The organism is Micromonospora sp. NPDC051196 (assembly GCF_040682415.1).
In the GTDB taxonomy this organism is placed as follows: domain Bacteria; phylum Actinomycetota; class Actinomycetes; order Mycobacteriales; family Micromonosporaceae; genus Micromonospora.
Genome location: NZ_JBFBAY010000001.1, coordinates 627468 through 685138 on the forward strand (window position 1 = coordinate 627468; position 57671 = coordinate 685138).

At 71.2% G+C, this 57671-nt stretch carries 52 protein-coding genes, 2 tRNA genes and 2 pseudogenes (2 of these 56 cut by a window edge); 31 read left to right on the plus strand and 25 right to left on the minus strand.

The genetic code is table 11. The features are described 5' to 3' along the window. Positions 1–229, plus strand: partial view of a cytochrome c oxidase subunit I gene (gene ctaD, locus AB0M35_RS02865; protein WP_363740701.1) — the 3' end only. Its footprint begins 1529 nt before the window's first position; the window shows 229 of its 1758 coding nt (coding positions 1530–1758); its start codon lies beyond the left edge, outside the window; it ends in the stop codon at positions 227–229. Between the two features lie 122 nt (positions 230–351). On the opposite strand, the gene AB0M35_RS02870 is transcribed toward ctaD, so the two are convergent. The 4 genes from AB0M35_RS02870 to AB0M35_RS02885 form a co-directional block, all read right to left on the minus strand. After that, positions 352–1587, minus strand: coding sequence for an MFS transporter (locus tag AB0M35_RS02870; RefSeq protein ID WP_363741866.1), 1236 nt, complete (start codon positions 1585–1587; stop codon positions 352–354). 71 nt (positions 1588–1658) lie between these two features. After that, entirely contained in the window at positions 1659–2240 is a 582-nt protein-coding gene (locus AB0M35_RS02875) for an isochorismatase family protein (protein WP_363740703.1), read from the minus strand. Positions 2241–2253: 13 nt separating this feature from the next. Beyond that, positions 2254–3540, minus strand: coding sequence for a nicotinate phosphoribosyltransferase (locus tag AB0M35_RS02880; RefSeq protein ID WP_363740705.1), 1287 nt, complete (start codon positions 3538–3540; stop codon positions 2254–2256). 16 nt (positions 3541–3556) lie between these two features. Next, positions 3557–6238 carry a LuxR C-terminal-related transcriptional regulator gene (locus AB0M35_RS02885; protein ID WP_363740706.1) on the minus strand — a complete coding sequence of 894 codons (2682 nt, stop codon included), beginning with the start codon at positions 6236–6238 and terminating at the stop codon, positions 3557–3559. A 200-nt stretch (positions 6239–6438) separates the two neighbouring features. On the opposite strand from AB0M35_RS02885, the gene AB0M35_RS02890 reads away from it, so the two are divergent. The 9 genes from AB0M35_RS02890 to rdgB all read left to right on the plus strand — a co-directional run bounded on the left by AB0M35_RS02890 (position 6439) and on the right by rdgB (position 13283). After that, entirely contained in the window at positions 6439–7959 is a 1521-nt protein-coding gene (locus AB0M35_RS02890) for a hypothetical protein (RefSeq protein WP_363740708.1), read from the plus strand. A gap of 115 nt (positions 7960–8074) precedes the next feature. Further along, positions 8075–8365 carry an ATP-dependent Clp protease adapter ClpS gene (gene clpS / locus AB0M35_RS02895; RefSeq protein ID WP_363740711.1) on the plus strand — a complete coding sequence of 97 codons (291 nt, stop codon included), beginning with the start codon at positions 8075–8077 and terminating at the stop codon, positions 8363–8365. 2 nt (positions 8366–8367) lie between these two features. After that, entirely contained in the window at positions 8368–8862 is a 495-nt protein-coding gene (locus AB0M35_RS02900; RefSeq protein WP_363741869.1) for a DUF2017 domain-containing protein, read from the plus strand. Between the two features lie 54 nt (positions 8863–8916). After that, positions 8917–9405 (plus strand): M67 family metallopeptidase, encoded by a 489-nt coding sequence (locus AB0M35_RS02905; protein ID WP_363740713.1) that lies wholly within the window; start codon positions 8917–8919, stop codon positions 9403–9405. A gap of 62 nt (positions 9406–9467) precedes the next feature. Then, complete coding sequence (locus AB0M35_RS02910) at positions 9468–9845, plus strand: MoaD family protein (protein ID WP_363740715.1); 378 nt, start codon at positions 9468–9470, stop codon at positions 9843–9845. 11 nt (positions 9846–9856) lie between these two features. Continuing rightward, positions 9857–10822, plus strand: coding sequence for a pyridoxal-phosphate dependent enzyme (locus AB0M35_RS02915; RefSeq protein ID WP_363740718.1), 966 nt, complete (start codon positions 9857–9859; stop codon positions 10820–10822). A 266-nt stretch (positions 10823–11088) separates the two neighbouring features. Next, the gene (locus tag AB0M35_RS02920) at positions 11089–11835 is read left to right on the plus strand and encodes an MBL fold metallo-hydrolase (RefSeq protein ID WP_363740720.1); all 747 of its coding nucleotides are present in this window, start codon (positions 11089–11091) and stop codon (positions 11833–11835) included. Between the two features lie 59 nt (positions 11836–11894). Beyond that, on the plus strand, positions 11895–12623 hold the full coding sequence (gene rph, locus AB0M35_RS02925) for a ribonuclease PH (protein ID WP_363740722.1): 729 nt from the start codon (positions 11895–11897) through the stop codon (positions 12621–12623). Between the two features lie 54 nt (positions 12624–12677). Beyond that, positions 12678–13283, plus strand: coding sequence for an RdgB/HAM1 family non-canonical purine NTP pyrophosphatase (gene rdgB, locus AB0M35_RS02930; RefSeq protein ID WP_363740724.1), 606 nt, complete (start codon positions 12678–12680; stop codon positions 13281–13283). A gap of 14 nt (positions 13284–13297) precedes the next feature. Here the strand turns inward: rdgB and hutH are convergent, their stop codons facing one another. From hutH to AB0M35_RS02960, 6 genes and pseudogenes are all read right to left on the minus strand, one after another. Then, positions 13298–14833 (minus strand): histidine ammonia-lyase, encoded by a 1536-nt coding sequence (gene hutH, locus AB0M35_RS02935; protein WP_363740726.1) that lies wholly within the window; start codon positions 14831–14833, stop codon positions 13298–13300. Continuing rightward, the gene (hutI, locus tag AB0M35_RS02940) at positions 14830–16086 is read right to left on the minus strand and encodes an imidazolonepropionase (RefSeq protein WP_363740728.1); all 1257 of its coding nucleotides are present in this window, start codon (positions 16084–16086) and stop codon (positions 14830–14832) included. The genes hutH and hutI overlap by 4 nt, the downstream gene beginning before the upstream one ends. Continuing rightward, positions 16083–17441, minus strand: coding sequence for a formimidoylglutamate deiminase (locus AB0M35_RS02945; RefSeq protein WP_363740730.1), 1359 nt, complete (start codon positions 17439–17441; stop codon positions 16083–16085). Before AB0M35_RS02945 ends, hutI begins: the two co-directional genes overlap by 4 nt. 116 nt (positions 17442–17557) lie before the next feature. Further along, positions 17558–18769 (minus strand): annotated as a pseudogene (locus AB0M35_RS02950) (allantoate amidohydrolase); the annotation flags it as partial. 11 nt (positions 18770–18780) lie between these two features. Next, complete coding sequence (hutU, locus tag AB0M35_RS02955) at positions 18781–20433, minus strand: urocanate hydratase (RefSeq protein WP_363740732.1); 1653 nt, start codon at positions 20431–20433, stop codon at positions 18781–18783. A 13-nt stretch (positions 20434–20446) separates the two neighbouring features. Next, positions 20447–21295, minus strand: coding sequence for a MurR/RpiR family transcriptional regulator (locus AB0M35_RS02960; RefSeq protein ID WP_363740734.1), 849 nt, complete (start codon positions 21293–21295; stop codon positions 20447–20449). A 166-nt stretch (positions 21296–21461) separates the two neighbouring features. Between AB0M35_RS02960 and AB0M35_RS02965 the strand changes: the two genes are divergently transcribed. Further along, positions 21462–23348 (plus strand): trypsin-like peptidase domain-containing protein, encoded by a 1887-nt coding sequence (locus AB0M35_RS02965; protein ID WP_363740736.1) that lies wholly within the window; start codon positions 21462–21464, stop codon positions 23346–23348. Between the two features lie 36 nt (positions 23349–23384). On the opposite strand, the gene AB0M35_RS02970 is transcribed toward AB0M35_RS02965, so the two are convergent. The 7 genes from AB0M35_RS02970 to AB0M35_RS03000 form a co-directional block, all read right to left on the minus strand. After that, positions 23385–25490 carry an acyltransferase family protein gene (locus tag AB0M35_RS02970; RefSeq protein ID WP_363740738.1) on the minus strand — a complete coding sequence of 702 codons (2106 nt, stop codon included), beginning with the start codon at positions 25488–25490 and terminating at the stop codon, positions 23385–23387. 77 nt (positions 25491–25567) lie between these two features. Then, the gene (locus tag AB0M35_RS02975) at positions 25568–26920 is read right to left on the minus strand and encodes an O-antigen ligase family protein (protein WP_363740740.1); all 1353 of its coding nucleotides are present in this window, start codon (positions 26918–26920) and stop codon (positions 25568–25570) included. Between the two features lies 1 nt (position 26921). After that, a complete protein-coding gene (locus AB0M35_RS02980) occupies positions 26922–28289 on the minus strand; it encodes an oligosaccharide flippase family protein (RefSeq protein ID WP_363740742.1) in 1368 nt (455 codons plus the stop codon). After that, positions 28286–29350, minus strand: a complete 1065-nt coding sequence (locus tag AB0M35_RS02985) for a glycosyltransferase (RefSeq protein ID WP_363740744.1) — start codon at positions 29348–29350, stop codon at positions 28286–28288. Before AB0M35_RS02985 ends, AB0M35_RS02980 begins: the two co-directional genes overlap by 4 nt. Further along, positions 29350–30312 (minus strand): glycosyltransferase, encoded by a 963-nt coding sequence (locus tag AB0M35_RS02990; RefSeq protein WP_363740746.1) that lies wholly within the window; start codon positions 30310–30312, stop codon positions 29350–29352. Before AB0M35_RS02990 ends, AB0M35_RS02985 begins: the two co-directional genes overlap by 1 nt. 136 nt (positions 30313–30448) lie before the next feature. Beyond that, positions 30449–31996 (minus strand): sugar transferase, encoded by a 1548-nt coding sequence (locus AB0M35_RS02995; RefSeq protein ID WP_363740748.1) that lies wholly within the window; start codon positions 31994–31996, stop codon positions 30449–30451. 115 nt (positions 31997–32111) lie between these two features. Continuing rightward, positions 32112–33182: an LCP family protein gene (locus AB0M35_RS03000; protein WP_363740751.1), complete on the minus strand. Its 1071-nt coding sequence runs from the start codon at positions 33180–33182 to the stop codon at positions 32112–32114. A gap of 113 nt (positions 33183–33295) precedes the next feature. Between AB0M35_RS03000 and AB0M35_RS03005 the strand changes: the two genes are divergently transcribed. The 3 genes from AB0M35_RS03005 (at position 33296) to AB0M35_RS03015 (ending at position 36040) form a co-directional block, all read left to right on the plus strand. After that, the gene (locus tag AB0M35_RS03005; RefSeq protein WP_363740754.1) at positions 33296–34129 is read left to right on the plus strand and encodes a class I SAM-dependent methyltransferase; all 834 of its coding nucleotides are present in this window, start codon (positions 33296–33298) and stop codon (positions 34127–34129) included. Between the two features lie 4 nt (positions 34130–34133). Next, positions 34134–34952 carry an MOSC N-terminal beta barrel domain-containing protein gene (locus AB0M35_RS03010; RefSeq protein ID WP_363740757.1) on the plus strand — a complete coding sequence of 273 codons (819 nt, stop codon included), beginning with the start codon at positions 34134–34136 and terminating at the stop codon, positions 34950–34952. 65 nt (positions 34953–35017) lie between these two features. Then, complete coding sequence (locus tag AB0M35_RS03015) at positions 35018–36040, plus strand: expansin EXLX1 family cellulose-binding protein (protein WP_363740760.1); 1023 nt, start codon at positions 35018–35020, stop codon at positions 36038–36040. Between the two features lie 120 nt (positions 36041–36160). Here AB0M35_RS03015 and AB0M35_RS03020 read toward each other — a convergent pair whose 3' ends face one another. The 3 genes from AB0M35_RS03020 to bcp form a co-directional block, all read right to left on the minus strand. Continuing rightward, the gene (locus AB0M35_RS03020; RefSeq protein ID WP_363740763.1) at positions 36161–36712 is read right to left on the minus strand and encodes a GNAT family N-acetyltransferase; all 552 of its coding nucleotides are present in this window, start codon (positions 36710–36712) and stop codon (positions 36161–36163) included. A 69-nt stretch (positions 36713–36781) separates the two neighbouring features. Beyond that, a tRNA-Leu gene (locus tag AB0M35_RS03025) sits at positions 36782–36867 on the minus strand. A gap of 139 nt (positions 36868–37006) precedes the next feature. Then, positions 37007–37483, minus strand: a complete 477-nt coding sequence (bcp, locus tag AB0M35_RS03030) for a thioredoxin-dependent thiol peroxidase (protein ID WP_363740766.1) — start codon at positions 37481–37483, stop codon at positions 37007–37009. Positions 37484–37635: 152 nt separating this feature from the next. Between bcp and AB0M35_RS03035 the strand changes: the two genes are divergently transcribed. The 4 genes from AB0M35_RS03035 to AB0M35_RS03050 are packed head-to-tail and all read left to right on the plus strand — an operon-like array spanning position 37636 to position 40287. Then, positions 37636–38352 carry an energy-coupling factor ABC transporter permease gene (locus AB0M35_RS03035; RefSeq protein WP_363740768.1) on the plus strand — a complete coding sequence of 239 codons (717 nt, stop codon included), beginning with the start codon at positions 37636–37638 and terminating at the stop codon, positions 38350–38352. After that, a complete protein-coding gene (locus AB0M35_RS03040; RefSeq protein ID WP_363740771.1) occupies positions 38349–38750 on the plus strand; it encodes a PDGLE domain-containing protein in 402 nt (133 codons plus the stop codon). The genes AB0M35_RS03035 and AB0M35_RS03040 overlap by 4 nt, the downstream gene beginning before the upstream one ends. A 5-nt stretch (positions 38751–38755) precedes the next feature. Then, complete coding sequence (gene cbiQ / locus AB0M35_RS03045; protein WP_363740773.1) at positions 38756–39526, plus strand: cobalt ECF transporter T component CbiQ; 771 nt, start codon at positions 38756–38758, stop codon at positions 39524–39526. Continuing rightward, the gene (locus AB0M35_RS03050; RefSeq protein ID WP_363740775.1) at positions 39523–40287 is read left to right on the plus strand and encodes an ABC transporter ATP-binding protein; all 765 of its coding nucleotides are present in this window, start codon (positions 39523–39525) and stop codon (positions 40285–40287) included. Before cbiQ ends, AB0M35_RS03050 begins: the two co-directional genes overlap by 4 nt. Here the strand turns inward: AB0M35_RS03050 and AB0M35_RS03055 are convergent. The 4 genes from AB0M35_RS03055 to AB0M35_RS03070 are packed head-to-tail and all read right to left on the minus strand — an operon-like array spanning position 40268 to position 43080. Then, positions 40268–41368, minus strand: coding sequence for a hypothetical protein (locus AB0M35_RS03055; protein ID WP_363740778.1), 1101 nt, complete (start codon positions 41366–41368; stop codon positions 40268–40270). The two genes, AB0M35_RS03050 and AB0M35_RS03055, sit on opposite strands and share 20 nt — an antisense overlap. Next, positions 41365–42081 (minus strand): thioredoxin domain-containing protein, encoded by a 717-nt coding sequence (locus AB0M35_RS03060; protein ID WP_363740781.1) that lies wholly within the window; start codon positions 42079–42081, stop codon positions 41365–41367. Before AB0M35_RS03060 ends, AB0M35_RS03055 begins: the two co-directional genes overlap by 4 nt. Then, complete coding sequence (locus AB0M35_RS03065; protein ID WP_363740784.1) at positions 42074–42562, minus strand: MauE/DoxX family redox-associated membrane protein; 489 nt, start codon at positions 42560–42562, stop codon at positions 42074–42076. Before AB0M35_RS03065 ends, AB0M35_RS03060 begins: the two co-directional genes overlap by 8 nt. Further along, positions 42559–43080, minus strand: a complete 522-nt coding sequence (locus AB0M35_RS03070; RefSeq protein WP_363741872.1) for a sigma-70 family RNA polymerase sigma factor — start codon at positions 43078–43080, stop codon at positions 42559–42561. Before AB0M35_RS03070 ends, AB0M35_RS03065 begins: the two co-directional genes overlap by 4 nt. A 222-nt stretch (positions 43081–43302) precedes the next feature. Between AB0M35_RS03070 and AB0M35_RS03075 the strand changes: the two genes are divergently transcribed. The 3 genes and pseudogenes from AB0M35_RS03075 to AB0M35_RS03085 form a co-directional block, all read left to right on the plus strand. Next, positions 43303–44958: a copper resistance protein CopC gene (locus AB0M35_RS03075; protein WP_363740787.1), complete on the plus strand. Its 1656-nt coding sequence runs from the start codon at positions 43303–43305 to the stop codon at positions 44956–44958. 14 nt (positions 44959–44972) lie between these two features. Then, a complete protein-coding gene (locus AB0M35_RS03080; RefSeq protein WP_363740789.1) occupies positions 44973–45746 on the plus strand; it encodes a YcnI family protein in 774 nt (257 codons plus the stop codon). A gap of 750 nt (positions 45747–46496) precedes the next feature. After that, a pseudogene (locus tag AB0M35_RS03085) lies at positions 46497–46772 on the plus strand (hypothetical protein); the annotation flags it as partial. A 606-nt stretch (positions 46773–47378) separates the two neighbouring features. Here the strand turns inward: AB0M35_RS03085 and AB0M35_RS03090 are convergent. Next, positions 47379–48674, minus strand: coding sequence for a glycosyltransferase 87 family protein (locus AB0M35_RS03090; protein ID WP_363740792.1), 1296 nt, complete (start codon positions 48672–48674; stop codon positions 47379–47381). A gap of 66 nt (positions 48675–48740) precedes the next feature. Between AB0M35_RS03090 and orn the strand changes: the two genes are divergently transcribed. The 10 genes from orn to AB0M35_RS03140 form a co-directional block, all read left to right on the plus strand. Next, positions 48741–49337 (plus strand): oligoribonuclease, encoded by a 597-nt coding sequence (gene orn, locus AB0M35_RS03095; protein ID WP_363740795.1) that lies wholly within the window; start codon positions 48741–48743, stop codon positions 49335–49337. A gap of 89 nt (positions 49338–49426) precedes the next feature. Next, positions 49427–49499, plus strand: a tRNA-His gene (locus tag AB0M35_RS03100). A gap of 330 nt (positions 49500–49829) precedes the next feature. Next, positions 49830–51032: a membrane dipeptidase gene (locus AB0M35_RS03105; protein ID WP_363740798.1), complete on the plus strand. Its 1203-nt coding sequence runs from the start codon at positions 49830–49832 to the stop codon at positions 51030–51032. A gap of 2 nt (positions 51033–51034) precedes the next feature. Next, a complete protein-coding gene (locus AB0M35_RS03110; RefSeq protein ID WP_363741875.1) occupies positions 51035–52657 on the plus strand; it encodes an ABC transporter substrate-binding protein in 1623 nt (540 codons plus the stop codon). A 31-nt stretch (positions 52658–52688) separates the two neighbouring features. Next, entirely contained in the window at positions 52689–53642 is a 954-nt protein-coding gene (locus tag AB0M35_RS03115) for an ABC transporter permease (RefSeq protein WP_363740801.1), read from the plus strand. A gap of 91 nt (positions 53643–53733) precedes the next feature. Beyond that, positions 53734–54615, plus strand: a complete 882-nt coding sequence (locus tag AB0M35_RS03120) for an ABC transporter permease (protein ID WP_363740803.1) — start codon at positions 53734–53736, stop codon at positions 54613–54615. Between the two features lie 3 nt (positions 54616–54618). Beyond that, entirely contained in the window at positions 54619–55800 is a 1182-nt protein-coding gene (locus tag AB0M35_RS03125) for a Xaa-Pro peptidase family protein (protein WP_363740805.1), read from the plus strand. After that, a complete protein-coding gene (locus tag AB0M35_RS03130; protein WP_363740807.1) occupies positions 55797–56633 on the plus strand; it encodes an alpha/beta hydrolase in 837 nt (278 codons plus the stop codon). Before AB0M35_RS03125 ends, AB0M35_RS03130 begins: the two co-directional genes overlap by 4 nt. Next, positions 56630–57613, plus strand: coding sequence for an ABC transporter ATP-binding protein (locus tag AB0M35_RS03135; protein WP_363740809.1), 984 nt, complete (start codon positions 56630–56632; stop codon positions 57611–57613). Before AB0M35_RS03130 ends, AB0M35_RS03135 begins: the two co-directional genes overlap by 4 nt. Further along, a protein-coding gene (locus AB0M35_RS03140; RefSeq protein ID WP_363740812.1) for a dipeptide ABC transporter ATP-binding protein crosses the window boundary here: on the plus strand, positions 57597–57671 show its beginning. It continues 915 nt past the right edge of the window; only the first 75 of its 990 coding nucleotides appear in the window; it begins with the start codon at positions 57597–57599; its stop codon lies off the right edge, out of view. Before AB0M35_RS03135 ends, AB0M35_RS03140 begins: the two co-directional genes overlap by 17 nt.

Genomic DNA, 57671 nt, shown 5'->3' on the forward strand with positions numbered 1-57671 from the left:
CGGCAACTCGCTGGAGTGGGCGACCAGTTCGCCGCCGCCGCTGCGCAACTTCGACCGGATGCCCCGGATCCGTTCCGAGCGCCCGGCCTTCGACGCCAAGTTCCCCGAGCTGGCCGCCGGTCAGAGCATCGCCGGCCCGCCCGAGGGCGGCTCCAAGCCGCTGACCAGCGAGTCCGACGGTGGCGCCAGCTACCAGGAGGACGTGGCCAGCGACATCGACCGCCGCTGACCCCCCGTACCACGCAGAACGGGCGCCGCCCCCACCAGGGCCGGCGCCCGTTCCTGTTGCCCCTCCCACGGCCCCCGACGCCTCGGCCCCGACGCCTCGGCCCCGACGCCTCGGGCGGGTGGTCAGGCGGAGGCGTGGGTGAGGGGTTGCCGGGTGTCCTTGTCGGTGCCGGCGGTGATGAGCGCGGCCGCGTCGGCGCGGCGGTGGCGGAGTTCGATGGGGAGCACCGCGAGGGTCACCAGGGCGCCGATCGCGCCGATGACGGCGAAACCCCACAGCGGGCTTGAGGCGTCGATGACCGCGCCGGCCAGCGGGGCGCCTACGGCCATGCCGAGGGTGACCGCAGAGCCGTGCAGGCCCATCGCCTCGCCGCGGACGCTCGCCGGAGCGAGTCGGCTGACCGCGTCGGAGGTGGAGGCGAGGGTCGGTGCGCAGAGCACGCCGGCGGGGATCAGCGCCAGAGCGAGCAGCCACCAGTGTGAACCGCCCAGCCCGACCGGGATGGTGAGCAGGCCCAGCACGCCGATCAGCGCGACCGGCGAGAAGGAGCGGCGGGCTGCGCCGTAGGCGAAGCCACCCACCAGCGAGGCGACCGCCCAGACCGCGAGCACCACGCCGGTGAATGCGGTGTCGTCGTTCTCCCGCAGCGCGGCGATGATCGCCACGTCGCTGCCGCCGAGGACCAGGGTGGCCGCGGCGCTCACCGCGAAGACGGCGATCATCCGGGAGGTGAGCCACTGCCGGCGGGCCAGCCTCGGCTGCGGCCCGCTGGTCGCCTCGCTTGCGCTGCGTACCGGTGGGTTGAGCAGCCACAGCACGGCACCGGAGACGACGATGCCGGCGCCGACCAGGTAGAGCGTGAGACGGGCCGAGATGGTGGTGACGCCGACCGTGGCGAGCGCAGGGCCGATCATGAACGACAGCTCGACCGACATGGAGTCCAGCGCGTACGCCGGGCGCCGCTTCTCCAACGGTACGAGTGCGGCGATGGACTGCCGGATCACCGAGAAGATCGGCAGCGCCAGCAGACCGGCCAGGAACGCGGCCGGCAGCAGCAGGGCGTACGAGAGCACCGGCGCGGTGGACCAGAAGATCGCCTCGACCACGACGGTGAGGACCAGGACGGGCCGCAGCCCACGGCGGTCCACCAAGCGGCCGAGCAGCGGAGCGCCGATCGCCGCGCCGACGGTGATCGCCGCGCCGACCAGCCCGGCCGCGCCGTAGCCGCGCCCGAGATCCTGCACGACGTAGAACGTCAGCGTGATCCCGGTCGCGGTCAACGGCACCCGGGCCAGGATCGCCACCAGCAGTAACGACCGCAGACCGGGCAGGGCGAGCGCCTCCCGGTAAGGCTTCATGTTCACTTCGGTCCGTACCTCCGCCGGACATCCTCGACCGGCGTGGCGATGACCGCCAACGAATTAGCGAATCATGCGGCCCTGATCACAGGGGTGCCGTGCGTGGTGATCCCGGCGCCCTCGAACGCCCGCAGCGCGACGTCGAGGGTGTCCGGCGCGACGGCTGCGGTCAGGTCGAGCAGCACGGTGGTGGCGAAGCCCGCCTGGGCGGCGTCCAGGGCGGTGGCGCGTACGCAGTGGTCGGTGGCGATGCCGACCACGTCGACCCGGTCGACGTGGCGTCGGCGCAGCCAGTCGGCCAGACCCTCGCCGTCCTCCGCCTGCCCCTCGAACCCGGAGTACGCGGCGGCGTACTCGCCCTTGTGAAAGATGGCCTCCACCCGGTCGGTGGCCAACTCCGGGTGGAACTCCGAGCCCGGGGTGCCGACCACGCAGTGCCGAGGCCAGGTGCTCACGAAGTCCGGCGGATCGCCGAAGTGCGTGCCGGGGTCGACGTGGTAGTCCTTCGTCGCCACCACGTGATCCCAGCGATCCGGCTCGCTGGCCAGCAGCCGGGAGATCCCGGCGGCCACTCCCGCACCGCCCGCGACGGCCAGCGAGCCGCCCTCACAGAAGTCCTTCTGCACGTCCACGATGATCAGGGCGTTGGGCACGGACTCGCTCCTCTTACTCGGCCGGTACGACGGTGACCGGGATGGCGGGGTCGCCTGCGGAAAGCTTCAGGCCCTCCCACGGAATGGAGATCAAGCACTGTCGCAGGTGCTCCCGTGACTCGTCCAGCGTCGGCAGGGTCACCGCCTCGCCGCCGGCCAGGTACGACCGTTGCAGCAGCCGGTCGTTCGGGTGCCGGTCCGGCACGCCCTGCGGGACGATGACCTCCTCGGTGGCGGTGCCGGTCGGCTTGTGCCGGCGTACGGCGACCTTGCGACCACCGATGGTGGCCTTCTGCTCGGACCGCTTCACCACCGGGCGTCGGTCGACCTCGACCAGCTTGTAGACCAGGCCGGCGGTCGGCGCTCCGGAGCCGGTCACCACGGAGGTGCCGGCACCGTACATGTCGACCGGCTCGGCGGCCAGCGCGGCGATGGCGTACTCGTCGAGATCACCCGAAACGATGATCTTGGTTTCGGTGGCGCCGAGGGAGTCCAGCAGCTCCCGGGACTGCTGGGCGATCACCGCCAGGTCACCGGAGTCGATCCGGACCGCCCGCAGTTCCGGCCCGGCCACCTCGATCGCGTTGCGGATGCCCTGGCTGATGTCGTACGTGTCGACCAGCAGCGTGGTCTGGCTGCCCAGCGTGGCGACCTGCGAGGCGAACGCCGCCCGCTCGTCGTCGTGCAGCAGGGTGAACGCGTGTGCGGCGGTGCCTGCGGTGGGGATGCCGTACCGCTGCCCGGCGGCCAGGTTGGAGGTGAACCGGAACCCGGCCAGGTACGCCGAGCGGGCCGCAGCCACCGCGGCCTCCTCGTGCGCCCGCCGGGACCCCATCTCGATCAACGCGCGGCCCCGGGCCGCAGTCACCATCCGGGCCGCGGCGGCGGCCACCGCGCAGTCGTGGTTGAGCACCGACAGCACCACCGTCTCCAACACCACGCACTCGGCGAAGGTGCCGGAGACGGTGAGGATGGGCGATCCGGGGAAGAAGAGTTCGCCCTCGGCGTACCCGTCGATGTCGCCGGTGAACCGGTAGTCGGCCAGCCAGGCGGCAGCCTGCTCGTCCACCACGCCGGTACGCCGCAGGAAGTCGATCTCGGCCGGGTCGAAGCGGAACTCACGGATCAGGTCGATCAGCCGCGCGGTGCCGGCGACCACGCCGTAACGGCGCCCGCTGGGCAACCGGCGGGTGAACACCTCGAAGACACAGTGGCGCTGCGCTGTGCCGTCCCGCAGGGCAGCACTGATCATGGTCAGCTCGTAGTGGTCGGTCAACAGCGCAGGACGAAGGTTTTGCACGCCTTCAGCCTAGAGTTCAGTAGCTCGCCGTGCCGTCATGGCCCGGGATCGTGCGCAGTGCCGCCTTCAGCTCCGCCCGACCGTTGAGCCCGAGCTTGCTGTACACCCGTTGCAGGTGGTTCTCCACCGTCCTGGCGGACAGGAAAAGTCGCTCGGCGATGGCCCGACTGGTCTCGCCGTCCGCCGCCAGCCGAGCCACCTGCCACTCCCGGTCGGTGAGCGCCGGAGTGGCCGCCCGCAGGGCCGGGGTCTGCACCCTGTCGCAGCATCCGAGCAGGACGGCGAGTCGCTCGCTGGCCGTGACGATCGCCGACGAGCGACGTTGCCGCAGCAGGTGCACGGCACCCGCGGCGGCCTCCGCGGCCAGCAGTGTCAGCCCCAGCTCCATGAAGTTGTCGGCGACCGAGAGCAACCGCTCGGGGGAGCCGTCGACGACCGCCCGCGCGTGCCGGGCCAACAGCGGGGAAAGTTCCCCGTCGACCCGCTCCGACAACTCCGCCAACCGCTGAGCCACGGTGCGGCGGTTGTCGTCGGAACAGGTCGGCCCGGTCGCCGCGCCGGCCGCGCCGAGGCGTACCAGGTCATGCAGGGCCAGGGCCTCGTGTCCGGCGAAACCGTCGGCCCGCAACCGGCCGACCAGCCCGTGCAGGTGCGCCACGGCGCCGGGCAGGTCACCGCCGGCGGCGAGTGCCGCGGCTCGGGCCTGCTCCAGCCACGGGTACAGCACCGCCATGCTCGGCGTGTGGATCCGGTCGGCCTCGGCCATCGCCTCGGCCGCCTGTCGGGCGTCGCCGCGCAGTGCGGCAGCCTGTGCCCGCTCGGCCTGGGCCAGCCCGGCGTAGACCCGGCTGGTCGCCAGGATCGCGCAGGCACCGAGCGCGGCCTGCAGGGCGGCATCGCTGCGCCCGCGCAGCCGCGCCGCGTACGCCCGCAGGATCGCCAGATAGCCGCTGCCGAGCCGGAAGTCTCCCGCGTCGGCCAGGTCGGCGAACTCGTCCGCCACCAGCCGGTCGATGCCGGCCAGGTCACCGGAGAGCGCCAGCCGGGTGCCCCGAGCCAGCTCCACGGCCAGTTGCAGGTACGGCATGTCCGCCCGCCAACTGGCCGCCTTCGCCTGCACCAGGTCCACCGCCGTGGCGCTCCGGCACAGTTGACCCTGCACGGCCTGAAGGTGGGCGATGGTGCAACGGGCCAACTCACGCGCGGCGGTGCTGGCCGCCGGCCGGTCCAGTACGCCCTGCGCGAGTCGCAGTGCGGCCGGCGCGTCCAACCGGTGCAGACGCATGATTCCCTCGAAGGCGCGGATCCGGGCCTGCGCGGCGGAATCGGTCAGGTCGGTGGCGCGCTGGGCGATCTCCTCCACCGTGGACTCCTGACTGAGCCCCCAGTACCTGGCCATGCCGCGGGCGGTCAGCCACCGGCTGAGCCGATCCTCGTCGTCGTCGGTGTCGGGTGCGACGGCGTCGAGTACGCCGAGTGCCTCGGCGGGCCGGTCGGCGAACATCAGGATGGTGGCCAGCAGTTCGGCCGCGTCGAATCCGCCGTCGGCGTCGAGCGCCGCGCGGGCCAGCCGGGTCGCCAGCGGTACGTCGTACCGCGCGAACGCCTGCCCGGCGGCGGAGACCAGCATCGACGGGTCCTGAGCGGTGCCGGAGTCCAGCCGCCAGACCGCCACCCGGAGCAGGTCCTCCCGCCGCCGCTTGCCGACCCCCTCCAACAGTTCGGCCAGGTGCGCCTGTAACCGGCGGGTCCGGCTGACCGGGCACTGCCGGCGTACCACCTCGCCGTAGAGCGGATGGGCCAGCCGGACGTCGAGCCGCCGGTCGGACTTGACCATCGTGATCAGGCCGCGTTCCTCGGCGGTCTCCACATCGATCTGACTGGCGGCGTTGTTGAGCAGCCGCAGGCCCAACGGCTCGCCGAACGCGACCAGTTCGACCACGGCCCGTACGCCGGTGCTGAGCTGACCGATCCGGATGTCGATCAGGTCGGTCAGGCTGGGTGCCAGCTCCAGGCGCCCGGTCCAGGTCCAGATGCCGTACCGCATGGTGAGCTCCGCGCTGCCCTGGGCGGCGTGCACCAGCTCGCGCAGCAGCAGCGGGTTGCCGGCACTGAGTCGGCCCAGCCGGTCCGACGAGCCGCCGTCGACCGGGCCGCCGAGGATGGCGGCGAGCAGCCCGGCGGTCTCCGTCGGCGCCAGCGGACTCAGCTCGGCGTGCTCGACCAGTCCGTCGGTCCACAGTGCTCGGATCGGCAGCGGGATCTGCTCGCCGTCGCGCAGCGTGCCCACCACACAGGCGTTCTCGGAGCGGGCCACCAGGTGCACCAGCGCGGCCGACGGCGGGTCCAGCAGGTGCGCGTCGTCGACGGCGAGCACGATCCGCCGGCCGGCGGCCTGCTGCTGCAGGACGTCGACCGCCCACCGCAGGATTCCGGCGGGTGACAACCCCTGGGGCTGCTCGACGGGAAGGACCTGCACCAGCCCACCGAAGGGCATCGCCGCGGTGGTGGCGCTGGCCGCGATCCACCAGACCGCGTAGTTCTCGGCGGGCAGGGCGTCCACCCCCTGCCGCAGCAGGCGACTCTTTCCGATGCCGGCGCTGCCGGTGAAGAACATCCCCCGTCCCTGGGCGCCGGTCACCGCCGTATGCAGGCGGTCGAGCTCCATCGTGCGGCCCACGAACCTCCACGGAGTCATTCGCGGAGCATATCGACGTAACTGCGCGCCGACCGGTAGCCCGAGCGGGGTAAGTTGAGTAGTCCCACAGTTACCGCTGAGTAATTGAATTGTCCCGTTCACGACTCTGGCGCCCGTACTCTTCCGGCATCCGGGTGTCGTCACCGGACGTTCACCGCGACCGGCGATGCCGGCCGCCCTGCCTCGGAGGCCGCCGCCTGATGAAGCCGGGTCCTCTCCATCATCTGGGTACGCCCGACGACGTGACCGGAGCACCCGGAGCCGGCCCGTTTCCGGAGCGGCTCGGCGTCACCGCCACCAGCCCGCACGAGCCGATCGCGGTGGTCGCCACCGGTCCGGCCGGCGCCGGCCGGACCGAAGTACTCGCCGCGCTGCTGGAACGCGACGCCGGAATGCTCGCCACGCCGGCCGGCAACTGGCTGTTGGTACGCCACTCGGCGGAGCCCACCAGGGCCGCCTTCGTGCCCGGCTACCGGCGGCCGCACTCGTACCGGGTGGACCTGCCGGCCGTGGGGCCAGCGCTGGCCCGGCCGCCGCGCCGGGTCGAGTTGAGCCTGCCCGAGCCGTTGCTGAAGCACCTCGCCCTGGTCGACACGCCGGATACCGGGACGGCGGGGTCGGCCGGCAACAGAATCCTGCTGGACGCGGTCGGCCGGGCCGGCGCCCTGCTCTTCGTGATCGCGGCGGACCAGTCCTTCAGCTCCGCCGAGTTGAACCTGCTCGCCGAGGTCGCGGGAGCCCCGGTCCAGGTCTTCTTCGCGGTCACGCCGGACACCGGTGGATGGGCGGGCGCCGTCGAGGGTGCGACGGGCGGGCGGCGTTCGGGGGAGGCCGATCGCCCGCCGGTCGATCCGGTCTCGGTCACTGTCGAGGCGTGCCGGGCCGCGCTGCTCGCCGCCGTGCCCGGACTCGCCGACGCCCGCTGGTTCTCGATCCGCGACGGCGGCGTGGCCGACCTGAAACGGGCGCTGGTCGCCTGGGCCTGCGACGAAGGGCTGTGCCGAGCCGGCTGCGAGCCGCCGGAGGTGTCCGGTGCGCCCGGCCGGGTGCCGGTGCTGGCGGAACCGGGGGACTGGTCCGAGCAGCTCGACCGGCAGGCACGTACGGCCGCCCAGCGGATCCGCCAGCATCTGGCGCTGGAGTTGGCCAACATGCATCTGCGGGTGGTGCAGGATCTTTTCTTCGGCGGCGGCTGCGCCGGCCTGCCCCAACTGCTCGACCGGGAGATGGAGGCGTTGTCGCTGCTGGCCACCGCGCAGTGCGACCACGCCGTACGGGTCCTCGTCGAGGACACCGCCGGCCGTTTCTTCGGCGCGCCGCTGGCGGCCGGCGTCCGACAGCGGATCTACCAGGCCGTCACCTGGAGCATGCCGGAGAGCACCCCCGGCCCGGAACTGGAGCGGGTGCTGCTGATCACCAGCACCGCCGGTGTGGCGGGGCTGAGCGGCGCCGCAGCGATCGACGCGCTGTCCGCGTATCCCGTGCCGGCCCGCAGCGAGGTGCTCCCGCCGGTGGCGGTGGCGCTGTCCGGCGGCTGCTGGCAGCACTGGCGTACCCCTGCCAACCACGACCCGAACGTGGCCCGGGCCTGGGCCCAGCGCGCACTGCGGGAGATTGAACTGGAACTGTCCCGAGAGGTCGCCCGCCGCTTCGAGGTGATCCGCATCTCGCTCGGCACGGTGCTGTCCGATGCTGCCGAACACGGCATCCTGCTCGCCTGACCGCGCGGCGGTGCACCCCGTCGGCGGCCCCGACGGGATGTCCGCGCGTGCTGTCGGCACCGGGTCCGGCGTTCCGGTTCCTCGGTTCCGCCGATCCGGTGGCACGATGGGGGGCATGGCGGCTCCGCAGGTTGCACCGGTCGAGACTCCGGACACCGATGAGGTGCCGGCTTCGGACCGGCCGTGGGTGACGATCGTGTGGGACGACCCGGTCAACCTGATGAGCTACGTGACCTGGGTGTTCCAGAAGCTTTTCGGATACAGCCGGGAGAGGGCCGAGCAGTTGATGCTGGACGTGCACCACAAGGGCAAGGCCGTGGTTTCCAGCGGTGCGCGGGAACGCATGGAACACGACGCTTCGCAGTTGCACGCGTACGGGCTCTGGGCGACGGTGGATCGGTCGTGAGCATGTTCCGCCGCCGGGGTGACCGGTACGTCGCCAGCTTCGCCGTCGACGAGGTACGCGTACTTCGCAAGGTCGCCTCCGAGGTGGTCGGCCTGCTAACTGACGGTTTCGACCATTCCGACCCGGTGGTGTGTCGGCTCTTTCCCGAGGCGTACCCGGACGATGCGGCGGGAACCGCGGAGTTCCGCCGGTACACCGAGGGTGACCTGAAGACCGCCAAGATCGACCAGGCCGGAGCGATCCTGGCCGCGCTGCCCGGCGAGGGCGGTGGCGAGGTACGCCTGGACGCCGAGGCGGCCGAGGCGTGGCTGCGGGCGCTCAACGACGCCCGCCTGGCGATGGGCGTACGGCTGGAGATCAAGGACGGGACGGACCTGGGTGCCGAGCTCGACGACGCGGTGGCCGATGATCCCTCATCCAGTAGAGTGTTCCAGCTTTCGGTCTACGCCTACCTGGGCTACCTCCAGGAATCCCTGCTCAACGCCTTGATCGAGTGACTGTGACCGGCGCCGCCTCGCGGATCGTCAGCGGCGGGCGCTAGGCTTGGCGGCGTGCTGAGCATCGACCGGTCGATCGTTGACGCGATCGTCGCCCACGCCCGTCGGGACCACCCTGACGAGGCCTGTGGCGTGGTCGCCGGTTCGGTCGGCAGCGACAAGCCGACCCGGCACATCCCGATGGAGAACGCCGCCCGCTCGATGACGTTCTACGAGTTCGACTCGATGGAGCAGTTGCGGGTCTGGCGGGAGATGGACGATCGGGACGAGGAGCCCGTCGTCATCTACCACTCGCACACCGCCACGGAGGCCTACCCGTCGCGTACGGACATCTCCTTCGCCGGTGAGCCGGGCGCGCACTACCTGCTCGTCTCCACGCGGGAACCGGACACCGAGGAGATCCGCTCCTTCCGCATCGTGGACGGGGTGGTGACCGAGGAGCCGGTGCGGATTCTCGACGCCGGGGTGGATCCGCACGCCGTGCAGTCCTACATGTTCGGGCAGAGCCCGGCGACGGTCGACTACGAGTGTTCGGGCAGCTGACCTCAGCCCCGCACACTTTTCCGGCACGTCACCGAGCACACCTGAGCTAGGAGTAAGACACCATGGCCATCGAGGTTCGTATCCCCACCATCCTGCGCAGCTACACCGGCGGCGCGAAGGTCGTCGAGGGCAGTGGCGACACCCTGAGCGACCTGCTCGCCGACCTTGACTCCCGGCACGCCGGGCTGCGGGCGCGGCTGGTCACCGAGGCGGGGGTGCTGCACCGCTTCGTCAACGTCTACGTCAACGACGAGGACGTCCGCTTCCTCGGCGCGCTGGACGCCAAGCTCTCCGACGGCGACAGCGTCACCATCCTGCCCGCCGTGGCCGGCGGCGCGTTCGGCTTCGCCGCCGCTGCGGCGATCGCGCAGCACGGTGCCGCCGCCGCAGCGATCGCGCACACCACGGCCGAGCGCCGTACGCCCGTCACCGCCAGCTGAGGCGAGCGGCGATGGCGCGGTACGACAGCCTGCTTGACGCCTGTGGCGGCACGCCCCTGGTGGGTCTGCCCCGACTGTCGCCGACGGCGCCCGAGGGGGCGCCGCCGGTGCGGCTGTGGGCCAAGCTTGAGGACCGTAACCCGACCGGCAGCATCAAGGACCGGGCGGCGCTGTTCATGGTCCGGGCCGCCGAGGCGGCCGGCAAACTCCGGCCGGGTGACACGATCCTGGAGCCGACCAGCGGCAACACCGGCATCTCCCTGGCCATGGTGGCCAAGCTGCGCGGTTACCGGCTGGTCTGCGTGATGCCGGAGAACGTCTCCACCGAGCGGGTGCAGCTGCTCCGGATGTACGGCGCGGAGATCATCTTCTCGCCGGCGGCCGGCGGCTCGAACCAGGCGGTCGCCACCGCCAAGCAGATCGCCACCGAGCACCCGGACTGGGTGATGCTCTTCCAGTACGGCAACGAGGCCAACGCCCGGGCGCACTACGAGACGACTGGCCCGGAGTTGCTGCACGACCTGCCGACGATCACCCACTTCGTGGCCGGGCTGGGCACCACCGGCACCCTAATGGGAACCGGCCGTTACCTGCGGGAGAAGGTCGAAGGCATCCAGATCGTCGCGGCCGAGCCGCGCTACGGCGAGCTGGTCTACGGCCTGCGCAACATCGACGAGGGGTACGTCCCGGAGCTCTACGACGCCACCGTGCTCAACCGGCGGTTCTCCGTGGGCACCCGGGACGCGGTGTTGCGTACCCGGCAGTTGGTCGAGGTCGAGGGGCTGTTCGTCGGCTTCTCCACCGGCGCGGTCCTGCACGCGGCGCTGGCCGTGGCGCACGAGGCGGTGCGCGACGGCCGCCGCGCCGACGTGGCGTTCGTGGTCAGTGACGGTGGCTGGAAATATCTCAGCACCGGGGCGTACGGCGGCACCCTCGCCGACGCGGAGGACGCTCTGGAGGGGCAACTCTGGGCCTGACGTGTGCGGGCAGTGACGAACCGAGGGTCACCGGCGGATTGCCGGTGGCCCTCGTCGCGTCGGCCTACACTGACTGGCCACTCAGCCAAGGGCGACTCGATCGGACGGCCGGGGTGGGTGTCACGTTGATGACAACTTCCAGCGGATCATTCTTGCCCTCGCGCGAGCGGGCGTAGGCTGCGCAGCGTGGCGTACGCGTCGGTAGTGATCACCGCCGGAGCGGTGGCCCGGAAGATCACCACCTACCGTGACAGCGAGACAACTCGATGCGATTGACCGTCCTGGGCTGTGCGGGCAGCTTCCCCGGACCCGAGTCCCCCTGTTCGGCCTATCTCGTCGAGGCCGAGGACTTCCGGCTCCTGATCGATTTCGGTCCGGGCTCGCTGTCCACCCTCCAGCGCTACGCCGGCCTGCACGCCCCCGATGCCATCCTCCTGACCCACCTGCACTGCGACCACATCCTCGACGCCACGTCGTACGTGGTCGTGCGCCGGTACGCCCCGGACGGCCCGTACCCGCCGTTGCCGGTCTACGCCCCGGCCGGCGCCCCGGAGCGGCTCGCCAACGCGTACGGGCAGGAGGGCGGCAGCGTCGAGGACGTCTACCAGTTCTACGCACTGGAGCCCGGCACCTTTCCGATCGGCCCGTTCACCGTCACCGTCGACCGGGTGCTGCATCCGGTGGAGACGTACGGCGTCCGGCTGGAACACGGCGGCCGGGTGCTCTGCTACTCCGGGGACACCGCGCCCTGCGACGCGTTGCTGCGGCTGGCCCAGAACGCGGACGTGTTCCTCTGCGAGGCCAGCTACCTCGACGGCGTCGACAACCCACCGGATCTGCACCTCACCGGCCGGGAGGCGGGCGAGGCGGCGGCGAAGGCGGGCGTCGGTCGGCTGCTGCTGACCCATCTGGTGGCCGCCTGGGGCAGCGAGGCACACACCGTCGCCGCCGCCTCCGCCGCGTATGCCGGTCCGCTGGAAGTGGTCCGCGCGGGCGCCAGCTACGAGATCTGATCCGTCGGGGGACGGGCACCGGGGGACGGTTCGATCACGGCACCACATAGGGTGCAGGCATGGCGCGACCTGACGGGCGGCAGCCCGACCAACTTCGTCCGGTGACCCTCACCCGGGGCTGGAGCACCCATCCCGAGGGCTCGGTGCTGGTGGAGTTCGGCGCGACCCGGGTGCTCTGCACGGCGAGCGTCACCGAGGGAGTGCCCCGCTGGCGTCGTGGTTCCGGGCTGGGCTGGGTCACCGCCGAGTACGCGATGCTGCCCCGGGCCACCAACACCCGTTCGGACCGGGAGAGCGTCAAGGGCCGGGTCGGTGGGCGTACCCACGAGATCTCCCGGCTGATCGGCCGCAGCCTGCGCGCGGCCATCGACCTCAAGGCGCTCGGCGAGAACTCGATCGTGCTCGACTGTGACGTGCTCCAGGCCGACGGCGGTACCCGCACCGCGGCGATCACCGGGGCGTACGTGGCGCTGCACGACGCGGTCAGCTGGCTCGCCGCGCGCAAGGCCCTGACCGGCACGCCGGAGAAGGTGATGCACCGCTCGGTGGCCGCGATCAGCGTCGGTGTCATCGGCGGCGAGCCGCGCCTGGACCTGTGCTACGACGAGGACGTGGCCGCCGAGGTCGACATGAACGTGGTCTGCACCGGCGCCGGCGACTTCGTCGAGGTGCAGGGCACCGGTGAGGCTGGCGTGTTCCCCCGGGAACAGTTGGACGCCCTGCTCGACCTGGCCGTCGTCGGCTGTCTGGATCTGGCCGAAGCCCAGCGGAAGGCTCTCTCCCTGTGAAGCGCGAGGAGTGAGCTTGCGAGCCCCGCAGTCGCGAACGAAAGGTAGCTGAGTATGAACAAGGTGCTGCTCGCCACCCGTAACCGCAAGAAGCTCATCGAGTTGCAGCGCATTCTCGACGGCGCGCTCGGCGTACACCGGATCGCCCTGATCGGGCTGGACGACGTCGAGGCGTACCCGGAGTTGCCGGAGACCGGGCTCACCTTCGGTGAGAACGCGCTGATCAAGGCGCGGGAGGGCTGCCGGCGTACCGGGCTGCCGACGATCGCCGACGACTCCGGGCTGGCGGTGGACGCGCTCAACGGCATGCCGGGGGTGTTCAGCGCACGCTGGGCCGGCCGGCACGGTGACGACCAGGCCAACCTGCAACTGGTGCTGGACCAGATCGCCGACGTGCCGGACGAGCACCGTGGCGCCTCCTTCGTGTGCACGGTGGCGCTGGTGCTGCCCGGTGGCAAGGAGCATCTGGTGGACGGCCGGCAGACCGGCCGGCTGCTGCGCGCCCCACGCGGCGACGGCGGATTCGGCTACGACCCGGTCTTCCTCGGCGACGGCCAGGATCGCACCAACGCCGAGCTGACCCCGCAGGAGAAGGACGCCATCAGCCACCGCGGCAAGGCGCTGCGCGAACTCGCCGCCCTGGTCGCCAAGGTCCTCTGACCGGCCGTGGCGAGCTAGCTGAGTTCGCCGATCTCGCGCTCGATCGCCGTCCGGAGGTCGGGGGTGCGTACCACCTCGCGGGCGGCTTCCATGAGGGGAGCCAGGAAGACGTCGGGGCCGGGCGGGCCGGCGACCTCGCCGAGGGCCGCGATGGCCGCCCGTCCGGCCGGCGACGGGGTGAGCGGGGCCCGCAGTTGCAGTCCGCGTACGGCGGCGAGCAGTTCCACCGCGAGCAGGCTGGTCAGGTTGTCCAGCACGGTACGCAGCTTCTTGGCCGCCGCCCAGCCCATCGAGACGTGGTCCTCCTGCATGCCGCTGGTGGGCAGCGAGTCCACCGACGCGGGCGCGGCCAGCCGACGGTTCTCCGCGACGATCCCCGCCGCCGTGTACTGGGCGATCATCAGTCCGGAGTTCACCCCGGCGTCGGGGGAGAGGAACGCCGGCAGGTCGCGGGAGCGGGTCACGTCGAGCAGCCGGTCCACCCGGCGTTCGGCGATCGCGCCGACCTCGGCGGCGGCGATGGCCAGGAAGTCCGCGGCGAAACCGAGCGGGGCGCCGTGGAAGTTGCCGGTCGACTCGACTCGGCCGTCCGGCAGCACCACCGGGTTGTCCACCACCGACAGCAGTTCCCGCCCGGCCACCGTACGCACGAAGTCCAGGGTGTCCCGGGCCGCGCCGGCCACCTGCGGGGCGCACCGCATCGAGTAGGCGTCCTGCACCGCGTGGGACACGTCGTCGCGGTGCGAGTCCATCACCGCCGAGTGCTGCAACAGCCGGTGGATGTTGGCCGCCGAGACGCCCTGCCCGGGGTGCGGGCGGATGGCGTGCAACTCCGGCAGGAACGGCCGGTCCGAGCCGAGCATCGCCTCGATGGCCAGCGCGGCGGTCACGTCGGCCATGGTGAACAGGTGCGCCGCGTCGTGGCTGGCCAGCAGCAGCATGCCGAGCATGCCGTCGGTGCCGTTGATCAGTGCCAGCCCCTCCTTGGCGGCCAGCTCGATCGGGGTCAGGCCGGCGCGACGCAGCGCGTCGGCGGCGGGCAGCCGCTCGCCGCCGGGGCCGAGCACCCAGCCCTCGCCGAGCAGCACCAGCGCGCAGTGCGCCAGCGGCGCCAGGTCACCGGAGGCGCCCAGCGAGCCGTGCTCCGGCACCCACGGGGTGACGTCGTGGTTGAGCAGATCCACCAGGGCCGAGGCGACCAGCGGGCGGACACCGGAGTGGCCCAGGGCCAGCGAGCGGACCCGCAGCAGCATCATCGCGCGGACCACCTCGCGGGGCATCGGCGCGCCGACCCCGGCGGCGTGCGAGCGGATCAGCGCGTGCTGCAACTCGGCGCGGCGTTCGGGAGCCACGAAGGTGTTGGCCAGGGCCCCGAAGCCGGTGGAGACGCCGTACACCGGGCGGCCTGCCGCCTCGATGCCGTCCACGATGGACCGGCTGGTCGCCATGGCCGCCACGGTGGCCGGGTCGAGGACGACCTTGGCGTTGCCACGTGCCACGGTGAGCACGTCGACGGTGGAGATCCCGGTGGGCTGGATGGTCACGGTCATCGCGGTACTCCGTTGTGCAGGACCTGGCGGATCAGGGGTACCCCCGGCCGGTAGGCCAGGTGCAGGTGGGACGGGGCGTCGAGGATGATCAGGTCGGCGCGGGCGCCGGGCCGCAGCACCCCGACGTCGGTACGGCGCAACGCTCGCGCGCCACCGGCGGTCGCCGCCCACACCGCCTCCGCCGGGGTCATCCGCATCTCGCGTACGGCCAGCGCGATGCAGAACGGCATCGACGAGGTGTACGACGAGCCGGGGTTGCAGTCGGTGGCCAGGGCCACGGTCACACCGGCGTCGAGCAGCCGGCGGGCATCCGGATAGGGCGACCGGGTGGAGAACTCGGCACCGGGCAGCAGGGTGGCCACGGTCGTCGTCTCCGGCCCGGCCTGCGCGTCGACGGCCGTCGAGGCCAGCGCGTCGATGTCGGCGTCGGTCAGGTGGGTGCAGTGGTCCACGCTGGCCGCGCCCAGCTCCACGCCGAGCTGCACCCCGGGGCCGGGGCCGAGCTGGTTGGCATGCATCCGTACGCCGAGCCCCATGGCCTGCCCGCAGGCGAGGATCGCCCGAGCATGATCGGCGTCGAAGGCGCCCCGTTCACAGAACACGTCGATCCAGCGGGCGTACGGCGCGGCGGCGGCCAGCATCGGCCCGCACACCAGTCCGACGTACTCGTCGGGGCGGTCGGCGTACTCGGCGGGGACCACGTGCGCGCCGAGGAAGGTGGTCTCCTCGCTGACCTCGGCGGCGATCCGCAGTGAGCGGGCCTCGTCGGCGACAGTCAGGCCGTACCCACTCTTGATCTCGATCGTGGTGGTGCCCTGCCGCAACGCCTCGGCGCGCAGCCGGCGCACGGTGGTGCGCAGTTCGCCGTCGGAGGCGGCGCGGGTGGCGCCGACGGTGGTGCGGATACCACCACCGGTGTACGGCTGCCCGGCCATCCGAGCGGCGAACTCAGTGGCCCGGTCCCCGGCGAAGACCAGATGGGCGTGACTGTCCACGAAACCGGGCAGTACGGCCGCACCATCGGCGTCGATGCGGCGGTCGGCGGCCGGCGCGTCGCCGCTCGGGCCGACCCAGATCACCTCGCCCTGCTCGACGAGCACCGCCGCGCGTCGCCGGATGCCCAGCGGCCCGCCCTCACCGGTGCCCGCCACATTGGTGACCAGCTCACCGATGTTGTCCACCAGCAGGCTACCGACGCTGTGCCTGCTCCTGTTCGCGACTGCGGGGCTCGCAAGCTCACTCCTCGCGCTCATGCGATCACCTCCGCGATGGCGTCAGCCAGTTCCTGCGCGACGTCGACGGTCAGGTGGTGGCCGTCGCGGACCAGCACCCGACCGTCCACCACCACCTGCGCGACGTCGGCGGCGCTGGCCGCGAACCAGACACCCGCCGGGCTCACCCCGGCCGTGCGTACGCTGTCCAGCCGCACGGTGACCAGGTCGGCGCGGTCACCGACCGCGATCCGCCCGGCATCGGTCCAGCCCAGCGCGGCGTGCCCGGCCGCGCTCGCCGCCGTCAACAGCTCCACCGGGGCGAAGTGGCCCCGCTTGCGGGTGCGCAGCCGTTCGTCCAACTCGACGGCGCGGGCCTCCTCGAACGGGTCGATCACCGCGTGGCTGTCGCTGCCCAGGCTGAGCGGGATGCCGGCGTCGGCCATCCGGCGGGCCGGGCCGATGCCGTCGGCAAGATCGCGCTCAGTGGTCGGGCAGAGGCAGACCCCGGTCCGGCTCTCCCCGAGCAGGTTGATGTCGCCGCTGGTCGGATGGGTGGCGTGCACCGCCGTGGTGGAGGGGCCGAGCACGCCGTGGTCGGCCAGCAGCCCTGTCGGCGTACGACCGTGCACCGCCCGGCAGGCGTCGTTCTCGGCCGGCTGCTCCGACAGGTGTACGTGCAGCGGCGCGTCCCGCCGGTGCGCCCAGCCGGCCACCGTGGCGAGCTGTTCGGCGGGTACCGCGCGCACCGAGTGGATCGCCGCGCCGAGGCGGGCGTGCTCGCCGTCGGGAGTGAACGCGGTGACCCGATCGGCCCAGCGCAGCGCGTCACCGTCGCCGAAACGCAACTGCGACCCGGTCAACGGCCGGCCGTCCACCGAGGCGGTCAGGTAGCAGGTGTCCAGCAGGGTCAACCGGATCCCGGCGTGTGCCGCCGCCTCGACCAGCGCCGCGCCCATCGCGTTCGGGTCGTCGTACGGTGTGCCACCGGCGCCGTGGTGCAGGTAGTGGAACTCGCCGACGCAGGTGATCCCGGCCAGGGCCATCTCGGCGTAGACCGCCCGCGCCAACGCCAGGTAGGAGTCCGGGTCCAGCCGGCTGGTCACGGCGTACATCTGGTCGCGCCAGCTCCAGAAGTCGCCCCGCCCACCATGGGTGTGCCCGCGCAGCGCCCGGTGGAAGGCGTGTGAATGGGCGTTGGCCAGGCCGGGCAGGGTCAGCCCCGGCAGCCGGACCGCGTCGGCCAGCACGTCGACCCCGGCGTGCGGCGGGTCACCCGGCGACAGCGGGGTGACGGCGGTGATCCGGCCGTTGACCGTCTCGATCAGCACTTCCGGGGTGGGCTCGGCCTGCTCGGGCAGCCAGGCGTACTCGGCGAGCCAGCGGGTCGACGTCAACGGGCCTGCCCCCTGTCGAGCTGAACCGGTTGCGCCGTCAGCGGGTCGGGTGCCGGCATTTGGTCGGGTGCCGTCAGTTGGTCGGACGCTGGCAGTTGGTCGGGCGTCGGCACGCCGGTCAGCTCCGCGAGCACCGTGGCCAGGGCGGTCACCCCGGCGGCGCAGTCGGCGTCGGTGGCCGACTCGGCGGGGGAGTGCGAGACGCCGGTGGGGTTGCGTACGAAGAGCATCGCCGTCGGCACGTGTGCCGCCAGCACCCCCGCGTCGTGGCCCGCGCCGGTGGGCAGCACCGGGGCGTCCAGCAACTGGGCCAGCCGGTCGGCCAGCCGGGCGTCGAAGGCGACCAGCGGGGTCGCCGACTCCTCGGTCAGCTCGACCTCGGTGCCGTCACGTCGGGCCCGCTCGACGGCCTTGGCCCGGACCGCCTCGACCAGACCGGTCAGCGTCTCCGGCTCGGCGGCGCGGGCGTCCAGCCAGCCGGTGACCCGGGACGGGACGGCGTTGGTGGCGTTCGGCTCGACGGCCACCCGGCCGACCGTGGCGTGGGCGTCACGCAGCCGGGCCTCCTTGTTGGCGGCGAGCACCGTGAACGCGTACGTGAGCATCGGGTCGCGGCGGTCGGCCATCCGGGTCGTACCGGCGTGGTTTCCCTCGCCGGTGAAGTCGAAGCGCCAGCGGCCGTGCGGCCAGATCGCGCTCGCCACCGCGACCGGCGCATCCTGCTCGACCAGGGCGCGACCCTGCTCCACGTGCAGCTCCACGAAGGCGGCGAAGCGGCCCAGCAGCGCCGGGTCGGGGCCCGCCGGCCGGGCACCCAGCGCCTCGGCGAAGCTCACCCCGGCCGCGTCCCGCAGCCCGCCCGCCCGCTCGATGTCGATCTGCCCGGTGAGCAGCCGAGACCCCAGGCAGGGTACGCCGAACCGGGCACCCTCCTCCTCGACGAACGCGGCCACGACCAGCGGCCGAACCGGGGTGACGCCGGCCGCGCGCAGCTCGTCCACGGCCAGCCAGGCGCTGACGATACCGAGCGGCCCGTCGTACGCCCCGCCGTGCGGCACCGAGTCGAAGTGGCTGCCGGTCAACACCGCGTCGCCGCCGTCCGGGTCACCCCACCAGGCGAACAGGTTGCCGTTGCCGTCCTCGCTGACCGGCATGCCCCGCTCGTCGGCCTGCGTGCGGAACCACTCCCGCAGTCGCAGCTCCGGCTCGGTGAGGGCGTACCGCAGGTAACCGCCGCTGCGCGCGTCACGGCCGATCGGCGCGATCTCGTCCCACAGCTCGCGGAACCTGTTAAGAAGGGGCCCTTCCTCTACCGTATGCGTTAACAAGGGGCCCTTCCTTACTCCGCCATCGGGATGCGGACGTCGGTGTGTGGGGTGGGGTAGCCGGCGTCGACGTGCCGGATCACCCCCATCGCCGGGTCGTTGGTGAGCACCCGCTCGATCTTCTGCCCGGCCAGCGCGCTGCCGTCGGCCACGCAGACCTGACCGGCGTGGATGGACCGGCCGATGCCCACCCCACCGCCGTGGTGGATGGACACCCAGGATGCGCCACTGGCGGTGTTGACCAGCGCGTTGAGCAGCGGCCAGTCGGCGATCGCGTCGGAGCCGTCGGCCATCGCCTCGGTCTCCCGGTACGGGCTGGCGACGCTGCCGCAGTCCAGGTGGTCCCGGCCGATCACCACGGGTGCGCTCAGCTCGCCCGAGGCGACCATCTCGTTGAACCGTACGCCCGCTTTGTCGCGCTCACCGTAGCCGAGCCAGCAGATCCGCGCCGGCAGGCCCTGGAAGGCCACCCGTTCGCCGGCCATCCGGATCCACCGGGCGAGCGGCTCGTTCTCCGGGAACAGCTCCAGGATGGCCCGATCGGTGGCGGCGATGTCGGCCGGGTCGCCGGAGAGTGCCGCCCACCGGAACGGTCCCTTGCCCTCGCAGAACAGCGGCCGGATGTACGCCGGCACGAAGCCGGGGAAGTCGAAGGCCCGCTCGTACCCGCCGAGGCGGGCCTCGCCCCGGATGGAGTTGCCGTAGTCGAAGACCTCCGCACCGGCGTCGAGGAAGCCCACCATCGCCTCGACGTGCCGGGCCATCGACTCCCGGGCCCGGTCGGTGAACTCGGCCGGCTTGGCCGTGGCGTAGTCCCCGGCGTCGGCCGGCTCCACCCCCACCGGCAGGTACGACAGCGGGTCGTGGGCGCTGGTCTGGTCGGTGACGACGTCGATCGGTACGCCCCGACGCAGCAACTCGGGAAAGACGGTGGCGGCGTTGCCCACCACGCCGACGCTGAGCGCCCGACGGTCCCGTTTGGCCGCGAGGACCCGCTGCACCGCGTCGTCCAGGTCGTCGGCGACCTCGTCCAGGTAGCGGTCGTGCACCCGGCGCTCCAGCCGGCTGCGGTCCACGTCAACGATCAGGCACACGCCGCCGTTCATGGTCACCGCGAGGGGCTGCGCCCCGCCCATCCCGCCGCAGCCGCCGGTCAACGTCAGCGTCCCGGCCAGCGTGCCGCCGAACCGTTTGGCGGCCACCGCTGCGAAGGTCTCGTAGGTGCCCTGGAGGATGCCCTGGGTGCCGATGTAGATCCACGATCCGGCGGTCATCTGGCCGTACATGGTCAGCCCGAGCTGCTCCAGGCGGCGGAACTCCGGCCAGGTGGCCCAGTCGCCGACCAGGTTCGAGTTGGCCAGCAGCACCCGGGGCGCCCACTCATGGGTACGCATCACCCCGACCGGCCGACCCGACTGCACCAGCATGGTCTCGTCGTCGCGCAGGTCGGTCAGCGTCCGCACCAGGGCGTGGTACGACGGCCAGTCCCGCGCGGCCTTCCCGGTGCCGCCGTAGACGACCAGGTCGTCGGGGCGCTCGGCGACCTGGGGGTCGAGGTTGTTCATCAGCATCCGCAGCGCGGCCTCCTGCGGCCAGCCCTGGGCGCTGCGCTGCGGGCCACGGGCGGCCCGGATGGGGCCGGGGGCTGCGTGATCGGCGTGGGTCATGGTGTGTCTCCTCCTAACCGAGGAACAACTGGCGACGGGCGGCGGAGGCTTCGAATGCCTCCAGCCGCCGCTGGGTCTCGGCCGGGGCGGCGTCGCAGATCGCCTGGAGCAGCACCATGGCCAGGGTCATCGGAGCGGTGTGCAGGTCGAACACGAGTTGGGTGCCGACTGCGGCGGGCAGCACCACATCGGCGAACTCGACTGCTGGACTGACCGGCGAGTCGGTGATCGCGACCACGGTGAGCCCCGCGGCGCGGGCCTCGCGCAGCGCGTCCAGGGTCTCCCGGGGATAGCGGGGCAGCACGAGGGCCAGCAGTGCGCTCGCCCCGGCCTCGGCGGCCTGTTCGAGGCGGTCGGTGAGCAGGCTGCCCCCGTCATCGAGCACCCGCACGTCGGGGTGCACCTTCGCGGCGAAGTACGCGAAGTAGGCGGCCAGTGGCGCGGCGGCGCGCAGACCGAGCACCGGCAGGGGTCGGCTGGCGGCCAGCAGCCGACCGGTGTCGGCCAGCCGTTCCCGGTCGGTGAGCTGCTCGGTCAGCCGGTCCAGGTTGCCGATCTCGGCGCGTACCGCCTGTTGGAGTTCGTTGCCGGCGGTGGCCGGGCCGGGCGCGGCGGCGGTCAGTTCCCGTAGCCGGCGGCGTAGCGCGGGGTAGCCGTCGTGGCCCAGCGCGACGGCGAAGCGGGTGACCGACGGCTGGCTGACGCCGGCCAGTTCGGCGACCTCGGCGGCGGAGAGGTAGCCGACGGCGGGGGCGTGCTGCACCAGGCAGTGCGCGATGCGTCGCTGGGTCGGGGTGAGTCGGACGCCGTCGAACAGGCCGACGACCCGCTCGGTCGGCGCCATGGTATCCCCGTCATTCATCCTGCGAATTTATGCATAAAAACTTTCAGCAGGCAAGTGGTCGATCTCATTGCCAAGGGGTGAGCTGCGGCTTCGTGGCGATGACCCGGAGGGCGGCCACCGGCGGGCAGGGTGACGTGCGGCGGCTCGGTAGGATCCGCACGGCGGTTGAGCAGAGGGAGTTGCCATGCAGCCGGACGGCCCCTACCGGTACACCCATCTGCTGGGTGGATCACCGGTCGGCAAGGCATGGGCGGCCCTCGACCAGCAGGGCCGGTTCGTGACCGTCGCCGTCCTGGACGCCACTGTGGCCGCTGCCCCCGGCTGGCGCGAGGCGTTCGCCGGGATCGTGAACAACCTCGCCCAGACGCCCGGTGGGATCCCCTTCGTCTACGCCGACTTCTCGGCGGCTGCCCCGTGGGTCGCCTACGGCCCGGAGGCCGGCCCGGCGGCGGAGAAGCTGTTCCGGGCGCTCGGTGTCGAGTACCAGGCCGTGCCCACGTCCACCCCACCGGCGGTGTCCCCGCCGCTGCCCGTCTCCGGCCCACCCCAGCCGGTTTCCGGTGCCCCCCAGCCCATCTCCGGCGTTCCGCAGCCGGCGTCCGGCCCGCCGCAATATTCGTCCGGCCCGCCGCAGCCGGTGTCCGCGGCTCCCCAGTCGGCCGGGCCGATACCCGCGCAGCGGGTCTACTCGGATCCGGTCTCGGGCGCGCCGGCCTCACCCGGCTTCGGCCCCGCCGTCGACGACCCGCTGCGGCCCGACCCGTTCAGCTCGCCGGCCCGCCGGATCCAACCGTCGACGTCCCCCAAGCGTCAGGGTGGCCTCTGGATCGCGATCGCGGCACTGCTGCTGGTGGCCGCCATCGGCGGAGGCGCCGGCATCTGGGCCATCTCGGCGGGCGGAAGCGACACCCCGCCGGTGGTCACCGCGCCGACCGCGACCCCACCCCCACCCGGGCTCAAGCCCTGGGCGGAGGCCGCGCCCCGCAGCCCCGTCGAGCACGCCCTCGCCACGGCCGCGCCGGCCATGGTCTTCCTTGAGGCCATCTTCACCGGTTACGTCCGGAACAAGCAGGACAACGGCCTGCTGCACCCCGAGCCCTTCACCTTCAGCCGTCGCTGCACCGGCGTCGTGGTCAACCAGGACGGACACCTGCTCACCAACGGTCAGTGCGTGGCGCCCACGTCGGACATCCTGCTCGAACACGCACTCGGTTCGCTGGCCGACACCCTCGTCGCCGAGGGCAAGCTGAAGGCCGGGGAGGTCGGTGGCTACGTCCGGGGTCGGCAGGCGAGCAGTGTCTTCACCGGCCCCGACGCGGGCACCGAACCGGCAGCCATCCTGCACGGGCAGCTGAACGTGGCCAAGGGCGACCTCAAGGCCGGCCCGGCGATTCCCGGCACCGTCGTGCGGGTGCTCTCCCTCGACGAGGGCAACCTCGCGCTGGTCAAGCTCGACCAGGCGAACCTTCCCGCCGCCGAACTGAACGCCTCCGCCACGATCGCTGCGGGAACGGCGCTGCACGTCCTCGGCTACGCCACCACCGATGCGGAATACCGCTCCGCCACCTACACGGTGAGCACCAAGGCCGTCGAGGTGACCGAAGTGGACATCGAGTCGTCGACCTACCGGGTCAGCGAGGACGTCGGTGCCTACTCCCGTGGCGGGATCGCGATCGACCCGCAGGGCCGGGTGGTCGGGATGCTGGACAACGACCTGTTGGCGCCCAAGCGGCCGAATCGTCTCGTGGTGCCCGTGTCGCGGTTGAGCGGGCTGCTCGGTGCGGCCGGCGTCGAGAACAAGCTCGGTGAGCCGGACGTGCTCTACCGCAGCGCGCTCGACGCGTACTTCAACGGCGACGAGGCGAAGGCGGCCTCGCAGTTCGCGCAGGTCGCGGAGCAGGCGCCGGCCAACGCGCTGGCACTGGCGTACCGCGACACGGCCGTCGCGTTCGGCGGTGGCGAGAAGTCCCCCCGACCGGGCTGGGCGGTGCCCGTGCTCGTCGCCGCCGGCCTCGCGCTCGTGGCGGGGCTCGGCGTGCTGCTCTGGTCCCGGCTGCGCGCGAGCAGGTAGCCCGCGCCCGGTCGGCGCTGACGGGTCGGCCTGCCGTCAGTCCGTCGGTCCGTCGAGAACAGGTGCCAGGGCCTCGTCGAACAACGGGGTCAGCTTGCGGGCATACTCGGCCGTGACGTGGTTACCGTCGCGTCGGACGATGACGCCTCCGACGAAGATCGGGCATCGCTCGGAATCGCAGAACCAGTCCGTGGTGGGAACGTGCCAGGAACCCTTGCCTTCCCAGACCCGCCGGTCGGCCTCGGCGTACGACCGGTATTCGTCGTCGAGACGTGAGACGCAGTCGTCGGGAGTGGAGAGTCGGGTGATGCAGCTCTTCGGGTCCGGCCCGAGAGGCGGCGGCTGGAGGGCGACGATCTTCCCCGCGTCGGCGAGCCAGTGCTCCCGGGCGGCGCGGGCAGCTCGTTCCCATTCCGCCGGCGCCGGGTTGCCGCCGGTGCTGGTGAACCGCTGACGGTAGGCGTTGCTCACGATCACCAGGTTCGGCCGGTAGTCCTCGATGAGGCGCCGTACCACCTGCTGGTGGCCGGGACAGGCCCGGGTGATGGCATTGATGGGAGAGGTCGTGCCCGAGGCGAGGAACGGGCAGCCGGCATAGGTCAGATCCTGGACCGCCCAGCCCATCGGCTCCAGTACGCCGCGCACCAGTGGCAGCCAGGCGGTGGCGATGGAATCCCCGACGACGAAGGCCAACCGGGTCGGGCGTGGTGTCCCGACGACGCACTCGTTGCCGCCCGGGACCGCCGGCCGGCATCCCTGTCCTTGCCCCGGGGTGAAACCCCGGCTGCCCAGTTCGCCGGGAGGTGGAGTCAACACCGGCCAGTCCCTGGCCGCCAACGCCGTACCGATCTGCGCTGCCAGTTCCCTCTGCGAGGTGACCGCCGTCGCCTCCGGCGGCACCTGCGACACCGGACGTAGCACCGGCACGGTCACCGCCACCACCGCGACGGCCAGCGCCGCCGCAGCGGCGAACCGGCGAACCGAGGCCGCCCTGGTGGGCTGGGGAGTCCCCGGCGGTCTGCGCTCCAACCAGGACGACCGGCGGACCGGATTCTCCACCAGGTGGTAGGAGAGCACCGAGAGCAGCGCCGTACCGGCGATGGTGAGCACCGCGATGGCGGCTCCACCGGCGGGCAGCGCGGCGCCGAGCAGAATGAGTAGCGGGAAGTGCCACAGATAGAGCGAGTACGAGATGTCGCCGACGTACTGGACGGCCCGGTTGGTCAGCGGGAACATCAGGCGCTGCCCGCCGACGCCACCGGCGATGACCAGGGCCGTCGAGATCACCGCCAGGAACGCACCCGGAACCGGGAAGGGTGACTGCGCGGTGATGGCGAGCACCGAGACGACCAGGCCGGTCAGGCCCAGCCACTGGTACGCCGGACGGGCCGGGGCCGGTATCCGGGCCAACAGCGGTGCGGCCACCGCGAGCAGGGCCCCGATGCCCAGTTCCCAGGCCCGGGAGAAGGTCGAGAAGTACGCGACCGTCGGGCGTTGCCCGACCTCCCAGAGCGCGAACAGGATCGAGGCCACCACGATCGCACCGAGGAACAGACCCACCGCCCATCGGGCGCCGCTGCCGTAGCGGCCTCGGCGGGCGGCCAGGCCCAGCACAGCCACCAGCAGCACCGGCCAGAACAGGTAGAACTGCTCCTCGACGGCGAGCGACCAGTAGTGCCGCAGGGGTGAGACCGGTCCGTCGGTCTGCCAGTAGTCCGTGCCGGTGGCTGCGAAACGCCAGTTGGCCGCGAAGAGTCCGGCCCACAGCGTGTCCCAGGCCGTCGACCGCACCCGCTCGCCGAGGAACAGCAACGACGACGCGAGGTACGTGCTCAGCAGCACCAGCATCGCCAGCGGCAGGATGCGCCGGGCCCGTCGACGGTAGAAGTCCGCGAAGGAGATTCGTCCTTTTCGGTCGTGCTCGTCGAGCAGCAGACCGGTGATCAGGAAGCCGGAGATGACGAAGAAGACGTCGACGCCGACGAACCCGCCCGCCGGCCAACCGAAGACGTGTTCGAGGATGACCACCACGACCGCGAAGGCCCGTAGTCCCTGGATGTCCGGGCGGAAGCCCGACCCTGATGCCGGCGGTCGCCGAGCGGCGGCACGATCAACCGGCGTCGTGAGGGTGCCTGACGACATCGGTCCTTCCTCACACCAGCGGATGTGCGGCCCACTCGAACCGGGGCCGAGCCGACGGTTCCGAAGCTGTTGCCCGATCAGTCTCGCGCATCGGTCGTGACCTGACCCAGGGGCGGTCGGCCGGTCAACCGGCGGAACCTGGCCAGGGCACCCGGACGATGGCCGGCGGTCGCCGACGCGTCGACCGTGACGCGACCGGTCGATCCTAGCGTGGACACGGTCAGCACCAGCAACGCGAAGATCCAGGTCAGTCCGTCGGCCGAGAGCGGATTCCAGACCACCTCGGTGAACGAGTAGATCATGAACAACGCCACCGGCGCCTTGGCGGAGAACGCCCGGCCGTCGACGACCGGCGCCCGCAGCAGCGTGGCCAGCAGCAGGCCCCACAGGGTCAACGCGACGAACCCACCGGAGAAGATGGCCAGGACGTAGCCCGAGTGGAAGAAATGGTGCGGTGCCTCGCCGATGTCCCGCAGCAGATACCACTTCGAGACGCCCACGCCGGTACCCTCCGAACCGGCGATGTACTCCCTGGCGTGGATCCAGATGTTGCCCCGGTTGCTCAGGGTGTTCTTGGACGCGCTCCAGGTCAGATAGGTGGCCGTTGCGACCGCGCCGATGACCAGCGACACACAGAGGACGAAGTTGATCCGTTGGTACGGTCGCCGCCACTCCAGCAGCATGGCGCCGAACACCCAGCAGGCCACCGCAGCCAGCGCCAGGTAGCTGGTCCGGGAACCGGTTGCGACGATGACCAGCAGGCAGAACGCCACCACCGCCCACCGTTGCATCCCACGCAGCGCGCAGACGGCGGCCACCAGGGTGAACGAGGTGATCAGGGCGATGTAGTTCTCGGAGTCGTAGAAGCTCTTGAACAGCCCACCCGCCAGCGAGCACTTCTCCAGTTGCCCGCCGGTGCAGGCCCGCCAGGCCTGCCCGTAGACGGCGGTCGGGATCGTCAGCAGCGACAGCACGGCCAGCCCGGTGTAGGCCATCGCGCCGAGGCTCACCGGTGCACCGGCCCCCAGCAACCACACCGCGAGCAACAGCAGACCCGCGGCGGCGTACGCCGGCATCCTCGATCCGTACACCCCGTCACCGGTGAGCAGGTCGACGGCGACGCACCAGACGAGCATCGCACCGGCCAGCCCCAGGCAGATCCGCCGCCAGATGTCCGGCGGACCGGCCAGTCGTCCACGCCGTGCGAGGAACAACCAGGCGACCAGGGCGAACACCAGCAGGCCGATGAGCGCCGAGGAGTGGTCACCGGCGAGCACGGGCGCGGCGTTGGTGAGTACGGCGAATCCGATGAACGCGATCGCGGTGGCCCCGCCGCCGAAGGCGGCGGCCACCGCCCGGCGGTGGTGGATCAGCCACCCGGCTACCGCGATACCACCCGCGCTCAGCAGGACCCCGAAGAGTGTGGTCACCTCAGACCCTTTCCATGAAACGTGGCTGTGCGGATGCCCCGGCCCGGTCGCGGCGCACGGCGGCGGCGAGGCATCCCCAGAGCAGTACGGCGAGCAGCGCGTCGCAGACCAGGCTGGAGGCGATGGCGCCCTGCCAGCCGTAAGCCGGGATGAGCCACAGGTTGAGCAGGATGTTGAGCACCCCGACGCCGATCTGGCAGACCGTCCGACGGCCCTGCATCCGGGCCCCGGAGAGCGCGTCGGCTGCGAGATAGTGCAGCGATTTGAGCACCAGCAACGCGCTGAGCCCTTGCAGCGCCGGAATGGCCGCCTCGAAGTCGGCCCCGAACACCAGCGGCATCATCCAGGCGAAGCCGACCAGCAGCAGGCTCACCGGCACGCTGAACGCCAGGAAGCGCGGCAGCAGGCCACGGGCCATCCGCAGCGCCTCCCGTGGACCGCCGCGCCCCGCCTCGAAGAACCGGGGATAGGCGATCGCGCTCATCGACCGCGCCGGCGTGTAGGCGAGGTCGACCACCCGGTACGCCGCCGCGTAGATGGCGGCGCTCTCCGGGGTGCCCAGACGCGACAGCATGACCTTGTCGACGTCGTTGTAGATCGACTGGGCCGCGAGTCCGACGGCGAAGAGCATCCCGGTACGTGCCTGCCGCAGAGCACCACCGAGGCTGACCGTGCCCCGGCCGCCACCACGCAGGCCACCCACGATCACGGGCAGGCACACGAGGACGGACAGCAGCGCCGACGTCACCGCCCAGTCGTGCAGGGTGATCGGCTCCGCCGCGGTGGCCAGCACGACGGCGCCGGCCAACCGACAGATGTGCAACAGGGCGGGGATCAACGCGGCGAGCAGGATCCGGCCACGGACCTGGATCGACGCCGCCACGGCCTCGATGAGCCGCCAGGCGACCAGGTCGGCGAAGGCGAGACAGAGCAGGTCGACCAGACCGACGTCGGCGCCCCAGATGGCGACACCGGCAGCGGCCACCAGGACGGTGGCGGCGCAGCCGAAGACCGTGGAGAGGAACAGGCCGCGAACGAGGTGCTTGAGCCAGTCGCCCGGTGCGTCCGCGTAGTTCTGCATGATCAGGCTCGGTGCGCCGGCCGACGCGAAGGGCGAGACCACCGCGACGAGCGCGGTGACACCGACGAACAGGCCGTAGGTGCTGATCGGCATCTCCCGCGCCAACAGCACGAACAGGGCCCCCTGGGCGAGGGTACGCAGCAGGGTGCCGGTGAAGAACTTGCCGGACTTGCGCAGGAAACCGTCCCCCCGCCCGACGCCGGACGGCGACCGATGACGCGGTGCTGGTGGCTGCCGGTCGCGCTCGTCGGCCACCGGCCGCTCGGCGTCGCCGGGAACTGCCGTCACGTCAACGCCTCCACCCACCGGGCGCTCACCGCGGTCGGGTCGAGTTCGGTGCAGCGGGCGTGCCACGCCTTCTCGAAGTCCACGACGCCGGGGCGTTCCTGGCCGGTCAGCCGCACGATCGCGTCGGCGAGCGCCGCCGCCGAGGTGTCCGCCGCCAGCGTGCCCGGCACGAACGTCGGGATCATCTCGTCCAGGGCGGGTACCGGTAGCGCGGCGACCGGCAGCCCGGCTTCGGCGGCCTCGACGAGGCTGAAGCCGAAGGTCTCGGCGCGGGACGGATGCACCAGCACGTCCGACTCCGCCAGGAGCCCGGCCACCCCGGGCACCCGGCCCAGGAAGGTGACCCGATCCGCGAGCCCGAGCCGGCGGCTCCGCTCGTGCAGGAGGTCACGTTCCTCCCCGTCGCCGGCCAGCGTCAGGTGATGATTCGCGGGCAGCAACGCCAGTGCTTCCAGCGCGCACGAGTGGTTCTTGTAGGGGCGGAAGGCCGCCGTGGTGAGCAGCCTGATCCGCTGCCGGTCGGCCACCGCACGCGGGGCGACGAAGGCGCCGGCCGGCATCGGGTTCGTGATCGTCACCACCGGCTGCCCGGGGGCGAGCTGCCGGACGGTGCGTGCAACGCCCTCGGAGACGGCGACGACGAGGCTCGGTCGCAATCCTCGGACCCGGGCCAGCCGGGCGAGCGTGCGGACCCGGCGGTCGATGCGCAGCCGCTCCGGCAGCAGCGAATGTTCCCAGGCGACGTAGCCGCGACCGGAGCCGGCCAGGGCGGTACCGACCGGCACGCTGCCCCACAGCCCACTCGCCACGATCCGGACATCCGCCGGCAGGCCCTGGAGCCGGCGTCGCAGCGGCGGCACCGCCTCCATCAGGCGGGTGATCCGGGTGCTCAGCCCGAGCGTGTCGATCGCCAGGTCGCCCAGGGTCGGCGGGACCGCCCCGGACAGCACCGTCGCCGAGACCTCGACGCCCTGGGCGTGCAGACCCCGGATGAGCAGCGCCGCAGCGAGTTCCATGCCGTACAGCGGCGCCAGTTGGGGGAGTACGAAGTGCAGACGCATCAACGCGTCCCACCCGTCGGGAGTGCACCGTTGTCGCCGGTGCTCCGTGAGCCGCGCATCGCCACCCGCTCAAGCGCCGATCGGGGCACGAGCCCGAGCGCCGCGAGGACGGCGTTGCGGGCCGACGGGGCACGGTTGCGGCGGATGGCGCGCACCATCTCGCGTACGCCCGCACGGTCGCGTGCCTGGACCGCGTACCGCAGGGTCTGGGCGGCGATGAAGTCGGAGAAGGTCTCCGGTGCCCACACCCCCTCCCAACGCTGTGCCCAGTCCCAGGAGGTACGCCAGTCGGCGCCGGCCGAGATCGATCCCGGGCTACCGACGGTGTAGACGGCGGTCGCCTCCTCGATCTGCACGATCTTCGCTTGCGGGATCCGCGCCGCCCGGACGAGCCAGTCCCAGTCCTGGTGCCGTGGCAGCGACTCGTCCCACGGGCACCGCTGAGCGAGTTCGGCGGTGGTCAGCAGCGTCGAGGTGGGCAACGACTGGCGGCCGACGCCGAGGTGCCGTCGCCGGAACAGGTAGTCCTCCGGCAGCGCCCCGTCGGCGATCAGCGTGGTCGGTACGGCGGTCGGCAGCGGCGCGCCTCCCGCCTTGCGTTGCAGCGTCCGGGAGGACACCACCGGCAGCCAGCCCTGGCCGGCGAGCCGTTCCAGGACGGGCACCTGGGCGGCGAGCTTGCCGGGCAGCCAGGCGTCGTCGTCGTCGAGGAAGGCGATGTGGCTGCCGGGGGCGGCATGTTTCACCCCCAGATTCCGGGCGTACGAACCCCGCCGGCCACCGCCGGTGCAGACCAGCTCGTCGATCTGGCCGCGCAGCTTCGCGACGCTGGCCGGTACCTCGGCCAGGTCGCACACGACCACCACGTGCACGGATACGCCCTGCTGGTCGCGGGCGGTGGCGACCGCCTCCGCGAGGCTGGGCCTGCCCGTCGTCGGGATGACTACCGAAACATCCGGCATCGGCTACTCCAAGCAGTTCGGCTGAGCGTCCCCGGTGCCGAGCCGGCGGTGCGGGGAAACGTCGGTGAGGGGCGTCGCCGGGCGGAAGAGGATCACCCGTCCGGCCCGGTGGCGGCACGGACTTCGCGCAGGTCGCTCAGCGACCACCGCCGCGGAACACCTCGGCCACCGTCCGCAGGAGCACCTTGGCGTCCAACCACAGTGACCAGTTCTCGATGTAGTAGTTGTCGAAGCGGGCCCGGTCGGAGATCGGGGTGTCCCCACGCAGGCCACTGACCTGGGCCAGCCCGGTGAGCCCGACCGGTACCCGGTGGCGCATGGCATAGCTCGGGTACTCGGCGGAGAACTTCTCGACGAAGTACGGCCGCTCGGGGCGAGGCCCGACGACGCTCATGTCACCCCGGAGGATGTTCCACAGTTGGGGCAGTTCGTCCAGGGACGTACGCCGCAGGAAACGACCGATGGGTGACACCCGCCGGTCGTGCGCGATCGACCAGTTGGTCTGGGACTCGTGCTCGTCGACCGGCCGCATGGTGCGGAACTTGATGATGTCGAAGGGCTTGCCGTGTCGGCCGATGCGTTCCTGGCGGAAGAAGATCCCCCGGCCCCCGTCGAGGAACGCCAGTGCTGCGCAGAGCAACAGGATCGGGCTGAGCAGCAGCAGCGCCGACCCGGCGAAGATCACGTCGGAGGCGCGCTTGAGCGCCCAGTGCGGCCCCGACAGGGTCGTGTCGCCCACCTTGACGATCGGGATGGCGCCGATGTGGTCACCGTGCGACCGGGATCCCCAGAGCCTGGGCGCTGCCCACAGGTCGCAGTTGGCCACCCTCGGCTGCCGGAGAATCTCCATCAGCACCGGTTCGGGGCACTCCGGGTCGGCGATGATCAGCACATCGCACTCGGCCAGCCGGACCAGGTGTTCGAGTTGGTCGAGCGTGCCGATCAGCGGCGTCGCGGACGGGGTCGTCGGCGAGGGGCTGTCGACGTGCCCCACGAACCGCAGGCCGTATCGGGGATAGCGGCGCAGGAGCCGGGCGAGTTCCACGGCGGTCGGACCGCTGCCGATGATGATGGCGTTGTGTTCCACCCATCGCTGCCGGCGGGCCAGGGTGGCGATCTCCCGGGTGAGCAGGCGACCGGCGAGCACCAAGACGGCGGCGATGGCCATGCCGCGGATGAATTCGACGAGGTGCTCCGGGGAGCCGTGACGCAGCGCGGCGATGATGACGACGAGCGCCGAGGAGGCCAGCAGTCGGCCGCAGAGACTCGGGATCTCGTCCAGGATGCTCACGTGACGGCGGGCCTGATAGAGCCCTCCGGCGGCGAAGATGGCCACCGTCAGGACGGTCATGGTGAGAGTGCCGCGCCAGTGCTGCTGACTGACCAGCAGCGGCGACAACAGTGCGGCGACGTCGACCGGCGCCGTCAGCATCCAGGCGCGCAGCCCGCGCGTGCGGGTCGAGGTACGGGAACCGGGGTACGGCAGTACCGCGGTCACGTCCAGGCTCGGGCGTACGTCGTCGTCGCCCGCCGGTGTCGAACCCGTCGGGTCGGCGGTGCTCGGGGGTGGAGATTCAGCGTCGTTGTCGGACTCCGCCGACGCGGATCGATGCGCCGGAGGCGAAGGCCCGTCCTCGTCGGGCACCGGCGTGGCCGGGTAACCCATGACAGGTTGCCTCGACATGTGCAGTTCCTCCCCCGTGGAGTGACATCCGTTGACGCGCGAGAAGCCACCGGAGCGAACGCAGGATACGGCGGCGGCGGTGACAGCCGCCACCACCGCCGGGACAATTCATGCCCTACTTCCCTGCGCTGAGGATCTCCTTGACCGCGTCCCGGCGAAGGGCGTCGTAGAAGCTCGCCGCCTTTTCCGAGTCGTCGAAGACGACACTCTCACTGCCGACCCGCCCGGTTCCCTTGGTCGGGTTGGTCATGAAGGTCAGGTCGTTGCCGCGCAGGCTTCGTAGCTCCATCGCCATGTCGACAAGGGACGTATCCTTGTCCACCGACACGGCACTCGACGTGGCGCGGACGAATGAATTGAGTTTGGCGGGATTCGTCAGAATTCCGCCGGATGCGGCTTTGTCCAGAATCGCCTTGATGACCTGCTGCTGATGTTTGATCCGGGTGAAGTCGCCGTCGGCGAACTGCTTGCGTTGCCGGGAGAAGTCCAACGCGGTGGCCCCGTCCATCCGTTGCCTGCCCTGCTCGAAGGTGCGGAACGGTGGGTGGATCGAGGTGAACGTCTTCGCCGAGTTGATCTCGATGCCACCGAGGGCGTCGATGATCTCGGTGAACCCGGCGAAGTCCACCATCAGCACATGGTCGATCCGGACCTTGGTGTACTGCTCCACGGTCTGCACCATCAGCGGCAGGCCACCCCAGGCGTACGCTGCGTTGATCTTCGCGTCGCGACCTCCGCGCCCGTCCTTCGTGCGGGGGATCGGAACCCAGGTGTCCCGGGGGATCGAGACGAGTTGCGCGCCGGAGCGGTCCTTCGGCACGTGCGCCAGGATGATGGTGTCCGCGCGCGAGCCGCCGGTGCTCTCCGGATCCCGCGAGTCGCTACCGAGGATCAGCATGTTCAAGGCGCCCTTGACGACCACCTCGGGTCGGGTCTCCTCGGGTATGCCCACGAACGCGTCAAGCCGCTCGATGTCCGACTCGACCGACTTGAGGTAGAAGCCGGCGGCCACCACCCCACCCACACCGAGCAACGCCAACACCATCACGCTGATCAGCGTGATCCGCAGCCACCGCCGACGCGGTCTTTTCGCCGGTGCGTCCACTGTCGTTCCGGGCCCGTCGGTGTCCCCCGCCGGCAGCGTCTGACCCGGGACGGCGGTCCCGGCCTGCTCTCCACTCGACATGGCGCGATGCTACTGAACCCCAGGTGTGCGAGGTGCCCCGGCAGGCCGAATCGATCGGGCCGTTCGGCCATCGTGTTACACCCATGTTTCGATCAGTCTGGTACAACCCACCAGTGGACGCCGTCAAGTTGCGTCGGGCCATCGCCCGCACCCGCCTCGCCCCCGTAGCCGCTTTCCCCAAGCGGCTGGTCACGGTGGCTCGCCACGACGTCAAGGTGCTGCGCACCTCGGCCCGTTGGCTGTTCGCCTCCCGAGAGCACCACAACTACACGTACGAGCTGACCAAGCTGAGCCGCAGCCACCTCGCCTGGTTCGTCAGCGTGGTCTGTGATCTGCCGGTCGCGCAGGTCCGCACGTATCTGGACGAGATCGAATCGGACGACGCGCTGCGCCGGCACATCGCCGCAGCCACCGCCGGCGCCGCCCGCCGTGGCCTGGCCGACAAGCAGGTCCGGTACGCGCGGCGGATCGGGTGGTACGCGATCGTGCGTGCCCGTCGACCGGAGCACATCGTGGAGACCGGTGTGGACAAGGGGCTGGGTAGTTGCGTACTCGCGGCCGCCCTGTTGCGCAACACCGCCGAGGGCCACCCCGGCCGGGTCAGCTCCATCGACATCAACCCCGAGGCTGGTTACCTTGCCCGGATGGCTCCCTGGTCCGAGGTGATCGACCTGGTCATCGGTGACTCGGTCGAGTCGATCAGCGCGCTGGACCGGCCGGTCGACCTGTTCCTGCACGACAGCGACCACAGCCGCGCGTACGAGAAGCGCGAGTTCGACGCCGTCGAGCCGAAGCTGGCGCCCGGCGCGATGCTGCTCACCGATAACGTCACCCACACCAACGTGCTGGCCCGGCACGCCGAGCGCACCGGCCGCAGGTTCCTCGCCTACCGGGAGACCCCGGCGAACCACTGGTACCCCGGGGACGGTATCGGCGTGGCATGGTGACCGGGTGCGGCTCAGTGAGATCAACACGTATCCGATCAAGGGTTGTCGCGGTCTGACCCACGACGAGACCGAGGTGCGGCCGTGGGGGCTCGACGGCGACCGGCGGTGGATGCTGGTCGACGCCGACGGGGTCGGGATCACCCAGCGGGACATCACCGCGCTGGTCCGGGTGCACGCCCGCCCCGACCCCGGTGGCCTACTGCTGAGCGCCGTCGGTCAACCGGACCTGCTGGTCCCGGAGCCGGCCGGCGTGGCCCCGGTGCAGGTGCGCACGTTCCGCCGCCGGGTGCTGCGGGTCGACGCGCTGCCTGCCGGTCCGGCCGCCGACGCCTGGCTCGGCCAGGTGCTCGACCGGCCGGTCCGCCTGGTCTGGCTCGCCGAGCCGGCCCGGCACATCGAGCCGGGCCGTAAGAAGCACGACCCGGGCGATCAGGTCAGCTTCGCCGACGCGTACCCGGTGCTGCTGACCAGCACCGCCTCGCTGGCCGCACTCGGCGACTGGCTTGCCGACGTCGGCGCGGAGCCGGTCCCGATGAGCCGGTTCCGGCCCAACCTGGTGGTCGACGGAGCGCCGGCCTGGGCGGAGGACGGCTGGGAGGGACGCGAACTGCGGATTGGCGGCCTCGCGTTTCGCGCCGCCGGCCCGTCAGCCCGCTGCCTGGTCACCACCATCGACCAGCAGACCGGCGTACGCGGCCGGGAGCCGCTGCGCACCCTCGCGCGGCACCGCAACATCGACCGTCAACTGCTGTTCGGGCTGAACCTCGTGCCCCTGGGTTCCGGCCGGCTCAGCGTCGGCGATCCGGTGGCCCCGGTCGGTTGACCTCGTCTTAGCTTTCGCTTAGTTAGCTTGTCCGGTTCGGCCGTCGTCCGGCAGCATCGGTGCGCGTGACCGACGGAACCGACGGCCCCGCCGCACGGACAACAGCCCAGCGTCGCCGCACGGGTCGCTGGCTGGCCGGCGGGGCCGTGGTCGCCCTCGCCACGGTCCTCGGGCTCACTCTGGCGCTGCGTTCGGGCGCCGCACCCGCCTGCGCCGCGCCGATCCGACCGCAGACCGCCGCGCTGCTCGCACCACCGGCCGCCAGCACCGTCCACAAGGGCAAGGCGACCTTCTACGACTCGACGGGTATGGGCGGCAACTGCTCCTACCCCGCCGCTCCCGAGGACCGGCTCTACGTCGCACTCGGCCCCGACGAGTACGCCGCCGGCGCGGCCTGCGGCGGCTACCTCGACGTGACCGGCCCGAAGGGCAAGGTGCGGGTCCTCATCTCAGACCAGTGCCCGGAGTGCGGCCCCGGACACCTCGACCTGTCCCGGGAGGCGTTCGCCCGGATCGCCGACCCGGTACGGGGCGTCGTCGACGTCAGCTATCGCCTGGTGGTCGATCCGCCGCTGGCCGGCCCGCTAACCTTCCGGATCAAGGAGGGCGCGTCGCAGTGGTGGTTCGCGGTCCTGGTCGCCCGGCACGGCAATCCGCTGCGGGCCGTCGAGGTCCGTCAGGGCAGCTCGGGCGGCTGGCGGGCGGCCGGCCGGGAGAGCTACAACTACTGGCTGATCGACTCCGGGGCCGGCCCCGGTCCGTACCAGATCCGGGTCACCGACACCCGTGGCCATCGGGTCACCGCCACCGGCATCCGGATGGCGCCCGGCCAGGTCCAGCGCAGCACGGTCCGGATGTACGGCGGCACCTCGGGCGGGTCGACCACCGCGCCCACTCCGACCGCCTCGCCGACCGTGCCTGCCTCGCCCACCGCTCGCCCGAAGCCGTCCACCAGCGCGTCGGCCCGCCCGAGTCCGTCCCCGTCGGCCCTGGTGCCGGTGGACGCGCCAGGCGCCACGGTGCCCACCACGCCCCCGGCGACCGGGGAGGCGGCCGTGTTCGCCGCAGCGCCCCCGGGTTGCGGCTGACCGCTCAGCGGAGCGGTGGGTGGCGGAGGTGGTCGGCCACGGCGGACGCTCGTTTGCCGGGACCGCGGGTTCAGTCGGGCGCGGCCTGCTCGGACGGCTCCTCGGTCTGGCCCAGCGACATCAGGATCTCGCGTCGGTCGTTGCCGACGGGTCCTCGGTCAGGCCCAGCCACATCAGGATCTCGTCCCGGTCGTCGCCGGGGGCGACCCGGATGGCGCCGGGCCACCGGCCCACCTCCCGGTATCCGAGCCGCCGGTAGAACCGGTCCAGGCCCAGCCCGTCGCGCACGGTCACGTGCAGCGCGGCGAGCCCAAGGTCCCGTCCGACCTGTTCGGCCGTACGCATCAGCGCCTCGCCGACGCCGCGTCCCTGGGTGTCCGGATGGACCATCACCCGGGTGATCACCCGCAGGTGCGGCTTCAGGTGGAACCGTGGATCGGTGAAGATCGCCATGGCGACGAGCCGGTCGTCGTCGTAACCGAGCAGCAGCCGGTCGAAACCGTCGGCGATGCCGGCCAGCGTCGGGTCGGCGATCGTACGCACCTCGTCGGCGGTGACCGGTGCCACGAAGCCGACCGCGCCGCCCGCGTTGGTGACGTCCACCCAGAGCGTGACGATGCGGGCACACAGCTCAGGGGTCAGTTCGGGATCGAGTACGAAGCGCAGACTCACGGTCCACATCCTTGCCGGGCCGTACGCCCGACGCCCGTGATCGTGATGCGCCCGACAGAGGAGGTGTGGTGGTGCGGGAGGGGGGATTCGAACCCCCACGTCCTTTCGGACAATAGGACCTAAACCTACCGCGGCTGCCGTTACGCCACTCCCGCCGGCACTGGAGAGTCTAGGGCGTCGCCCCGGTCTGCTGTCGAGGCCTCCGACTGCTAGATCGACACCGTTTCGGCGAAGTGGTGGTGTGCGGGTCGGCCCGATACCGCCACTGCGCCGCAACGAAGTCGATCACGCTGCTCAGTCCAGGCCGAGGTCGCGGCGCAGCTTGGCGACGTGGCCGGTGGCCTTGACGTTGTAGAGCGCCCGCTCGATCTTGCCGTCCTCGTCGATCACGAATGTCGAGCGGATCACACCGGTGACCGTCCGGCCGTAGGACTGCTTCTCGCCGTACGCCCCGTAGGCGGTCAGCACCGCCTTGTCGGCGTCGGCGACCAGCGGGAAGGTGATCGCGTCGCGCTCGCGGAACTTGGCCAGCTTCTCCGGCTTGTCCGGCGAGATGCCGATCACCTCGTAGCCGGCAGCCTGGAGCGAGGCGAGCGAGTCACGGAAGTCGCAGGCCTGCTTGGTGCAGCCGGGCGTCATCGCCGCCGGGTAGGCGTACAGGATGACTTTGCGGCCGCGCAGTTCGGCCAGGGTGACCTGATCGCCGGTGTCGGTGGGGAGGGTGAACTCGGGCGCCGGGTCACCGGGGGAGAGGCGAGCGGGTGCGGTCATGGCCCGACCATACCGCTGAGCCGACCCCGCCTCGCCGGGCGCCGGGCCGACGTGACAAAACCATGCTGTTGCCAGCTATTGGCAACAGCATGGTGGGAGAAATACGCTCACTCTGCCGGCGAGCGCGGGCCCGCCGTCACGTGGGAGGTCACGTGGAAAGTCTGGCCATGCACATCTCGAACGGGATCATCAACGGTCCCGTCGCCGCGATCTTCGCGGTGATCGCCCTGGCCGCGCTGGCGTACTGCGTCCGACGTGGCCGGCAGGACCTGGACGACCGGCTGGCCCCGATGGCCGGCCTGGTCGCCGCCTTCATCTTCGCCGTGCAGATGCTCAACTTCCCGATCTTCACCGCCGGGGTCAGCGGCCACCTGCTCGGTGGTGCGCTCGCCGCCATGTTGGTCGGTCCCTGGGTCGGCGCGCTGTGTATCGCGGTGGTGCTGGTGGTGCAGGCGCTCGTCTTCGGCGACGGCGGAGTCGCCATGCTCGGGCTCAGCATCACCAACATGGCCGTGATCGCCGTGGCGGTGGCGTACCTGCTGATCGCCCTGCTGCTGCGGGTGCTGCCGCGTACCTCCGCCGGGCTGGCCGTCACCGCCTTCGTCGCCGCGCTGGTCAGCGTGGTGGTCGCGGCCATGGGCTTCGTGTTGCAGTACTGGCTCGGCGGCACCGCCGACCTCGGCGGCAACCTGGCCGGGCTGGCCGGGACGATGGCCGTGTCCCACCTGTTCATCGGCATCGGCGAGGGCCTGATCACCGCCACCACGGTGGTCACCGTGGCGAAGGTCCGACCCGACCTGGTGTACGCGCTGCGCGCCCTCAAACCGGCCACGCCGACGACCGTCCCCACCGTCGGAGGTGTCCGGTGAAGCGTCTCCGGGGTTTCCTCGTCGGCGGGCTGCTCGTCGCTCTGCTGCTGGCCGGCGTGGTCAGCAGCTTCGCCTCACCACACCCCGACGGGTTGGACTCGTCGCTGCGGGAAGGCTGCACCTTCGACGCCGAGGGTGAGATCACCGGCGGCAGTTGCCCGGCGCAGCAGGAGAAGGAACACGAGATCGGTGGACCGTTGGCCGACTACGGCATCACCGGCATCGACAACGACTTCCTCTCCACGGGCCTGTCCGGCGTGCTGGGCGTACTGCTGACCTTCGCGGTGGCCGGGGGTGCGTTCTGGCTGGTCCGTCGGCGCGGCACCGGGGCGGGCCCGGAGCCGGTCGGGGCGCGTGACGCGGACCAGTCGGGCACACCCGCGCCGAGCCAGGGGTAGCGCCGGTGGGTGCCGGGCACGCCCACGTGCTCTATCGGGAGTCCACCTCACCGGTGCACCGGCTGCCCCCGGAAGTGAAGATCGCGGCGATGGTGGCGTTCACCGTCGCCGTGGTCGCCACCCCACGCGCGGCGTTCTGGGCCTTCGGCGCGTACGCCCTGCTGGTCGCGGTGGTGGCGGCACTGGCACGGGTGAGTCCCCGATGGTTGCTCATCCGCTCGACGATCGAGTTGCCGTTCGTGCTCTTCGCGTTCGCGTTGCCGTTCATCGGCGCGGGCGAGCGGGTCGACGTGCTCGGCCTGGGCCTGTCCGCCGAGGGCCTCTACGGCGCGTGGAACATTCTCGCCAAGGGCACCCTCGGGGTCTGGGCCTCGCTGCTGCTGGCCGCGACGACCACCACTCGCGACCTGATCGTCGGGCTGGACCGGCTGCGCTGCCCGCAGATCATCACCCAGATCGCCACCTTCATGCTGCGCTACCTCGACGTGCTGGTCGGCGAGGCCCGCCGGATGCGGATCGCCCGGATCTCCCGGGGCGACGACCCGCGCTTCCTGTGGCAGCTGCGCGGTTTCGCCGTCGGCGTCGGCGCGCTGTTCCTGCGCGCCTTCGAGCGGGGGGAGCGGGTCTACCTGGCGATGGTGTCGCGCGGTTACACCGGCCGGATGCCGGCGGTGTGGCAGGGCGCCGGTGCGGCCACCCCCGGCCAGTGGCTGCTCGCGGCGACGGTGCCGCTGCTGGCAGGCACGGTCGCTGCCACCGCCGCCGTGCTGACATGATTCAGGGCGTGCCACCGACCGTGCCCAGTCTCGACGTCCGTGGCGTCCGGTACGCCTACCCGGACGGGCACGTCGCCCTGCACGGGGTGGACCTGACGGTGGCCCGGGGCGGGCGGGTCGCCCTGCTCGGCCCCAACGGCGCCGGCAAGACCACCCTGGTGCTGCACCTCAACGGCATCCTGAGCGCCACCGAGGGCAGCATCACCGTCGGTGGCCTGACCGTGAACACCGACCGGGCGCGGCTGGCCGAGATCCGGCGGCGGGTGGGCATCGTCTTCCAGGACCCCGACGACCAGCTCTTCCTGCCCACCGTTGCCGAGGACGTGGCGTTCGGTCCGGCCAACCTGGGGCTGCGCGGGGCGGAACTCGCTGCCCGGGTGGACGAGGCGTTGGCCGCGGTGGGCATGTCCGAGCATCGTGACCGGTCCCCGCACCACCTGTCCTTCGGCCAGCGGCGACGGGTGGCGGTGGCCACCGTGCTGGCCATGCGCCCGGAGATCCTGGTACTCGACGAGCCGTCGTCGAACCTCGATCCGGCGGCCCGCCGGGAACTCGCCACCATCCTGCGCACCCTGCCGGTGACCCTGTTGATGGTCACGCACGACCTGCCGTACGCGTTCGAACTCTGCGACCGATCGGTGATCCTCGACGGCGGCCGGATCGTGGCCGACGGACCAACCGCCGAACTGCTCGGCGACACCGAACTGCTCGCCCGGCACCGCCTCGAACTGCCGTACCCGTTCAGTCCCGTCCGGAAGTAGCCGCCTCGGCGGGTGCGGGAGCAGCGGCCGCTCGGCCGGCGGCGTGCAGCCGCAGCACGGCGGCGGCGAGCGCCCCCGCCCCGGCCGCGACGGTCACGGCCACCAGCACCCGGGCGAGCATCGGTGGCCACGACACCGGTACCACGGCCCGGGCGAGCAGGGCCGCGTTGGTCACCCCGGCGAACAGCGCCAGGCAGGCACCGGCCAACGCCACCAGGAAATCGGCGCCGGGCCGACGACGTAGCGCCCACCGGGCGGCGGCCATCGCGCCGAGCCCGGCCAACAGCGTCCACACCGGCCCGGTCAGCAACCCGACCAGCACCGCACCGACCCCGGTCGCCCCGGCATCCAACACCCGGCCGACCGCGAGCAGCACGGCCGCTGCCCCGCCGGTGATCAGCAGCACGCCGAGACCGGCCAGCGCCCGCCGGCCCGGGGCCGAGGCCGCCGGGAGCAGGCCGAGCGCACCCACCGCGAGCGCGCCGAGGACGCCCGCCACCCACCAGGGGTACGCGTCCGGCGGCGGCACCCAGTCCAGGGTGCCGCGGATCTCCGCCGGCCCGTCCGCGTCGCGCAGCGGCACCACCCAGTCGCGTACCCGGTGCTCCCGGTCCGGTGCGGCGCGAACCTGGGCGGGTGGCCCGGCCTCGCGCCACAGTGCCCGCTGGTCGTGCCAGCGGGCGGTCGAACCGGACTCGACGCGCCGCCACTGCGGTGCCGCAGCCGGATCCGCCTCCGGCGGCAGGACGGTGTCCCCGACGATGGTGCGGTTCAGGTACGTAGCCGGGGAGCGGGTGTTCTCGTACACCCCGTCCGGTCCGACCCGCAGGTACGGCTCACCCGAGTAACCGATCACCTCCACCGGCTCATCGCCGGTGTTGGTCAGCTCCAGCCGGGCACCCGCCTCGATCACCCGTACCGAAAGGTGCGGGCGGTCCGGGGCCACGGCGCCGATCTCGACCCGGTAGTCGGTCCCGTTCGGCGCGTCGGCGCCGTGTGCCACCGCCGGAGCGGCGGTGGCGATCAGCGTGGTGACCATGCCGGCCAGCAGCAGCCCGGCCCGGGTCAGCAGGGCGCTCACCGGCCGGCCGCCTCCACCGCAGCGGTGATGTTCTCCGGCGTCCACTCCCGCACCTGCTCATCGTTGACCAGGACGGTCGGGGTGCCGGTGACGTTGGCGCGGGTCGCCTCCTCGCTGACGTGCGCGGTCCACGGCTTGTACTTGCCGTCCCGTACGCAACTGCCGAAGCTGTCGCGGTTCAACCCGACCTCGACCCCGATGTCGATCAACTCGTCGTTGCTCAGCTGCGCACCGTTCTCCGGCGGCTGCTTGGCGAACAGCGCCTTGCTGAACTCGGTGAACTTGCCACCCTCGGCGGCACAGCCGGACGCGGCCGACGATCGGGTCGAGTACTCGGTGCTGGAGAAGCGGTTCAGGTAGGCCACCGGGTGATACACCACCCGGGCCTTGCCGTCACTGACCAGTTGCTCAATGGTCGCGCCACTGGTCTGCTCGAACTGCTTGCAGGCCGGGCAGAGGTAGTCCTCGTACACGTCGATGGTCACCGGCCCGCTGCCGACCACGATGCCGGTACCGTCCTCGGTCGCGCCCGGCGGCGCGGTGAACTCCCCGGAACTCTGGCTGGACCAGACGCTCCAGCCGATCAGACCGGCGACGACCAGCACCGCCACCGCACCGATCGAGACCCACAGCGTCCGCTTGCGCCGCCGCTCCCGGGCCAACTGCTCCCGGACCACGCGGGCCGCGTCCTTGCGCCCCTTGCGACTACTCATCCTTGTCCTCCACCGGTTCGCCCGTCAGCGCGCCGTCCACCGAGACGGCCGTGCGGGGCCAGATCAGCAGGAACCCGGCCAACGCCAGGAAGCCCAGATCCCGAAGGATCTCCGGGAGATAACTCGGTTTCTGCCCGGCAGGTAGCGCGCCACCGGTGCCGAAGCAGCCACAGTCGATCGCCAGCCCACGCGACCAGGCCGAGATGATGCCCGCGATGAAGACCACCAGCAGCGCCGCGGAGACCCCGGCGACCAGTCGGGTGGCCAGCCCGAGCAGCAGCAGTACGCCGAGGGCCAGCTCGACGAAGGGCAGCACCGCCCCGACCACCACCGACACGTCGTACGGCAGCACCTGGTAGGCGTGCACCGCCCGACCGGAGGCGGCCAGGTCGCCGACCTTCGTGGCGCCCGCGTACAGCCAGACGGCGGCCAGCCCAAGGCGGACGGCCAGCCCGAGCCAGGGCAGCAGCTTTCTGTTCACCCGGCCAGCGCCTCGTCGACGGCGTTCACCAGTTCGCTGCGCGCTCGGGCGACCCGGGATCGGATCGTGCCCACCGGCACCCCCTCCACGGCGGCGGCCTCCGCGTACGACAGGCCCAACAGTTGGGTGAGCACGAACGCTCCGCGCCGCTCGGTGGGCAGCCGGCGGACCAGGTCGGCCGCGCCGAACTGCCCGGCCGGGTCGGGGTGCGGCACCTGCGTGTACGCGTCGGCGGTGAGCCGCTGGGCCAGTCGGCGTCGCCGAACCACCGTGCGCAGGTGGTCGGCGCAGGTCCGCCGGGCGATGCCGAGCAGCCAGGTACGGGCGGTCGAACGCCCCTCGAAGGTCGGCAGGGCGCGAAGCGCCCGAAGATACGTCTCCTGGGTCAGATCGTCTGCGCTGTCCGGATCGACCAGGGCCGCCGCGAATCGCCACACCTCGGCCTGGGTGGCCCGGACGAAGTCCGCCTGGGCGGCCGGGTCACCATCCCGTGCCGCCAACGCGGCGGCGGTGGCGATGTCGGCCGTCGCCGAGCACTCTTGGGCGCGGCGGTCGGCCGCGTCGGAGTCGGCGATGTCGCGCGGGGCGGGGATCACGACAACCCAGGTTACGCGGCAGTGCGCTGAGCAGCAGGGTCCTTCGGCCCTTCCAATGCAGTGCACCACGCCGGGAACTATTTCCCGCTGGCGTCCGACTACCCGGGCATGACTCCCGGCCCTGAATCGGCGAGCATGGCCAGCATGACTGCCGCCCCTCGCCGCCGATTCGCCCGGCTGACCGCCGCTGCCGGTCTGCTGGTGACCGTCGTCGCCCTGCTGCTCGCTCCGGCGAGCCCGGCCGCGGCGCACGCCGTGCTCTCCAGCAGCAGCCCCGCCGCCTCGTCCGTGGTGCCGAACGCGCCGACCGAGGTGGTGCTCACCTTCAGCGAGCCGGTCCGCAAGGTACCGGACAAGATCCGAGTGATCGCGCCAGACGGATCGCGGGTCGACCGGGGTGAGCCCACCTTCGCCGACAGCGTGGTGAACATCCCCGTCGACATCTCCGCCGGTAACGGCACCTACCTGGTCACCTACCGGGTGATCTCCGCTGACAGCCACCCGGTCTCCGGGGCGTTCACCTACTCCGTCGGCGCGCCGTCCGAACCGCCGGTGGACACCGGTGACGACAGCCGGGCCGACCCGGTGGTCAGCAACGCGATCAAGGTCAGCAAGTTCGTCGGCTACGCCGGGCTGCTGCTGCTGGTCGGCGCGACGCTGGTGCTCGCCCTGCTCTGGCCGCGTCGGCTGCCCCGGACCGGGCCGGCCCGGCTGGCCTGGATCGGTCTCGGACTGATCGCGTTCTCCACCGTCGTGGCGGCCCTGTTGCAGGTGCCCTACACCAACGGTGGCGGCCCGTTCGACATCACCGGCAGCGGCCTGGGGCTGGTGCTGGGCAGCACGTTCGGTGCCGCCCACCTGGTCCGGCTGGGGCTGCTGGCCGCCGTGGCGGTGCTGCTGCGGCCGCTGTTCGCCGGCTCGGTCGGCCGTACCGACCTGGTGATCCTCGGTGTGCTCGGTGGGTCGGCGTTGCTCACCTGGCCGCTGGCCGGGCACCCGGCGGCCTCGCCCGCCCCGGCCGTGTCGGTGCTCGTCGACGCGGTGCACCTGGGCAGCATGGCCGTCTGGCTGGGCGGTCTGGTGATGCTCGTAGTGTTCCTGCTGCCCCGCGCCGACGAGCGGGAGTTGGGGGCCATCCTGCCGATCTGGTCGCGGTGGGCCGCCCTGGCGGTGTCGGCGCTGCTGCTCGCCGGCATCGTCCAGGCGTTGATCGAGGTGGCCACCCCGAGCGCCCTGGTGAGCACCACGTACGGCCGGCTGGTGTTGGCCAAGATCGGGCTGTTCGCGCTGGTGATCGGGGTGGCTGCGTACTCGCGGCAACTGGTGCGCAAGCGGGTCGCGGCCAGCCGGCCGGCACCGGTCCGCCGGGCGGTCTGGGTGGAGTTGGCCGTCACCGCGGTCGTGCTCGCCGTGACGGCGGTGCTGGTGCAGACCCCGCCGGCCCGCACCGCTGGCGCCGATGTCACGGGCGCCGAGAGTGGCTACTTCACCACCACCGTGCAGAGCACGCTCTACTCCATGCAGATCGAGATGTCGCCGGCCCAGCGGGGCAACAACTCGGTGCACTTCTACGCCTACACGCTGGACAACCAGCCGCTGCCGGTCCAGGAGTGGAAGGCCACCGTCGCGCTGCCGTCGGCGGGGATCGAAGCGATCGACGTACCGCTGCTGCCGCTGACCGACAACCACGCCACCGGCGAGATCAACCTGCCGTCGGCGGGTGAGTGGGAGCTGCGGGTGACCGCTCGTACCACCGAGATCGACCAGGCCACGGTGACCGCCACCGTGTCAATCCGATAGAGAGGGTTCCATCGATGATCCGTCACCGGCGTACCGTGGGTGCCGTCGTCGCCCTGACGCTCGGCACCGTCGCCACGGCCGTGTTCGGTTTCGCGGCGCCCGCGTCGGCGCACGTGTCGATCAGCCCGAGCGAGGCGAAACAGGGCGGCTACGGCCGTTTCGCGTTCCGGGTGCCGAACGAGAGTGACGAGGCCTCGACCACCAAGCTGGAGATCTTCCTGCCGGAGAACGCCCCGGTCGGTTCGGTGTCGACCATGCCGGTGCCCGGCTGGACGGTGGCGGTCGAGAAGCGTCGGGTCGATCCGCCGGTGCAGGTGCACGGTGCCGAGATCTCCGAGGTGATCGCCAAGATCACCTGGACGGCCGGTGACGGGGCGGCGATCGCCCCGGGCACCTTCCAGGAGTTCCCGGTCTCCATGGGCCCGCTGCCCGACGTGGATCAGATGGTCTTCAAGGCGTTGCAGACCTACTCCGACGGTGGCGTGGTGCGCTGGATCGACGAGCCGCAGCCGGGTGGTGAGGAGCCGGCCACCCCGGCGCCGGTACTCACCCTCACCGCCGCGACGTCCACGCCGGAGCCGACCGGGGCGCCCACCGAATCGCCCGGCACGGCCAGCGGGGCAAACGAAGGCGGTGACGAGGACGGCACCGGGTTGGCGGTCGGGCTCGGCGTCGCCGGCCTGGTGGCCGGGCTGGCGGGGCTGGTGTTGGGCGGCCTGGCGTTCGCGCGTACTCGACGGGTCGCGGGCGGGCCGGACCAGGGCGGCGAGGCGCCGACGACGCCCTGACCCCGACCCGACGGCACCGAGCAGGTCCGCTGTTCGCCGGGCGCCTACTTCGACGGGCATCGCGAGACCCGCCGGGACAACCCGGCGGGTCTCGCCGTTCCAGCCGCGCTCTGCGGTCGGCGCTGCCCGCAGGTCTTCTACGCGTGCCTGCCGGATATCCACTGATCGGCCGTTTGTCCTGGGTAAGGTCGGCCGGGTAGTTGACTACGGAGAGGGATGGGGCGGATGCGTTTCGTGTGGACGCTGGTCGGAATGCTGCTGCTGGCCGTCGGCGTCACCGCGCTGATCGGCGCCGCCGCGCTCGGCCTGCTGACCGATCGCGCCGACCCGAGCGGTGGGTACGCGGCTCGTTTCGAGACCGTGCAGACCACCGGGCACGCGGTGGTGGTGACCGACCTCGAGGCGCTGGTACGACAGGAGGTGCCGCTCGTCCGCGTCGGCGAGGCCCGGATGCGGCTGGCCGCCCACACCCCCGACGGCCCGGCCTTCATCGGGCTGGCGCCGGCCGATGAGGTACGACACTGGCTGGCCGGCGCACCGTACGCCGTCGTCGAGCGGATAGCGTTGGCCCGGGGCCCGCTGCCGGTCCGGTTGGCACCGGTCACCCCGGCCGACGGCGAGCGGCCGACCGTACCGGCCGGACCCGGAGCGCAGACCTTCTGGACCCGCGCCGGCAGCGGAGTGCTGGAGTGGACCCCCGACGAGTTGGCCGGCCAGCGGCTGAGCCTGGTACTGATGCGCACCGACGGCGGGCCCGACCTGACCCTGGAACTGCGCGCCGAACTGCGGCCCGGCTGGCTCGCTCCGGCCACCTGGGGCTCGCTGACCGCTGGCGTGCTGCTGGTGACCGTCGCCGCGCTACTCCTGCTGCGCCCGGTCCGCCCCCGCGAGGTGGTCTTCGTGGTCGAACCGGACCAGGTGCCGGTACTCGCCGGTCGCCTCGGGATCAGCTCGCTCACCGGCCTGGGTACCCCGTCACCGAACCGGTTCGCCGAGCGGCAACTCGTCGCGGTGGGCAGCGCGCTACCCGCCGCCCGAGCGGCGATAGCCCCCGTACCCCGCCCGAAAACCCTCGCCGACCTCCCCGCCCCCCACCACCCCCTCCGCCCCCCAGCCCCACCCCACTAACCCCACCTTGCCCTGCCTGCCCCTGCCTCGCCCTGCCTCGCCCTGCCTGCCCTGCCCTGCCCCCGCTCCGCCTCGCCCCTGCCCGCCCCTGCCCGGCCTGTGCTCCGGGCTACCGCGCCCGCCCGGGCCCTCGCGTCCGGGCGGGCGCGCGCCCCCGCCTCGCCGATCTTGCACTTTTGGCCGCGACAGATGGTATATAAGCCCGCAAATAGGCGACCGAGAGTGCATGATCGCCGTGGCGTGCCGTGCCGTGGCGTGCCGTGGCGTGCCGTGGCGTGCCGTGGCGTGGCGTGGCGTGGCGTGCGTGGCGTGCCGTGCCGTGGCGTGGCTGGGCGGCGGGGCGCGGGCTGGGTGTGGGCGCGTGGCGGGATGGGGAGCGTCGATCTTGCACTTCTGGTCGCGGCAAAAGCGGCAAAAGCCGTATACGGGCGACCGAAAGTGCAAGATCGACGGGCCGTGCCGGGAGGGCGGGGGCGTGCCGGGAGGCGAGGGGTGGGGGTGGGGTTATTGGGGGATGGGGGTTTTGGGGTGGGTGGTTGGTTCGGGGGATGCGGTGGGCTTGGTGCCGGCTCGGGTTTGGATCGGGAGGACGGCGAGCAGCACCAGGCACAGCAGCACGTACGCGTTGCGTCCGACGAACTCCCAGGGGGTGTCGGTGGGCAACGGGGCGATTCCCCAGTCGTAGAAGGACACCACGCCGTACACGATGATGGCGCAAGTGCCGACGGCGACGGCTCCCAGCCGACGGCGGCGGCGGGCTCCCTCGGTGGTTCGCGGGTCGGTGCTCAGCGTCGCGTTGACCAGGATCACCACCGCCGGGATGAACCAGTAGATGTGGTGGGTCCAGGTGATCGGGCTGATCAACGCCGCCACCAGGCCGGTCAGGGTCAGCCCGGTGAGGGCGTCACCGGCCTGCGAGGCACGGACCGCCCGCCACAACCCGTACCCGACGACCGCCGCGACCAGTGGCAGCCAGATCAGGCGGCTCGGCTCCTCCGGTGCGCTGAGCCGGCTCAACAGTCCGAACAGGGACTGGTTGCCGGTGTAGTCGGTGCGACCGACCCGGTCGGTGGCCCACAGTTCGTGGGCCCAGAAGCGCCAGGAGTCTGCGGGCGCGACCGCGGCGGCGAGCAGGGTGGCCCCGGCGGCGGTCGCGGCCGCCACCGCCGCCGCGCGCCATCGCCGGGTCGCCAGCAGGTAGACCACGAAGATGCCGGGGAACAGTTTGAGCGCCGCCGCCAGCCCGATGCCCACCCCGGCCCACCGGCTGTTGCGGGGTACGGCGAACAGCAGGTCGGCCAGGATCAGCACCACCAGCAGCATGTTGATCTGGCCGAAGGTGATGGTTTCCCGGGTGCTCTCCACCCCGAGCACGAACAGTGCGCCCACCGCGACGGTGAACAGGTACGGCAGTCGGTGTCGGCGGATCACCGGAGCGAGCAGCCACTTCGTGGTGACCACCACGCCCAACACGGTCAGCCCGGTGAAGATCGCCACGGTGGCGCCGAGCTTCAGGTGGGCGAAGGGCAGCAGCAGGAGCGCGGCGAACGGGGGATAGGTGAAGTACAGCTCGCCCTGCACCCGGTCGGGCTGGACGTAGTCGTAGAGCGGGTTGCCGGCGGCCCACCAGTCCATCGCCGACATGTAGATCTTCAGATCGAAGAAGTTGTGCACCCTGCCGGGCAGGTAGAGGGCCGGTAGTGCCGCCGCGATAACCAACACGCCGAGTATCCGGCGGTCCCGGCGGGCACCAGGGTCCGCTACGTCGATGGCGCAGGGTGTGGCGGGATCGGCGGGCACGGGAAAACCCTAGCGGTCGGCGGCCCCGGCGGCGCGCAGCCACGAGGCTTGGGCTGCGCGTAGGCTGTGCCGGTGGCTGATCTTCTCGTCTGGATCGACTGTGAGATGACCGGGCTGGACCTCGGCAGCGACAAGCTGATCGAGGTCGCCGCGTTGGTCACCGATCCTGATCTCAACGTGCTTGGTGACGGTGTGGACGTGGTGATCCACGCGGACGAGGCGGCGCTGGACGCCATGCCGGAGATCGTCCGGACGATGCACGGCAAATCCGGGCTCACCGAGGAGGTACGCCGCTCCACGGTCACCCTGGCCGAGGCCGAGGACATGGTGCTCGACTACGTCAGCCGGCACGTCAAGGATCCCCGTACCGCGCCGCTGTGCGGCAACTCGATCGCCACCGACCGGGGGTTCATCGCCCGGGACATGCCCCGCCTCGACGCTCACCTGCACTACCGCATGATCGACGTTTCCTCGATCAAGGAACTGTGCCGGCGCTGGTATCCCCGGGTGTACTTCGGCCAGCCGCAGAAGGGACTGGCGCACCGGGCCCTGGCCGACATCCGGGAGAGCATCCGGGAGTTGGAGTACTACCGGCGTACCATCTTCGTCCCGCTGCCCGGGCCGGATGTGGACACTGCCAAGGGCATCGCGGCCGGCCTCTGAACCACCCCGCAACCCGCTGGACGCGGTCGACGGTGGTGGGGGTATGATTTCTTCGCACCGCTCGGGGAACGACCGGGCGTGGCGGCATGGTGGCTGTAGCTCAGTTGGCAGAGCACCGGGTTGTGGTCCCGGTTGTCGTGGGTTCAATTCCCATCAGTCACCCAGTCAAGTGGATAAGCTCCACCGAAGCAGGCCCCCTCTAGCAGGGGGCCTGCTTTTTGGCGCTACCGGCCCCTGTCCATGGTCTGACCACTGACCTATCGGCGATGCGGTCGGCCAGCTCCGCTGTTCGTACAACCGACCTCAGGTGTTCGGAGCAAGCGCGCATCCGCCGACCCGGTAACCGTCCTGACCTGCGGGAATGTTGCGAGTTTCGGATAACGAACACGTCACGAGGTCTTACCTGACGCGAGTTTTCCTCGGTAAGTTGCCACAAGGCATGAGGTCGGACCTCATTCCTCGTGCCTCTTAACTGACGAGGTGAGTTGACGAGTGCAGGAACCCGCCCCCCGCTACGCCGGATACCAGTCTTTCGACTACTTGACGCCGCACGTTGACTACAAGGTCTTCGAGCTGGCACCCCAGCTCGGCCGAGTGCCCGAGCACGATCTGGGTCTCAGCAGCGACCAGCACGCCCGGGTCGCCCGGCTGCTGCACGAGCACATGGCCATTTCGCTGCACGAGCACCCGAAGATCCTGCCGGCCGACGTGACGCAGCTGCGCGACTACAACCGCACCGGCCGCAACTCGTTCGGCTTCGAGGGCCTGGCCCGTTCCGGGATGACCGCGGTCTTCGACAACTTCATGAACGGCACCGGCTGCGTGACCAGCGAGCACGCCTGGAAGTGGGACGACGTCATCTACGACATCGGCCTGCGCTTCGCCGACGTCGCCAAGCAGGACCACGTGGTGGTGGCGACCACGCTGGAACAGATCTTCGAGGCCAAGCGCAACGGCCAGATCGCCCTGGTGGCGGGTCTGGAAGCGGCCACGATGATCGAGAACGAGCTGGACCGGATCGACATCCTGTACGGCTTCGGCGTACGCCAGATGGGCATCGCCTACAGCCAGGCGAACATGCTCGGATCCGGCCTCTCCGAGGACCGCGACGGCGGGCTGACCCACTTCGGGCGGCGCGCGGTGGACCGGATGAACAAGCTCGGTATCGCCATCGACATCTCGCACTCCGGCGACCAGACCTCGCTGGATGTGATCGAGGCCAGTCGGGTCCCGGTGTTCATCACCCACGCCGGTGCCCGTTCGGTCTGGAACACCCCTCGGATGAAGCCGGACGAGGTGATCCGGGCCTGCGCCGAGCGGGGTGGCGTGATCGGCATCGAGGCCGCTCCACACACCACCCTCTCGGCGGGCCACCCACACCATTCGATCGAGTCGGTGATGGACCACTTCACGTACTGCGTGGAGCTGGTCGGCATCGACCACGTCGCGTTCGGCCCGGACACCAACTTCGGTGACCACGTCGGACTGCACGACAGCTTTACCCAGCACCTGGCGATCGGTAAGGCCCACGGGGTGGTGGACCACCCGCGGGTTCCGTACGTGAGCGGCATGGAAAACCCGGCGGAGTGCTTCAGCAACATCGTCGGGTGGTTGGTCACGCACGGTTACTCCGACGACGAGATCGCCAAGGTCATCGGCGGCAACATCATCCGGGTTCTTCAGGAGGTTTGGTGAAAATGGCAGTGAAGGGTCGTTGGCGGCTCGCTGTCGCGCTCGGCGTGGTGGCCACGCTGGGTGTCTCTGGCTGTGGCCTGAACGAGGACAACAACTCGTCGACCGGCAACTCGTCGTCGGAGACGGTGCTGCGTATCGGCACCACCACCGACGTCAGCAACTTCAACCCGCTCCAGTCGCTCAGCAAGACCGACTCGTGGATTCTCAACGCGATGTACCCGCACCTGCTGCGGATCGACGAGAACGCGAAGAAGGCCCCGGAGCTGGCCAAGGAGTACCGCTACGAGGACGACGGCAAGACCGCCGTCTTCGAGCTGCGGGACGACTTCAAGTGGTCCGACGGCAAGCCGGTGGTCGCCGACGACGTCAAGTTCAGCGCCGAGAAGATCATGGAGTACAAGCTCGGCAACGTCGCGGCCAAGCTGACCTGGGTCGAGTCGGTCGAGGCGCCGGACCCGACCACGGTCAAGTTCAAGCTCTCCCAGCCGTACGCGCCGTTCGCCGAGGGCGTCGGCTTCTGGATGGCGATCGTGCCGAAGCACATCTTCGAGCCGGCCGGTGACCTCTCCAAGTTCGCCAACGACTCGAACTGGGTCGGTGCCGGGCCGTTCGTCCTGGACAGCGTGACCAAGGGCCAGCGCTACGTGATGAAGCGCAACGAGCACTACCCGCTCGCGCCGGAGGGCAAGGCCGCGGTCAGCCAGGTCGAGTACCGCGTCTACCCGGACGTGAACACGATGATGCTGGCGCTGCGCAACGGTGACATCGACCTGATGGGTACGCCGGTGCCGGTCTCGGCGGCGAAGACCTTCGAGGGCGACGACAAGATCAAGCTGGAGAAGGTCGGCGCGCTCGGCTTCGCGCACCTGACCTACAACATGAAGAACAAGTACCTGGCCGACCAGGAGGTCCGGCAGGCGCTGTCGATGGCGATCGACACCAAGGCGATCATCTCCGCGGTGCTTCAGGGTGACGGCCAGCAGATGGCCGGGCCGATCTCGCCGATCTTCTCGGAGTACGACAACACCGAGCTCCAGCCGTACCCGTTCGACCCCGAGGGGGCGAAGGCCAAGCTGAGCGCGGCGGGTTACCAGGACGCCAACAACGACGGCCTCTTCGACGAGCTGTCCTTCGGCGTGGCCTGCGACCAGTCCAACGCCAACATCACCCGCGTGGTGCAGCTCTTCCGGGAGAGCGCGGCGAAGGCCGGCATCAAGCTGGAGAACGAGTGCGTCGAGCGGAACACCTTCCTCACCCGCACCAAGAACGGTGAGTACGACATCGACGCCTCGCAGTGGGGCGTGTTCGACAACCCGATGGACCAGCTGCGCAGCACCTACCTGTCCAGCAACCCGGGTGGCATCAACTACAACCTGCTCGAGTCGGCCGAGATGGACGCGCTGATCAACGACGCGGCCGGCACCACCGACACCGAAGAGTTCAAGACCAAGATCAAGAACATTGACAAGGTCGTGCACGAGCAGGCGTACCTGACGCCGCTGTACGTGGAGAACTTCCAGTTCGCCTACAACGCCAGCAAGTTCACCGGCTTCGTCCCGTCGCCGTCGGACCTGCTCGGCATGGTCACCGCGTACTCGCTGGCCCAGGTCACTCCGGTCAAGTAACCCCCAACCAGAGGGAAAGGAGGGGTCCCCCGTGGTGCGTTTCGTGCTCAGCCGAGCACTGAAGGCCGTCCTGACCGTGTGGATCGCGATCACCTCGACGTTCTTCCTGCTCCGGCTGCTGCCGGGGGACCCCACGACCCTCATGGTCGAGGGCGACATGACGCCGGAGATGCAGGCGGCACTGCTCAAGACGTACGGCCTGGACCGTCCGTTGTGGGAGCAGTACGTGTCGTACCTGCGCGAGTTGGTCCAGGGCAACCTGGGCATCTCGTTCCGGCAGATCCAGCCGGTCACCGACATCATCCTCGACCGGCTGCCCTGGACGTTGCTGCTGGCCGGCAGCGCGTTCGTACTGACCATCGCCGTCGGTATCCCGATCGGCGTGACCGCCGCGGTCAACCGTGGCAAGTGGCTCGACCGGGCGCTGCAGGGCTTCGGCATCAGCGCCAACGCGCTCTTCGTGCCCAGCGTCGCCATCCTGCTGCTGGTCTTCTTCGGGGCCCAGCTCGGCTGGTTCCCGATCGGTGGGGCGATCGACCCGGACACCCGGGGGATGGGTGCCTACCTGAGCCTGGCCCACCACCTGGTGCTGCCGGTGCTGTCCCTGGTCCTGGTGCAACTCGGCCCGTACGCGCTGACCCTGCGGACCAACATGATCGAGGTCCTCGGTGAGGACTACATCCGTGCCGCCCAGGCCCGTGGCCTGTCGGCCCGGCGGCGGGTCTGGAAGCACGGCCTGCGCAACGCGATCCTGCCGGCGCTGACCCTGATGGGCCTGCAACTGGGCACCCTGGTGGGCGGTGCGGTGCTGACCGAGACGGTCTTCGCCTATCCCGGGGTCGGCCGGCTCATTTACGAGGCGGTCGGGCAGCAGGACTACCCGGTGATCCAGGGGGCCTTCATCATGCTCGCCGTCACCGTCGTGTTCGCCAACGCGCTGACCGACATGCTCTACGCCGTCCTCAACCCCCGGATCCGCCTGTGAGCGCGAGGAGTGCAGCGCAGCGGAGCCCCGCAGTCGCGAACCAAGCCAGTGCCGTGAGCGTCCCCGCCACCGTGAACGAAGGGAGGGTGCCGTGAGTGCCCCTGTGCTGACCGAGCAGGCTCTGCCGTCGGCGCCGACGGCGTCCAAGCGGTCCTCCTGGTACGGCTACCTGCGGCAGCCCACCGTGGCGTTGTCGGTGCTGGTGCTGCTCGTGATGGTGCTGATGGCGGTCTTCGCGCCGCTGATCGCCGACGAGCCCAGCGGCGCCGGCCCGGATGTCCTGCAAGCGCCGTCCGGCGCGCACTGGTTCGGCACCGACGATCTCGGGCAGGACGTCTTCGCCCAGGTGGTCTGGGGCACCCGGACCAGTCTGGTGATCGGTCTGGCCGCCTCGTTGATCGCGATCGTGCTGGGTACGACGATCGGTCTGGCGGCGGCGTACTTCCGTCCGATCGACGCGGTCGCCACGGTGATCACCGATGTGATGCTGGCGCTGCCCACCCTGCCCCTGATGATCATGCTGGCCGCGGTGGTCAGTCCCAGCGTGGTGACCCTGACCCTGATCATCGGGTTCTTTGCCTGGCCCGAGGTGGCTCGGCTGATCCGCTCGCAGGGCCTGGTGATCAGCGCGATGCCCTACATCGACGGGGCCCGGGTGCTCGGCGCCACCGGTTGGCGGATCGTCACCCGCGAGATCCTGCCCGCCGTCGTTTCCCTGATGATCGTCAGTGTGCTGCTCACCGCCTCCCGGGCGGTGATCTCCGAGGCCGGCCTGAGCTTCCTCGGCCTCGGCGACCCGGACGCCTGGTCCTGGGGTCGGATCCTGCTCAACGCCCAGCGCAGCGGCACGATCGCGATCGCCTGGTGGCAGACCCTCTTCCCGTCCCTGGCGATCCTGCTGCTGGTGCTCGCCGCGACCCTTGCCGGGATGCGGTTCAACGACGCCCGTGACCCCCGCCGCAACGGAGGCTGACCAGTGCGACTTCCCGACAGCTTCTACACCAGCGTCCGAGCCCGACTCAGCGAGGCGCTCGACGCGCGCGGCCTGGACGGTTTCCTGGCCACCTCGCCGCCGGACGTCGCCTTCCTCAGCGGCTTCTTCTACATCGCCACCGAACGGCCGGTCTACCTGTGGATGCCGCGCGACGGTGAGCCGCTGCTGGTCATCCCCCGGCTGGACGAGGAGTACGCCGCGCAGCAGGGCGTGACGCTGCCGATGGTCAGCTACTTCGAGTACCCGGGTGTGGTCAGTGCCGAGGAGACCCTGGCCGCGGCGCTGTCCCGGCCCGGCGGGGCGGGACGTCGCATCGGCGTGAGCGCCGGCGTGTCGGTGGCCGCGTACCGGGCCCTGTCCCGGGCCATCGGCGGCGCCGAGCTGGTCACCACCGACGCGGTGGCGCAGCTGCGGCTCTGCAAGTTCCCCGAGGAGATCCCGTTCCACGAGGCGGCCGCCCGGATCTGCGACGAGATGCTCGCCGCCGGGCGCGGGCTGATCGAGGAGGCGCTGGCCTCCGGCGGCCCGCTGCCCCGGGAGGACGAGATCGCCCGGCACGTCATCGGTTACGGCACCGATCAGATGTACGCCCACTACGACCTGGTCGTCTACACCACCAAGCTGGCCGGGGGACTGGTCTACGCCGGCCCGAACTCGGCGCTGCCGCACGGAGTGCCAACCCGCCGACGGGTACGACCGGGCGACACCCTGATCCTCTCCCTCGGCGCGGCGGTGGCCAGCCGTTTCGTGGAGAGCGAACGCACCTTCGTCATCGGTGAGCCCACCGCCGAGCAGGTGCGCTACTACGAGGCCGACCGGCAGGCGCAGGAGGTGGGCACCCAGGCGATGATCGCCGGCCGGACCTGCGCCGAGGTCAACAAGATCTGCCTGGACGTGCTGCGTGATCAGGGGCTGGGCGACTACATCCGGCACCGGCAGGGGCACGGCATCGGGCTGCAGAACCACGAGGCGCCGTGGGTCGAGGACGGCGACCACACCGTGCTCGCCCCCGGGATGCTGCTCTCCAGCGAGCCCGGTGTCTACGTGCCCGGACACGCCGGCTACCGCATCTCCGACACCGTCCTGGTGCAGGAGAACGGCCCGCGCCGGCTCACCGGTTACCCGCGCGACCTGGCATCCAACATCATCGAGGGGGTCCGATGAAAATCAACGGAGCGGAACTGGTCGTCGAGGCGTTCGGCCCCGAGGACGGACCGGCGATGATCGTGCACCACGGCGCGCCGGGTCTGGGTTCGCGCAGCGAACCGAAGCGCTCGTTCGGTCCCTTCGCGGACCGGATGCGGGTCATCGTCTTCGACGCCCGGGGCTCCGGCGAGTCCAGTGACGACGAGCCGTTCACCCACGAGCAGTGGGTGGCCGACGTGGACGCGATCCGGGAGCACTTCGGCTACGAGAAGATCGTCATGGCCGGCGGATCGTACGGCGGGTTCATCGCCCTGGAGTACGCCATCGCCCACCCCGACCGGGTATCCGCGCTGGTGCTGCGGGACACCGCGGCCGACACCGCGCACGACTACCTGGCGGTCGAGCGGGCCCGCAACACCGACCGTTCGGTGATCCCGGAGTGGGTCATCGACCGGATCGGCACCGGCCGGTTCGAGAGCAACGAGCAGCTGCGCGAGTACTGGCGAGCCATCCTGCCGCTCTACGACCACCAGCACGATCCGGCCAAGGACGAGGCGCGGCTGGCCGCCACCCGCTTCCACTACCGGACCCACAACGCCGCCTTCGGGCAGAACATGCCCCGCTACGACCTCAAGCCGAAGCTGCCGTCGATCACCTGCCCGACCCTGGTCACCGTGGGACGCCACGACTGGCGTACGCCGGTGGCCGCCTCGCAGGTCATCGCGGACCTGGTCCCCAACGGTGAGCTGGTGGTCTTCGAGAAGTCCGGCCACTCGCCGCAGCTGGAGGAACCCGAGCTGTTCCAGCAGGTGGTGCGGGACTTCCTGGGCAGAGCCGGGGTGCTGCGATGACCCTGTTGGAGATCGACGACCTGCGGGTCGCGTTTCCCAGCCCCAGCGGGCCGGTCAACGCGGTCAACGGGGTGTCGCTCGAAGTCGACTCCGGACGGACCCTGGCCATCCTCGGCGAGTCCGGCTCCGGCAAGAGCGTCACCGCGCAGGCGGTGATGGGCATCCTCGACTCGCCGCCCGCCACGGTCACCGGTTCGGTCCGGTTGCGTGGCCGGGAGCTGCTCAGCCTGCCCCGCAAACAGCGGGAGCGGATCAGCGGCGAGGAGATCGGCATGGTGTTCCAGGACGCCATGGCCGCACTCAACCCGGTCTTCACCATCGGACACCAGATCACGGAGGTGTTGCGGGTACGCCGGGGCATGTCCCGCTCCGACGCCCGACGCCGGGCGATCGAACTGGTCGACCGGGTACGCATCCCGGCCGCCAAGGACCGGCTCCGCGACTACCCGCACCAGTTCTCCGGCGGCATGCGCCAGCGCATCATGATCGCGCTGGCCATCTCCCTGGAACCGGACCTGCTGATCGCCGACGAACCCACCACCGCCCTGGACGTGACCGTGCAGGCACAGGTGATGGAGTTGCTCGCGGAGATCCAGCGGGACAGCGGCATGGGTCTGCTGCTGATCACCCACGACCTGGGTGTGGTGGCCGAGGTCGCCGACGACGTGGCGGTGATGTACGCCGGGCGGATCGTCGAACGGGGCACGGTCGAGCAGATCTTCGCCGGGCCGGCGCACCCGTACACCGAAGGGCTGCTCGCCTCGATGCCCCGGGTGGACCGGCGCGACGAGCAGCTGTACGCGATCCCGGGCGCCCCACCGAACCCGGCTCGGCTGCCCACCGGTTGCCCTTTCCACCTGCGCTGCCCACGGGCCACCGACGAATGCCTGGTGACCCTGCCGCCGCTGCGGGCGCTGCCGGCCGACCGGGCCAGCGCCTGCCACCACCACGAGGAGGTGCTCGGTGCCACCCAGCGATGACGTGGTGCTACGGGTCGAGAACCTGGTCAAGCACTTCCCCGTCAAGGGACGCATCCCG

What these genes read in the sequence shown, in the direction of transcription:
- AB0M35_RS02870 (WP_363741866.1), bottom strand. Translation starts at nt 1,587, where the DNA reads ATGAAGCCTTACCGGGAGGCGCTCGCCCTGCCCGGTCTGCGGTCGTTA.
- AB0M35_RS02885 (WP_363740706.1), bottom strand. Translation starts at nt 6,238, where the DNA reads ATGACTCCGTGGAGGTTCGTGGGCCGCACGATGGAGCTCGACCGCCTG.
- AB0M35_RS02890 (WP_363740708.1), top strand. Translation starts at nt 6,439, where the DNA reads ATGAAGCCGGGTCCTCTCCATCATCTGGGTACGCCCGACGACGTGACC.
- clpS (WP_363740711.1), top strand. Translation starts at nt 8,075, where the DNA reads ATGGCGGCTCCGCAGGTTGCACCGGTCGAGACTCCGGACACCGATGAG.
- AB0M35_RS02900 (WP_363741869.1), top strand. Translation starts at nt 8,368, where the DNA reads ATGTTCCGCCGCCGGGGTGACCGGTACGTCGCCAGCTTCGCCGTCGAC.
- AB0M35_RS02910 (WP_363740715.1), top strand. Translation starts at nt 9,468, where the DNA reads ATGGCCATCGAGGTTCGTATCCCCACCATCCTGCGCAGCTACACCGGC.
- AB0M35_RS02915 (WP_363740718.1), top strand. Translation starts at nt 9,857, where the DNA reads ATGGCGCGGTACGACAGCCTGCTTGACGCCTGTGGCGGCACGCCCCTG.
- AB0M35_RS02920 (WP_363740720.1), top strand. Translation starts at nt 11,089, where the DNA reads ATGCGATTGACCGTCCTGGGCTGTGCGGGCAGCTTCCCCGGACCCGAG.
- rph (WP_363740722.1), top strand. Translation starts at nt 11,895, where the DNA reads ATGGCGCGACCTGACGGGCGGCAGCCCGACCAACTTCGTCCGGTGACC.
- rdgB (WP_363740724.1), top strand. Translation starts at nt 12,678, where the DNA reads ATGAACAAGGTGCTGCTCGCCACCCGTAACCGCAAGAAGCTCATCGAG.
- hutH (WP_363740726.1), bottom strand. Translation starts at nt 14,833, where the DNA reads ATGACCGTGACCATCCAGCCCACCGGGATCTCCACCGTCGACGTGCTC.
- hutI (WP_363740728.1), bottom strand. Translation starts at nt 16,086, where the DNA reads ATGAGCGCGAGGAGTGAGCTTGCGAGCCCCGCAGTCGCGAACAGGAGC.
- hutU (WP_363740732.1), bottom strand. Translation starts at nt 20,433, where the DNA reads ATGACCCACGCCGATCACGCAGCCCCCGGCCCCATCCGGGCCGCCCGT.
- AB0M35_RS02960 (WP_363740734.1), bottom strand. Translation starts at nt 21,295, where the DNA reads ATGAATGACGGGGATACCATGGCGCCGACCGAGCGGGTCGTCGGCCTG.
- AB0M35_RS02965 (WP_363740736.1), top strand. Translation starts at nt 21,462, where the DNA reads ATGCAGCCGGACGGCCCCTACCGGTACACCCATCTGCTGGGTGGATCA.
- AB0M35_RS02970 (WP_363740738.1), bottom strand. Translation starts at nt 25,490, where the DNA reads ATGTCGTCAGGCACCCTCACGACGCCGGTTGATCGTGCCGCCGCTCGG.
- AB0M35_RS02985 (WP_363740744.1), bottom strand. Translation starts at nt 29,350, where the DNA reads ATGCGTCTGCACTTCGTACTCCCCCAACTGGCGCCGCTGTACGGCATG.
- AB0M35_RS02990 (WP_363740746.1), bottom strand. Translation starts at nt 30,312, where the DNA reads ATGCCGGATGTTTCGGTAGTCATCCCGACGACGGGCAGGCCCAGCCTC.
- AB0M35_RS02995 (WP_363740748.1), bottom strand. Translation starts at nt 31,996, where the DNA reads ATGTCGAGGCAACCTGTCATGGGTTACCCGGCCACGCCGGTGCCCGAC.
- AB0M35_RS03000 (WP_363740751.1), bottom strand. Translation starts at nt 33,182, where the DNA reads ATGTCGAGTGGAGAGCAGGCCGGGACCGCCGTCCCGGGTCAGACGCTG.
- bcp (WP_363740766.1), bottom strand. Translation starts at nt 37,483, where the DNA reads ATGACCGCACCCGCTCGCCTCTCCCCCGGTGACCCGGCGCCCGAGTTC.
- AB0M35_RS03050 (WP_363740775.1), top strand. Translation starts at nt 39,523, where the DNA reads ATGATTCAGGGCGTGCCACCGACCGTGCCCAGTCTCGACGTCCGTGGC.
- AB0M35_RS03060 (WP_363740781.1), bottom strand. Translation starts at nt 42,081, where the DNA reads ATGAGTAGTCGCAAGGGGCGCAAGGACGCGGCCCGCGTGGTCCGGGAG.
- AB0M35_RS03075 (WP_363740787.1), top strand. Translation starts at nt 43,303, where the DNA reads ATGACTGCCGCCCCTCGCCGCCGATTCGCCCGGCTGACCGCCGCTGCC.
- AB0M35_RS03080 (WP_363740789.1), top strand. Translation starts at nt 44,973, where the DNA reads ATGATCCGTCACCGGCGTACCGTGGGTGCCGTCGTCGCCCTGACGCTC.
- AB0M35_RS03110 (WP_363741875.1), top strand. Translation starts at nt 51,035, where the DNA reads ATGGCAGTGAAGGGTCGTTGGCGGCTCGCTGTCGCGCTCGGCGTGGTG.
- AB0M35_RS03130 (WP_363740807.1), top strand. Translation starts at nt 55,797, where the DNA reads ATGAAAATCAACGGAGCGGAACTGGTCGTCGAGGCGTTCGGCCCCGAG.
- AB0M35_RS03135 (WP_363740809.1), top strand. Translation starts at nt 56,630, where the DNA reads ATGACCCTGTTGGAGATCGACGACCTGCGGGTCGCGTTTCCCAGCCCC.